At 62.3% G+C, this 57,671-nt stretch carries 54 protein-coding genes and 1 tRNA gene (1 of these 55 running past the window's edge); 29 read left to right on the top strand and 26 right to left on the bottom strand.

Annotation, left to right across the window (positions count from 1 at the left end):
* Nucleotides 1–725, top strand: partial view of a DEAD/DEAH box helicase gene (locus HY556_07780; GenBank protein MBI4393676.1) — the final stretch only. 901 nt of this gene lie to the left of the window's left edge; 725 of the gene's 1,626 nt are visible here — the last part of the coding sequence; its start codon lies off the left edge, out of view; its stop codon occupies nt 723–725.
* A gap of 51 nt (nt 726–776) precedes the next feature.
* Here HY556_07780 and HY556_07775 read toward each other — a convergent pair whose 3' ends face one another.
* The 4 genes from HY556_07775 to pyrH all read right to left on the bottom strand — a co-directional run bounded on the left by HY556_07775 (nt 777) and on the right by pyrH (nt 2,462).
* A complete protein-coding gene (locus tag HY556_07775) occupies nt 777–1,169 on the bottom strand; it encodes a PIN domain-containing protein (GenBank protein MBI4393675.1) in 393 nt (130 codons plus the stop codon).
* A complete protein-coding gene (locus HY556_07770) occupies nt 1,157–1,390 on the bottom strand; it encodes a hypothetical protein (GenBank protein ID MBI4393674.1) in 234 nt (77 codons plus the stop codon). The genes HY556_07775 and HY556_07770 overlap by 13 nt, the downstream gene beginning before the upstream one ends.
* Before the next feature lie 106 nt (nt 1,391–1,496).
* Complete coding sequence (locus HY556_07765; protein MBI4393673.1) at nt 1,497–1,700, bottom strand: DUF2116 family Zn-ribbon domain-containing protein; 204 nt, start codon at nt 1,698–1,700, stop codon at nt 1,497–1,499.
* Between the two features lie 63 nt (nt 1,701–1,763).
* Nucleotides 1,764–2,462, bottom strand: coding sequence for a UMP kinase (gene pyrH, locus HY556_07760; GenBank protein MBI4393672.1), 699 nt, complete (start codon nt 2,460–2,462; stop codon nt 1,764–1,766).
* 70 nt (nt 2,463–2,532) lie between these two features.
* On the opposite strand from pyrH, the gene prf1 reads away from it, so the two are divergent.
* The 5 genes from prf1 (at nt 2,533) to HY556_07735 (ending at nt 9,605) form a co-directional block, all read left to right on the top strand.
* Entirely contained in the window at nt 2,533–3,792 is a 1,260-nt protein-coding gene (prf1, locus tag HY556_07755) for a peptide chain release factor 1 (protein ID MBI4393671.1), read from the top strand.
* A 130-nt stretch (nt 3,793–3,922) separates the two neighbouring features.
* Complete coding sequence (locus HY556_07750; protein MBI4393670.1) at nt 3,923–5,665, top strand: arginine--tRNA ligase; 1,743 nt, start codon at nt 3,923–3,925, stop codon at nt 5,663–5,665.
* 203 nt (nt 5,666–5,868) lie between these two features.
* Nucleotides 5,869–8,277 carry a S8 family serine peptidase gene (locus HY556_07745; protein ID MBI4393669.1) on the top strand — a complete coding sequence of 803 codons (2,409 nt, stop codon included), beginning with the start codon at nt 5,869–5,871 and terminating at the stop codon, nt 8,275–8,277.
* 81 nt (nt 8,278–8,358) lie between these two features.
* Nucleotides 8,359–8,847: a cupredoxin domain-containing protein gene (locus tag HY556_07740; protein ID MBI4393668.1), complete on the top strand. Its 489-nt coding sequence runs from the start codon at nt 8,359–8,361 to the stop codon at nt 8,845–8,847.
* A 62-nt stretch (nt 8,848–8,909) separates the two neighbouring features.
* Complete coding sequence (locus tag HY556_07735; GenBank protein ID MBI4393667.1) at nt 8,910–9,605, top strand: peptidylprolyl isomerase; 696 nt, start codon at nt 8,910–8,912, stop codon at nt 9,603–9,605.
* A gap of 32 nt (nt 9,606–9,637) precedes the next feature.
* Here the strand turns inward: HY556_07735 and HY556_07730 are convergent, their stop codons facing one another.
* Entirely contained in the window at nt 9,638–9,802 is a 165-nt protein-coding gene (locus HY556_07730; GenBank protein ID MBI4393666.1) for a hypothetical protein, read from the bottom strand.
* Nucleotides 9,803–9,972: 170 nt separating this feature from the next.
* On the opposite strand from HY556_07730, the gene HY556_07725 reads away from it, so the two are divergent.
* The gene (locus HY556_07725) at nt 9,973–11,022 is read left to right on the top strand and encodes a 4-demethylwyosine synthase TYW1 (protein ID MBI4393665.1); all 1,050 of its coding nucleotides are present in this window, start codon (nt 9,973–9,975) and stop codon (nt 11,020–11,022) included.
* A 230-nt stretch (nt 11,023–11,252) separates the two neighbouring features.
* Here HY556_07725 and HY556_07720 read toward each other — a convergent pair whose 3' ends face one another.
* Nucleotides 11,253–11,648, bottom strand: coding sequence for a PIN domain-containing protein (locus HY556_07720; protein MBI4393664.1), 396 nt, complete (start codon nt 11,646–11,648; stop codon nt 11,253–11,255).
* The gene (locus HY556_07715) at nt 11,648–11,893 is read right to left on the bottom strand and encodes a hypothetical protein (protein ID MBI4393663.1); all 246 of its coding nucleotides are present in this window, start codon (nt 11,891–11,893) and stop codon (nt 11,648–11,650) included. The genes HY556_07720 and HY556_07715 overlap by 1 nt, the downstream gene beginning before the upstream one ends.
* Nucleotides 11,894–12,194: 301 nt before the next feature.
* Here HY556_07715 and HY556_07710 point away from each other — a divergent pair, with 301 nt between their 5' ends.
* Nucleotides 12,195–12,434, top strand: a complete 240-nt coding sequence (locus HY556_07710) for a hypothetical protein (protein ID MBI4393662.1) — start codon at nt 12,195–12,197, stop codon at nt 12,432–12,434.
* A 128-nt stretch (nt 12,435–12,562) separates the two neighbouring features.
* On the opposite strand, the gene HY556_07705 is transcribed toward HY556_07710, so the two are convergent.
* Together HY556_07705 and HY556_07700 are read right to left on the bottom strand one after the other, a co-directional pair.
* Nucleotides 12,563–13,081 (bottom strand): hypothetical protein, encoded by a 519-nt coding sequence (locus tag HY556_07705; protein ID MBI4393661.1) that lies wholly within the window; start codon nt 13,079–13,081, stop codon nt 12,563–12,565.
* Nucleotides 13,082–13,133: 52 nt separating this feature from the next.
* On the bottom strand, nt 13,134–13,619 hold the full coding sequence (locus tag HY556_07700) for a hypothetical protein (GenBank protein ID MBI4393660.1): 486 nt from the start codon (nt 13,617–13,619) through the stop codon (nt 13,134–13,136).
* Between the two features lie 131 nt (nt 13,620–13,750).
* On the opposite strand from HY556_07700, the gene HY556_07695 reads away from it, so the two are divergent.
* The 5 genes from HY556_07695 (at nt 13,751) to HY556_07675 (ending at nt 22,944) form a co-directional block, all read left to right on the top strand.
* A complete protein-coding gene (locus HY556_07695; protein MBI4393659.1) occupies nt 13,751–15,481 on the top strand; it encodes a helix-turn-helix domain-containing protein in 1,731 nt (576 codons plus the stop codon).
* A 103-nt stretch (nt 15,482–15,584) separates the two neighbouring features.
* Nucleotides 15,585–19,418 carry a hypothetical protein gene (locus HY556_07690; protein ID MBI4393658.1) on the top strand — a complete coding sequence of 1,278 codons (3,834 nt, stop codon included), beginning with the start codon at nt 15,585–15,587 and terminating at the stop codon, nt 19,416–19,418.
* 22 nt (nt 19,419–19,440) lie between these two features.
* Nucleotides 19,441–20,598, top strand: a complete 1,158-nt coding sequence (locus HY556_07685) for a hypothetical protein (protein ID MBI4393657.1) — start codon at nt 19,441–19,443, stop codon at nt 20,596–20,598.
* 53 nt (nt 20,599–20,651) lie between these two features.
* The gene (locus HY556_07680; GenBank protein ID MBI4393656.1) at nt 20,652–21,095 is read left to right on the top strand and encodes a universal stress protein; all 444 of its coding nucleotides are present in this window, start codon (nt 20,652–20,654) and stop codon (nt 21,093–21,095) included.
* A gap of 37 nt (nt 21,096–21,132) precedes the next feature.
* A complete protein-coding gene (locus HY556_07675) occupies nt 21,133–22,944 on the top strand; it encodes an MFS transporter (protein MBI4393655.1) in 1,812 nt (603 codons plus the stop codon).
* 63 nt (nt 22,945–23,007) lie between these two features.
* Here HY556_07675 and HY556_07670 read toward each other — a convergent pair whose 3' ends face one another.
* Nucleotides 23,008–23,943 (bottom strand): hydroxyacid dehydrogenase, encoded by a 936-nt coding sequence (locus tag HY556_07670; protein ID MBI4393654.1) that lies wholly within the window; start codon nt 23,941–23,943, stop codon nt 23,008–23,010.
* A gap of 137 nt (nt 23,944–24,080) precedes the next feature.
* On the opposite strand from HY556_07670, the gene HY556_07665 reads away from it, so the two are divergent.
* Nucleotides 24,081–24,716 (top strand): translin family protein, encoded by a 636-nt coding sequence (locus tag HY556_07665; GenBank protein ID MBI4393653.1) that lies wholly within the window; start codon nt 24,081–24,083, stop codon nt 24,714–24,716.
* Between the two features lie 151 nt (nt 24,717–24,867).
* Nucleotides 24,868–26,541: a hypothetical protein gene (locus tag HY556_07660; protein MBI4393652.1), complete on the top strand. Its 1,674-nt coding sequence runs from the start codon at nt 24,868–24,870 to the stop codon at nt 26,539–26,541.
* Here HY556_07660 and HY556_07655 read toward each other — a convergent pair.
* Entirely contained in the window at nt 26,484–27,647 is a 1,164-nt protein-coding gene (locus HY556_07655; protein MBI4393651.1) for a glycosyltransferase family 4 protein, read from the bottom strand. The genes HY556_07660 and HY556_07655 overlap by 58 nt on opposite strands.
* A 59-nt stretch (nt 27,648–27,706) precedes the next feature.
* The gene (locus tag HY556_07650) at nt 27,707–28,672 is read right to left on the bottom strand and encodes a hypothetical protein (GenBank protein ID MBI4393650.1); all 966 of its coding nucleotides are present in this window, start codon (nt 28,670–28,672) and stop codon (nt 27,707–27,709) included.
* A gap of 152 nt (nt 28,673–28,824) precedes the next feature.
* Between HY556_07650 and HY556_07645 the strand changes: the two genes are divergently transcribed.
* The 3 genes from HY556_07645 to HY556_07635 all read left to right on the top strand — a co-directional run bounded on the left by HY556_07645 (nt 28,825) and on the right by HY556_07635 (nt 30,436).
* A complete protein-coding gene (locus HY556_07645) occupies nt 28,825–29,454 on the top strand; it encodes a hypothetical protein (protein MBI4393649.1) in 630 nt (209 codons plus the stop codon).
* A 516-nt stretch (nt 29,455–29,970) separates the two neighbouring features.
* A complete protein-coding gene (locus tag HY556_07640) occupies nt 29,971–30,192 on the top strand; it encodes a hypothetical protein (GenBank protein MBI4393648.1) in 222 nt (73 codons plus the stop codon).
* A gap of 159 nt (nt 30,193–30,351) precedes the next feature.
* Nucleotides 30,352–30,436: transfer RNA gene (locus tag HY556_07635), tRNA-Leu, on the top strand.
* A 97-nt stretch (nt 30,437–30,533) separates the two neighbouring features.
* Here HY556_07635 and HY556_07630 read toward each other — a convergent pair.
* The 3 genes from HY556_07630 to msrA all read right to left on the bottom strand — a co-directional run bounded on the left by HY556_07630 (nt 30,534) and on the right by msrA (nt 32,533).
* Nucleotides 30,534–31,349, bottom strand: a complete 816-nt coding sequence (locus HY556_07630; GenBank protein ID MBI4393647.1) for an MOSC domain-containing protein — start codon at nt 31,347–31,349, stop codon at nt 30,534–30,536.
* A 144-nt stretch (nt 31,350–31,493) separates the two neighbouring features.
* On the bottom strand, nt 31,494–31,943 hold the full coding sequence (locus HY556_07625; protein MBI4393646.1) for a DUF488 family protein: 450 nt from the start codon (nt 31,941–31,943) through the stop codon (nt 31,494–31,496).
* A 47-nt stretch (nt 31,944–31,990) separates the two neighbouring features.
* Complete coding sequence (msrA, locus tag HY556_07620; GenBank protein ID MBI4393645.1) at nt 31,991–32,533, bottom strand: peptide-methionine (S)-S-oxide reductase MsrA; 543 nt, start codon at nt 32,531–32,533, stop codon at nt 31,991–31,993.
* A 120-nt stretch (nt 32,534–32,653) separates the two neighbouring features.
* Between msrA and HY556_07615 the strand changes: the two genes are divergently transcribed.
* The 3 genes from HY556_07615 (at nt 32,654) to HY556_07605 (ending at nt 35,678) form a co-directional block, all read left to right on the top strand.
* Nucleotides 32,654–34,186: a TrkH family potassium uptake protein gene (locus HY556_07615; protein MBI4393644.1), complete on the top strand. Its 1,533-nt coding sequence runs from the start codon at nt 32,654–32,656 to the stop codon at nt 34,184–34,186.
* A gap of 65 nt (nt 34,187–34,251) precedes the next feature.
* Nucleotides 34,252–35,184: an aspartate carbamoyltransferase gene (gene pyrB / locus HY556_07610; GenBank protein MBI4393643.1), complete on the top strand. Its 933-nt coding sequence runs from the start codon at nt 34,252–34,254 to the stop codon at nt 35,182–35,184.
* Nucleotides 35,181–35,678 (top strand): aspartate carbamoyltransferase regulatory subunit, encoded by a 498-nt coding sequence (locus HY556_07605; GenBank protein MBI4393642.1) that lies wholly within the window; start codon nt 35,181–35,183, stop codon nt 35,676–35,678. Before pyrB ends, HY556_07605 begins: the two co-directional genes overlap by 4 nt.
* A gap of 50 nt (nt 35,679–35,728) precedes the next feature.
* Here the strand turns inward: HY556_07605 and HY556_07600 are convergent, their stop codons facing one another.
* Nucleotides 35,729–37,138: a hydroxymethylglutaryl-CoA reductase, degradative gene (locus HY556_07600; GenBank protein MBI4393641.1), complete on the bottom strand. Its 1,410-nt coding sequence runs from the start codon at nt 37,136–37,138 to the stop codon at nt 35,729–35,731.
* Between HY556_07600 and HY556_07595 the strand changes: the two genes are divergently transcribed.
* The 3 genes from HY556_07595 to HY556_07585 all read left to right on the top strand — a co-directional run bounded on the left by HY556_07595 (nt 37,083) and on the right by HY556_07585 (nt 41,102).
* Nucleotides 37,083–38,762, top strand: a complete 1,680-nt coding sequence (locus HY556_07595; GenBank protein ID MBI4393640.1) for a phenylalanine--tRNA ligase subunit beta — start codon at nt 37,083–37,085, stop codon at nt 38,760–38,762. The genes HY556_07600 and HY556_07595 overlap by 56 nt on opposite strands.
* 101 nt (nt 38,763–38,863) lie before the next feature.
* Complete coding sequence (locus HY556_07590) at nt 38,864–39,280, top strand: hypothetical protein (protein ID MBI4393639.1); 417 nt, start codon at nt 38,864–38,866, stop codon at nt 39,278–39,280.
* Between the two features lie 136 nt (nt 39,281–39,416).
* On the top strand, nt 39,417–41,102 hold the full coding sequence (locus HY556_07585; GenBank protein ID MBI4393638.1) for an AarF/ABC1/UbiB kinase family protein: 1,686 nt from the start codon (nt 39,417–39,419) through the stop codon (nt 41,100–41,102).
* A gap of 3 nt (nt 41,103–41,105) precedes the next feature.
* On the opposite strand, the gene HY556_07580 is transcribed toward HY556_07585, so the two are convergent.
* From HY556_07580 to HY556_07550, 7 genes are all read right to left on the bottom strand, one after another.
* Entirely contained in the window at nt 41,106–41,687 is a 582-nt protein-coding gene (locus HY556_07580) for a hypothetical protein (protein MBI4393637.1), read from the bottom strand.
* A 96-nt stretch (nt 41,688–41,783) separates the two neighbouring features.
* Nucleotides 41,784–42,389, bottom strand: a complete 606-nt coding sequence (locus HY556_07575) for a hypothetical protein (protein MBI4393636.1) — start codon at nt 42,387–42,389, stop codon at nt 41,784–41,786.
* Between the two features lie 98 nt (nt 42,390–42,487).
* The gene (locus HY556_07570) at nt 42,488–43,444 is read right to left on the bottom strand and encodes a 2-oxoacid:ferredoxin oxidoreductase subunit beta (protein MBI4393635.1); all 957 of its coding nucleotides are present in this window, start codon (nt 43,442–43,444) and stop codon (nt 42,488–42,490) included.
* Nucleotides 43,434–45,356 carry a 2-oxoacid:acceptor oxidoreductase subunit alpha gene (locus HY556_07565; GenBank protein ID MBI4393634.1) on the bottom strand — a complete coding sequence of 641 codons (1,923 nt, stop codon included), beginning with the start codon at nt 45,354–45,356 and terminating at the stop codon, nt 43,434–43,436. The genes HY556_07570 and HY556_07565 overlap by 11 nt, the downstream gene beginning before the upstream one ends.
* A gap of 203 nt (nt 45,357–45,559) precedes the next feature.
* Nucleotides 45,560–46,783, bottom strand: coding sequence for a cysteine--tRNA ligase (locus HY556_07560; GenBank protein ID MBI4393633.1), 1,224 nt, complete (start codon nt 46,781–46,783; stop codon nt 45,560–45,562).
* On the bottom strand, nt 46,780–47,613 hold the full coding sequence (locus HY556_07555) for a GNAT family N-acetyltransferase (GenBank protein ID MBI4393632.1): 834 nt from the start codon (nt 47,611–47,613) through the stop codon (nt 46,780–46,782). The genes HY556_07560 and HY556_07555 overlap by 4 nt, the downstream gene beginning before the upstream one ends.
* Nucleotides 47,610–47,831, bottom strand: coding sequence for a hypothetical protein (locus HY556_07550; GenBank protein ID MBI4393631.1), 222 nt, complete (start codon nt 47,829–47,831; stop codon nt 47,610–47,612). Before HY556_07550 ends, HY556_07555 begins: the two co-directional genes overlap by 4 nt.
* Nucleotides 47,832–48,007: 176 nt before the next feature.
* Here HY556_07550 and HY556_07545 point away from each other — a divergent pair, with 176 nt between their 5' ends.
* Nucleotides 48,008–48,958 carry a transcriptional regulator gene (locus tag HY556_07545; protein MBI4393630.1) on the top strand — a complete coding sequence of 317 codons (951 nt, stop codon included), beginning with the start codon at nt 48,008–48,010 and terminating at the stop codon, nt 48,956–48,958.
* Nucleotides 48,959–49,043: 85 nt separating this feature from the next.
* On the opposite strand, the gene HY556_07540 is transcribed toward HY556_07545, so the two are convergent.
* Nucleotides 49,044–51,845, bottom strand: a complete 2,802-nt coding sequence (locus tag HY556_07540) for an FAD-binding oxidoreductase (protein ID MBI4393629.1) — start codon at nt 51,843–51,845, stop codon at nt 49,044–49,046.
* A gap of 642 nt (nt 51,846–52,487) precedes the next feature.
* Here HY556_07540 and HY556_07535 point away from each other — a divergent pair.
* The 4 genes from HY556_07535 to HY556_07520 all read left to right on the top strand — a co-directional run bounded on the left by HY556_07535 (nt 52,488) and on the right by HY556_07520 (nt 55,563).
* Complete coding sequence (locus tag HY556_07535; protein MBI4393628.1) at nt 52,488–52,760, top strand: hypothetical protein; 273 nt, start codon at nt 52,488–52,490, stop codon at nt 52,758–52,760.
* 330 nt (nt 52,761–53,090) lie between these two features.
* Complete coding sequence (locus tag HY556_07530; GenBank protein MBI4393627.1) at nt 53,091–53,819, top strand: hypothetical protein; 729 nt, start codon at nt 53,091–53,093, stop codon at nt 53,817–53,819.
* Between the two features lie 425 nt (nt 53,820–54,244).
* Nucleotides 54,245–54,997 carry a hypothetical protein gene (locus HY556_07525; GenBank protein MBI4393626.1) on the top strand — a complete coding sequence of 251 codons (753 nt, stop codon included), beginning with the start codon at nt 54,245–54,247 and terminating at the stop codon, nt 54,995–54,997.
* The gene (locus tag HY556_07520; protein MBI4393625.1) at nt 54,997–55,563 is read left to right on the top strand and encodes an adenine phosphoribosyltransferase; all 567 of its coding nucleotides are present in this window, start codon (nt 54,997–54,999) and stop codon (nt 55,561–55,563) included. The genes HY556_07525 and HY556_07520 overlap by 1 nt, the downstream gene beginning before the upstream one ends.
* A 47-nt stretch (nt 55,564–55,610) precedes the next feature.
* Here HY556_07520 and HY556_07515 read toward each other — a convergent pair whose 3' ends face one another.
* Both HY556_07515 and HY556_07510 read right to left on the bottom strand, forming a co-directional pair.
* Entirely contained in the window at nt 55,611–56,369 is a 759-nt protein-coding gene (locus HY556_07515) for a ribonuclease H-like domain-containing protein (protein ID MBI4393624.1), read from the bottom strand.
* A 66-nt stretch (nt 56,370–56,435) separates the two neighbouring features.
* Nucleotides 56,436–56,915 (bottom strand): winged helix-turn-helix transcriptional regulator, encoded by a 480-nt coding sequence (locus tag HY556_07510; protein ID MBI4393623.1) that lies wholly within the window; start codon nt 56,913–56,915, stop codon nt 56,436–56,438.
* Nucleotides 56,916–57,671 lie beyond the last annotated feature (756 nt).

The following is a 57,671-nucleotide window of genomic DNA, read 5'->3' as shown; positions in this document are numbered from 1 at the left end:
GCCGCGGGAACAAGACGCTCTTCCCCCTCCTTCAAGACCAGACCATCGGCGTCCACGCGGCCCATTGCCTCGAACTCCTTGAGACCCAAGGCACCCTTCCGTTGACGGATTATCTCGATCGCATGGCGAAGAAGGAGAAACCCGCACGCTCCGAGGCGACCTTCCTCAACGATCCTCGCATCGTCGAAGCGAGACGGAGCCTCCAAGACTTTCCCTCGACGTCGCACCCGAAGATGAGCGCGCTCCTCGAGATAGTCAAGGCGCAGCTTGCCGAGAGTACGTCTAGCAAGGTGATCGTCTTCGTCCAGTACCGAGACACGATCCGCGTGATCATGGAGATGCTCGACGCGATGCACATCTCGGCAACGCGCTTCGTGGGGCAAGCGAGCCGAAACGAAGGCGACGAGGGCTTGAGCCAGGAGCGCCAGCGCGAGATACTGGACGAGTTCCGGACTGGCGGCTTCAACGTGCTCGTAGCATCGAGCGTCGCCGAGGAGGGACTAGACATCCCCGCCGTCGACCTCGTCGTCTTCTACGAGCCCGTCGCCAGCGAGATACGGACCATCCAGAGGCGTGGACGCACCGGGCGCGGTCGGATCGGGCGCATCGTCGTCCTAGTCGCCACGGGAACACGCGACGAGGCGTTCCTTAGGATAGAGGCGAAGCGGGAGGAGAGAATGGGGAAGATCGTGCGCAAGATGTCGCGGGGCCCTCCGCGTGGATAGCGCTTTTCCAAATATTTCCGAGACTTCACGCCATGGAGGCGATAGTTCGAATCAGTCGCCGTCGACGAACTCCACGCCGTCGAGGCCCTTGAAGTCCTCGTCCCCGGTGAGGAGAACCAGCTCGTTGGCCTGCGCGGTCTCGTAGATGAGCGCGTCCATGAGACCCATGTCGCGTTTCCTTTTCCGCTGCGCGGCACGCGTCCGACCCGCGGCGTCCGCGATCATCGGGTCGGGATCGAGGATCGTCGAGTGCATCGCTATGAAATCGATGCAACGGTCGGAATCGTCGTGCCCGCTCCGCCTCACGACGTCCGAGACCTCGGCCAGGGTCAGAAGACTGCTGTAGTGCTTGCGCCCCTCGAGAATCGGTTTCAGAACCCTAACCTCCCCACCGAGGTACTCGACCCAGCACCAAGTGTCGATGAGGTACGTCAGAGCTTCCAACCGTCCGTCCGTTCCTTTCCGCGGGTTTCCTTCTTGGCCTGGGCCGTCCAGCGCGGAAGATCCGAAAAGGCTCCGAACATCGACTCGGGAAGGTCCTTCTCCTTCCTGAAAAGGATCCTCACCAGGTCGCTGAAGTTCTTCGCCTTGTAACGGTCGCGAAGCTCTCCGAACAACTGGCGGGCGTTCTCATCGAGAGCGACGGTCGTGACCGAGGAAGCCATCGATATGTTATATATTATAACATATATTTATGCATTTCCGAGGGGGCGCTCTGGCTAACGGTCCAGTAATAGGTGCGATGAAAAGGTACAGGAAAGCCGGTTTTCCCTACCTCACGATCCCCATCGCCTGCAGGACGAACAGTAGCAGCGCGAACCCCATGGCCCCGTAGAGCATCAGCATGTACTGCTTGCGTTTCTTCTGCATGTCCTCTTGGTCGCCCTTGCACTTGTCGGAGCAGGTCTTATCGCCGAACGTGACGACCCGTCCGCACATCAGGCAATGTCCGTGGTTGACTATGGTGTCTGTCATTAGATGGGCCTCGATTCGAGAATGGGATTGTGGCTCTGCCGAATGGGCGTCTCCATGCGCTTGTCACCGTTTCGCGGGTTCGACCAGTGAGCCCGGGAAGTCCTTGCCGAGGATCGCCTTCGAGAGCGCTTCGAGATCCTTTCCGTTCACGATTCCGGTCGGGATGCGGCTTCTTGCGATGAGGCGCGCGGCCAGGGGGTCTACCACGCCAGCGCTTCCCGCCGAGGCGCTCATGGTGAATGTGATGCGGACCAGTTCGTCGGCGGTGAGCTTCGTGAGTTTCTTCGCCGCCGGGTTCGTCTTCGGGTCCGAATCGTAGACCGCGTCCACGTTAGTTGCGATCACGAGTCGATCCGCCCGGATCTTCTCGGCCGCCATCGCCGCGACCGCATCGGTCGTGTGGCCCGCGTGCGTCCCGCCCATGATGACCACGTCCTGGTGCTTCAACGCCGTCAGCGCCTCGTCGAACGTGTGCGCTGGCCGCTGATATGCTTGTGGAATGGCCGCGATGAGGATACGTGCGTTGATGCGGGTCACGTCGATGCCCAGGTCGTCAAGCGTCGCCTCTTCGGAGCCGAGGTCCCGGGCTGCGGCTATGTACCTGCGCGCCGTGCTTCCGCCCCCGACGACGATCACCAATTTCGCCGTCTTTGAAGCGTCGGAGATGACTTTTCCGACCTGCCTCGCGTAAGTGGGCGAAGGGCCGTTCTCATCGATGAAGACGGAACCGCCGATGGAGACCGCGACCCTGACGCCGCTCATCGGACTCGCAATGGGCGCCCCTTTAATAAAGATACTTTAAAGACGGCTTCCCTCATAGACGCGGCCAAACATGGCTCAGGAGTTGGACCCGGAAAAGCAGCGGGCGCGCTACGAGTTCAAGAAGGCGCTCGAAGAGCTCCAGAAGATCAAGGGGCGCGGCACTGAGATGGTGAGCGTCTACATACCGCCGGGTAAGCTCATCAGCGACGTTTCGGGCTACCTTAGGAATGAATACAGCCAATCGAGCAACATCAAGTCGACGCGTACGAGAAAGAACGTGACAGGCGCCATCGAATCCATACTTTCTCGCCTCAAACAGTTCAAAGCCCCGCCGGAGAACGGGATGGTGATATTCACCGGCGCCAAGGCCGTTGGAAACGACCAGACGCGCATGGTCCAGCTTGTCGTCATCCCCCCGCAGCCGCTCCCTTCGTTCATGTACCGTTGCGACAGCGAATTCTTCCTCGAACCGCTCCTCTCCATGCTCTCCCATACCGAGACATATGGGCTCCTCCTCGTAGATCGAGGCGAGTGCACGATCGGATTCTTGCGCGGCGAGCGCATCGAGCTCGTGAAGAACTTCGAATCGAACGTCCCAAGGAAGCACACGATGGGGGGCCAGTCGCAGCGCCGTCTCGAACGCCTCATCGAGGAGGCGGCCGACAATTTCTTCAAGAAGTGCGGAGAGCAGGCGTCCACGATATTCCTCGCCGAAAAGGAGTTGAAAGGCGTCCTCGTTGGCGGTCCCGGAGCGACCAAGAACTACGTTGTCGACGGCGGGTTCTTCCATCACGAGATCCAGAAGAAGATAATGGAGACGTTCGACACCGGCTACACGGACGAGCATGGACTACGGGAACTCGTCGAAGCGGCGCATGAGACCCTGAAACAAGTGGGACTCACCCGCGAGAAGGACCTCTTGGGCAGGTTCATGCGCGAGATCGTGAGGGAGCACGGGCTCGCGGCCTACGGCGAGGCCGAGATCCGGCGCATGATCGAGATTGGCGCGGTGGATGTGCTCATCCTCTCCGAGCGCCTCCGTAAGCACCGGGTCCGCGTCGAATGCGGCAACTGCGGCGACAAGACCGAGCACACGGTCGGTGATGTGGACACCTTCGAGAACAGTCTTGGCCCTTGCGAAAAATGCGGCACGTCGCAACGCACGATCGGCGGTCAGGTGGACATCGTCGAGGAGATGTCCGACCTCGCCTCGACGCGGGGCACTCGCGTGGAGATAATCGCGGGGGACACGTCCGAAGGCGAGACGTTCACGAACGCCTTCGGTGGGATGGGCGCGATCCTACGGTTCCACGTGGGACGCGGTCAGTAAGGCCTCCGCCTCGACGATGAGGCGCACCATCCGCCTTGCCGCGCGCGCCCGTCGCCTCCCGTTGACGCTCCGACCCGATCGTCACACGGGCCCTTATCATTCTTATATCCGTTCCCCACTTCGTGAGCCCGTGAGCCACGATCCGCTGGGCGATTTCCACGACCGGGTCCGAAACGCTCTCCAAGCGGCCTTGAACGATGCCGGGTTCGACCACGACGTGCCGCCCCGACTCGACACAGCACCCGAGGGAAAAGGCGACTTTGCGCTTCCGTGCTTCCCGATCGCCAAGAAAGCGCGCCGCGCCCCGCCGCACATCGCTGGAGAGGTCGCCGCCCGCTTCAAGATGGATGACGCCACGGCCGCCGCCGACGGGCCTTACGTGAACGTCACCCTCCGCACCGAATACCTCGCCAAGGCAGCCCTCGGGGCGCTTCAGGCCATGGGCGAGCGTTTTGGCGAGCATCCGGCGAAGAACGTCAAGGTCATCGTCGAGCACACGAGCGCCAATCCGAACGGGCCGTTCCACGTCGGGCGGGCCCGTAACCCGATCGTCGGGGATTCCATCGCGCGCGTGTTGAAAGCGGCGGGGCTCGAGGTCGTCACCGAGTACTATGTCAACGACATGGGAAAACAAGTGGTCTTGCTCACCTGGGGCCGGATGAATCTCAAAGCCGGCGACGTCGCGCCTTCAACGAGGGCAAAGGGCGACCACGCGCTCGTCTCATACTATCAGAAGGCCCACGAGCTCGCAGAAAAAGACCCGGAAGTCGAGCGTGCCGTGAACGAGATGCTACGACGGTTCGAAAACGGCGACAAGGATGTCGCCAAGGACATCCGTTCCAGCATCGACGCGGTCTTGGGTGGAATGCGCGAGAGCCTTTCTCGCCTCAACGTGATGGAGCAGCAATTCGCCTGGGAGAGCCAACACGTGCTTGGAGGCGCCGTGAACGAAGTGGTCGCAAGCCTGAAGGCGACCGGCAAGACCGTCGAAGAGGGCGGCGCATTCCACATCGAGATGGCGCCCTACGGGATCCAAGGCAAGAACACGAAATGGGTGTTCGTCCGAAAGGATGGGACGACGCTTTACACGACGCGCGACCTTGCCTACCACGCGGACAAGTTCAAGCGCGCTGGACCGGGCGGCCGCGTGGTCGACGTCTTAGGCGAGGACCACAAGCTCACGGTCCAACAATTGAATGTGGGCCTTCACCTCCTTGGCGAAGCGCGCGAACCGGAGGTCGTCTTCTACAGTTTCGTGAGCCTTCCAGAGGGGAAGATGAGCACGAGGCGTGGACGCGTCGTGTATCTTGACGACCTCATGGACGAGGCCCATGAACTCGCGCTCGAAGAGGTGAAGAAGCGCAGGACGGGCGACTTGCCGCCGGAGAAGATGGACGAGATCGCGGAAGTGGTCGGGATCGGCGCCTTGAGATTCAACATCGCGGCCGTCCAAGCGGAGAAGGCCATAACCTTCCGTTGGGAGGAGGCGTTGGACTTCGAAGGTGCCTCCGCGCCGTTCGTCCAGTACAGCCACGCCCGCTGCGCGAGCATCCTCAGGAAGGCCGCGGAGGAGAAGACGGCACCGCGCGCCCACGATTCAGTGCCGTTGGAGGCCGCTGAAGTGAGGCTCCTCACGACTTTGGCGCGGTTCCCGCAGGTGGTCGCGGATTGCGCCGCGACGCTACGCGTCCACCAGATCGCGATGTACGTGCTCCAGTTGTCGCGCGATTTCAACGTGTTCTACAGGGATTGCCCCGTCCTCCTCGCCGAGCCAGATGTCCGCGAGAATCGCCTGTTCCTCGCAGAGTCGACGAAGACGGTGCTGCGTAACGGGCTCGATCTTTTGGGTGTGCGCGCGCCTGACACGATGTAACCGCAAGGGGTAACAAGAGACCGTTTCCGGACGGTGAACGGCCGCCTTCGCTAGTGAAAGCGTAGTCATAGTTCCCAGAAAACTTATGAACCCACAAGCGGTCTCAGAACCAACGGCGTCCGAGGCTCGCCGTAAGGGAGACACACATAATGTCCAACAGAACGACCGCTCAATCACGCTTGCTTAAGTCCCTATTACTTGCCATGCTGGTCTTTGCCGCGCCTTTCGCGGCTCTTGCTGGCCCGATTGCTGCGGCGACAGGTCCCACAGGTTGGAACTTTGACGATGGTGTCCAAGGATGGGCTGCGACACGGTTCGTCGGGGCTTCGCCTTGTGGCACGGGGCTATTCACGGGTCAAGCTGGGCTTAACCTCAATGGCGCCACGTGGGACCCGGCGGCCCCCGCAGCGCCTGGATGGCACCTGTCAGAATTCGGGGCACGCGACGGGTCTCCCCTCGGGTGGATTTTCGATCGAGAACTGTTCGCCTTCTACGGTGATTGCGAAGATACAAAGCTCGACAGCCCGTCGCTTGATCTCGGCGCGACGCCGGACGTTCAGCTCACGTTCTGGCTCCGCGGGGCGGTCGAACTCGATTTCGACTTCATGTACGTCCTTGCCAGTGGCAATGACGGCGCCTCTTGGACGCAGGTCGCGGAATTCACTGGCGACAAGGGCGACTGGGCGCAGTATACCGTGCCCCTCGGGCCGGCCTCCGGCTCTGCCTCGGCAAAGGTCAGGTTCCATTTCGTTTCTGATTTCGTAACAATCCTCCCGGCGGAGGGTTACGCCCTTGACGACATCGCGATTGTCGCGGGCGGGGGATCGGCCGGCCCTACTGTCTCGCTCACGGCGGATGACAGGAACATCGACGAGGGTTCGAGCATCACCTACACTGCGACGGTGACCGCGGGGGACAACGCCATCTCGACGGCGACCCTCGAATTCGGCGACGGGGCATCGACGAGCCTCAGTGCGGGCACGACCGTTGTCTCACACACTTACACGCTGCCAGGCGTCTACAACGCTGAGATAGGCGCGACGGACACGGCGTCGCTCAGCGACTCGGCGCTTCTCACGGTCACGGCCGAAGAGACCGATCCCTACGGCCCGCGCGTGGTCGTCGCGGTCGTCGACACGGGCGTAAACCCGTACCACGAGACGTACAGGCGCGCTGGCGTCAACCTGCCGCTTGGCGACTTCTTGAACGCCTCCGATTCCGCTGCGCCGCGCGTCGTTAACCTCAACTTCACAAACGACTTCGGCAGCGCTGTCGCCTCGGACGCCGGCAACTGGGCGGGCATCCCGTCCCACGAACTCGTCTACTTCGCGGGCACCAACGTCCTCGCGATCTCAATGGATGCGCGGCCCGAGACGGTGAAGATACGGGACCCGCAGGGTCACGGCACGGCGACGACGTCGACCGTCCTCGACGCGTTCCCGGGTGCGATAATAGTCCAAGTGCAACCTGAGACGGACGGGACCGCCGTTGACCTCCTCACACTCGCCGAAGGGGTCGAGTGGGCGGCCGAGCAGCCGTGGATCGACGTGATCAGTATCTCCGTGGGCGCGGCCGGAAACGTCCCGCTTGGAGGACCCGAGGTCCCGGAGGCCACGAAGAAGGCCTACGACGCGGGGAAGATAATCTTCGTGAGCGCGGGAAACGACCCTTCGCCGCTTCCCACCGATTCCCTCGACGGCGTCCCATGGGTGATCTCCGTCACGGGGACGCAGGAAGGTGGGCAGGGTCGCGAGATAATGGCGTCCACCGTCTATCCGGACATCGCAAGCAACTACACTGTGACGGCGGCGGACCGCACGTCGCACAATGCGACCGTCGAGACCGGAGGCACGAGTTTCTCTTGCCCGACGGCGGCCGGCACCACGGCAGGCGCGATTTATGCGTTACGCGCGGCGAGCGGTTACACGGGTGGCATCAGCGGCGGGGACTTCGTCCCGTCCATGGGAGTCGGTAACGTCGAGATGCGCGCTGCATTGAACAAGAGCGCCTACTACAACGATTGGCTTGAGACGGGCACGGTCTACTTGGCCGGTCTCCATTGGAACGGCGACGTCGGCGTGGTGCCTGTGGCACCCTGGGCTGAAATCGGCTGGGGCCACATCGACGCACGGTCCACCGACGACATCGTGGCCGTCGTTCAAAGCGGCGACTACTCGATACCAGCGCCGCCGGCCGTGAAAGGGCTCGCCAAGCCATACATGGAGGCGAACCACGCGGTGCGCGAGGCCTATTGGCAGGGGACGTCCGTTCCGGTGGAAGGTCCCGGCCCCGAACTCAACGTGGTGGCCATAACGCCCATCGAGACGCCACACCCGTACCCGGCCGATGCGAACGTCGTCTGGACGAGGACCGTCCCCGGGGCCTCCGCCGTGAGCGCCCACTTTGAGGACTTCGACGTCGAAACGAGCTTCGACTTCGCGAGTGTGGAGGACGCTGCGGGAACCGTGTTCGGCACCTACAGCCTTGAGGGTGGCCTCGACTTCTGGTCGACCTACGTGCCTGGTGACACGCTGGTCGTGCGTCTCACGTCCGACGCCTCCGTCCAATTGAACGGCTTCGTCGTCAACGAAGTGGACGCGCCGAGCGCGTAGGAAAGGATCAATTGCGGGGCGGTACCGTACTGCCCCGCCAAAATCTTCTTATAATATATTCCTAATCGTCGAGCGGTAGGCATGTCAAAACAAAAAAACGCCATCCTCGTGATTACCCTCGCGGGCTTCCTTGTGATCTCCGCCGCCGGACTCGTCAGCGCCGATAGTACGTTCGCCATGAGCTTCAAGGACATTAGCACGATCATCGTGACGCCGAACAGCGGAAAACCGAACGAATTCACCGTCGACCAGGGCGCCGATGTGGTAATCAACGTGACCAACGACGATAAGGACTTGCCGCACAACCTGTGGTTCGTCGAGGCGCCATACAACGCCTATCACACGAAGAACCTCAACGGCGGCCAATCCGAAAGCGTGGCGTTCAGCGCGTCGAAGGCCGGGACCTTCGGGTTCCTTTGCAATCTCCACCCCTCCACGATGACGGGCAAGATGACCGTGAAGGCCACTGGCGGGAACACAGCCACGGACAAGAAATCGCCAGGGTTCGAGGCGTTCGCGATTCTTGGCGCCGCGGGCATCGCGCTCGTCGCGCTGCGCCGCCGCGTTTGAGTTCACGACTACGCGGCACAAGAGGCGGTTTTTTCTACCCACAATGCCCTCCAGCGGCCGCCATGAAACGCCCCGTGCTCGGCGTCGCAGCGCTTCTTTTCGCAATGGGAGTGGCGGGTTGCCTTGGGACCGGCCCGACCGGCTACACCGGCCCTTTCGACCACACGGGCGCGTGTCCTGTGGACAAGGCCGGGGTCCTCGGAAACCGCACGGCCTTCGAGTTCTCGGCGGCGAGGATGGATCACGCCGCATCGAACCGTCTTGCGATCATCTGCACCACGACGGGGTGGTTCGTCGCGGAGCTCTTCGAGAACAAGGCGCCGATCTCGACTGCGAACTTCATCAAGTACGCGTCCGACGGGTTCTACGAGGGCACGGTATTCCACCGCGTCATCGACAATTTCGTGATACAGGGCGGTGGGGTCTTGGCAAACGGTACCGAAAAACCGACCACATACCCTTCGATCGAACTGGAGAACCAGACCGGGTTACGCCATTGGGACGGAGCGTGGGGCATGGCACGCGAGACCGAACCGGATACCGCGACGGCGCAGTTCTACGTCTGCGACGGGCCGCAGCACAGGCTCGACGACGACAACTTCAAGATCCAGTACAGTGGGGCTCCCGGGTACGCGGTCTTTGCGCAGACGATAGACGGGATGGAGATCGTCGCGGCGATCGCATCGGTCCAGACGGACAGTGCCGATAGGCCGATCCAAGACGTGACGACCACGCGTGTCACTATCGTTGGGCAATGAGCCCCCGAGCACAAGCCACACTCTTTATCTTGCTATGGAGGCGTCCAACCCTGGATAGCGTTCCAGATCGAGCTGCTCCCCGACCTCGCCTCCGTCGTCGGCATGATGTTCCTCGCCGTCTTCCTACTGGGACTGAACCTCAACCACCGCGTGAATAGGGCGCTCTCCGGTGTTTTGGGGGTCACCGGCTTCTTCACGGCGATCGGGGGGTCGATCTCTCGGTTACGCCTTCATCCGCCTTGATGAAGGACCTCGCGATCAAACGCGCGTTCACGTAGGACTCGGATTTCGCCAAGGCTTGCTTCGAGATGATCAGGTGGCGGCGCCGAAGAAACCCTTATACGCCGCTGCGCTTTAGCCGCCCTTCGTGGACCAGGCTCTTCGCCAGATACTCGAAAAACAGGGCTACGGCCTTGTGGGCGAGCACAGCGGGGTCAAGGTCTGCCACTGGACGAAGTCGATGCTTTCCGGTGGAGCGGGTTGCTACAAGCACCAGTTCTACGGCATCGAGAGTCACCGCTGTCTTCAGATGACGCCGGTCGTCAATTACTGCAACAAGACCTGTCTTTATTGCTGGCGTTTCCAAGGATGGGACGACAAGTTGGCCGGGCACTGGGACGAACCGGGGTTCATAATAGAGGAATCCATCAAGCAGCAGCGGCGACTCCTTTCAGGCTTCAAAGGCGACCCCCGCGTGTCGAAGGAGCGCTTCGCCGAAGCGCTCCAACCGCGCCACGTCGCCATCAGCCTCACGGGCGAGCCCACTTTCTACCCGAAGCTCGCGAAGTTCATTTCGGAGATGCACGACCGCGGCGTGTCGACGTTCCTCGTGACGAACGGAACGACGCCAGAGATACTCGCCACGTTGGACCCGCTCCCGACACAGTTGTACGTGAGCCTCGACTCGGTGAACGAGACGATGTTCAACTCACTCGGGGTCCCGACCACGAAAGACGCGTGGGCGCGTGTCATGAAGACACTGGAGATCCTACCGTCGCTTGAATGCCGAAAGGTGATCCGGCACACGATAATCAAGGGATGGAACATGGACGCGACGGCCGAGTTCATTGAACTCGACAAGATCGCCAAACCTGATTTCATCGAGTGCAAGGCATACGAGTTCGTGGGACCCTCAAGGACGCGCATGTCATGGGACAATGTGCCAAGCCCCGAAGAGGTCGCCACGTTCTCGGAGGAGATCGCGGCCGCAACGGGCTATGGTCTCGAGGATTTCAATCGGCATTCACGCGTCGCACTCGTAATGCGGCCGGGGGCAAAAAGGATGATCGACTTTTCGGCGATCCGCGCGGGGCACGGGAAGAAGACCCTTGCGCCGATCGAGGTCGGCTTCGAAACGCAGGTGGCCGCGGAAGGAGCGACGGAGCTCCCGCCTGGCGTGACCGTGACGTTCGGCTGACGGAACCCGTGGATTGGTCGCGGCCAACTATCCGACTTTTCCAGACTTTCAGGCGAGGTCGCTTCGGCGCTGCCGCCGTGCGTTTCCGGCGACCGGTCGAGGATCAAATGACCGGGTGGGCCGGCGGAAGGGTGATTGCGGTTGAATGGCGCGGCCTATTCTGGAGCCGGTTCTTGTGTGAGGCGCAGCGACGTCGATCCGAGAATCTGCCATCCTGGACTGGACACGGCCTATGATCGGGCGAATATCGGCACGAGGTCCAACCGTCTGAATTCGGCGTCCTCCGTGGCGATCTCGACGACGTCGTCTCGCACGGCCGCGTATGCGAGTGCGTGATCGGTGAAACTCAACGATCCGGTTCTTGACTGTTGCCCCATGAACGCGTAGACGTCCCGAAACGACGGTTCGTACACTTTCACGCGGCTTGCGGAGAGCGATTCCAGCCACGTCCACGCCTCTTCTGTGCGTCCCGTCTTATGGACGATGTGGTTGAAACTCTCCGCCACCACATCGCGGACCGTGAATACCATGCTGGCATCCGCAAGGAGCGCCCGGACAGCTTCGTGCCTTGGCCATTCGAAGTAGCTTTCGAGGAACGCCCACGTGTCCCACGCGATGAGGCGCATTACGGTTTCCCGCCGTAAAGCGATTCATCCAGCTCCTTGCTGGTCATGCCTTCCCCGCCTCGGAACCGTTTTGGCGCTCGGAGCCGGAAAACCGGCTCGTCGGCGAGGCTTCCGGGCTCATACGCGCCACGGCGTATGAGGAACCGGACGGCGTCCGCGGTGTTGTCGAGCCCTCGCGTCTTCTTGGCGATCTCGATGATCTCAAGCTCTTCCGATGTGGGCCGGAAGCTTACTACTTCGGTCACCAGTCATTATTTGGCGTGGCAACTATATATGTTTTCGCAATGTATTCAAATTAGTGTTTGTATACAAACCCCATGACCATCCAGATCCGACGCATTTCCGCGGCAAGATTCACAGAGAACAAGGGCTTGCATGGACCGCCTTGCGCGTTCCTGCGGGGCCGCGACGTTTGTTCCTCGGGCACCGTCTCCGGCATAGCAAGAATCATTGTCGGGCACGACCCCAGGCGCAGCTTATCGGACACTTGTCGGCTAGTTTGCTGACACATTCCACGACACGACAATTGAGACCGCGTTCGGTCCTGTGCAGGAAATCGTAAGTCGCCAATCCCCCGATGGGCCCGCGCTGCTCGTGAGCGTCGGCATGTTGTTTCCCGTCGAGCCGCCTCTTGTGGCCCCCGTTGCATCCACGAGCGTCGCGCTCGAGATGGCACTGGTGGACGTCATGATCACGCGCGCGGAGGATAGGTCGCTTGCAATGCGCGCTTCCCGGTTGCCGATCGATGCCCATGCGGCATTCGAGCTCCGGGAGGCGGTCGAGTAGACGTTTGGAATCCACGCGGGAGGCGGGGGTCCAAGGTTGACCATCGCAACGAGGTCTGCTAAATCGATAGCGCGGGGCGTAAATGCGATTTTCATCTTACCCGTCCTGACCGTCGTCACGTCAGTTGACTAGTCGGCGCTCATTTCCACGATTCCCCGCACGGCGGCCGTTCCGGAGAATTCGGCGGTCCACCTTCCGGCGACGGGCGATTTCACTCCCCCCGAAGTCCAGTTGCACCAGCCGTCCGGCAGCGCCGGACCCGTGTCCGCCTCCAATCGGCGGCTTTCGTTTCCGCTCGGAGTCTTCAACACCACTAGCGCCCCATTACCTTCGCACGCGGCCGCGGGGCCAGCGGTTGTGAGCGGACGAAAGCCAAGTTTGATCACGGTCACACCGGCGCCGGGTGGGACATCAAGCACCTTGTTTTCCGGGGCTTGCGTGTGATCATGATCTACGGCGATCTTGAATCGCGTGCCTTGTTGTGCCGTCGTTTCGTTCATCTGCGTGTCGTTCGCGATGCCATCCTCGGGCGGCGTCAGGCCTTTTCCCTGGTCGTCAGTTGGAGGGCCGCTTCCCTCATCAGCGGTCTGCGTGCAACCACCAATCATGGAGAATAGAAGTAGCGACGCGACGAAGCCCAACTTCACAGTTTCCGACGAGCGTCCCGAAGGATGAAGTTTTCCCAAGGGGGTGAGGGCCTTATCTCTGGGAAATCACCCAAGCGATGGCGACAGTTGCCGTCGGCGGGCCATTGCAACTCGCTGTGAGGCTCCATGCTCCCGAAGTGCCTGTTCCCGTGATTCCGGTCCCGACAGCCGTCGAAGAACTTGCCCCGCCGGTGCTGTTAGTGAGCGTGGCGGAGAAGCCAGTGACGGCCGCCGCGTTCGGATTCGCTGTAAATGAAACTGTCACTTTCGTGTACCCGGTCTTCACGTTGATCGGGAAATTGCCCGCGGTCCCGGTGGGCGTGCCGCATGTGATCGTCCCGCTGCCGTTCTCATTGGGCAGCGTCTGTTGACCGCCGCCACCGCCCGTCCCGTTCGTCGTGGTGTTGTTCCCCGTCCCCCCCGTCCCGCCGCCGTTTACGACCGGCGGCGCGTTGACACTCTCGTAATAGAAGACGCCGGCCATCGCGCCGACGAGGATGACTGCTCCGACGATGCCAGTGAGGGTGTCCCTGTCCATCTTCTCAGACCCGTCCGGAAGATTGCGAGGGGCCTATTAAGGGTTCTGACCCGCCGTGCACGTTTTTCGGGCGCCCCTATCTGTGGCCGGCCTGGCGGCGCTTTTTTAGGGGACGAGGTCACTCCTCGCGCGTGCCGCCGGATGCTTTGCGCCTCATTGCGTCGCCTCGCAACCGGGCGATCCTCTCGCTTCTTGCTGCCGAGCCCGCGCATCCCCGACGTGTCGCAGGCCTCCTTTCCATGCCCGAATCGGACGCGGCCCGTCGACTAAGGGCCATGGAGAAGGCGGGACTCGTCGAGGGCGCGTGGCGCCGGTTAGACACCAATGTGCGGACGTATCGACTCTGTGCGAACACCGCAAGTCTGGTTTTCGGACCCGACGGCGTCACGATTCTCATGGGCGGCACCAAGAGGTCCGCCGAGGCCAGCCAGATCGAGGCGCCCCCGCCCGATTTGCCCCGGGTCTTCGTCGGCCGTCACGACGAATTGTCCGCGCTTGGCGCCTCGTCTGGTCCCGTTGTCGTCGAGGGCATCGCGGGGATCGGGAAGAGTTCGCTCGTCGCAAGCTACGCCCGACAGCAACGCGACAAGCGGCCTGTCTTCTGGCACCGGGTCCGCACAGTCGATTCCGAGGCGTGGCTCATGTCGCGGCTCGCGCTCCATCTTGCCGCTGCGGGCGTGAAGCCCGCCCTGTTCGAAGCGGACGATTCAAACGACGAGCGGCCACGACTCGAACGAGCCATGGACTTGATTGAACGGGCCGGGTCGCTTCTCGTCTTCGATGATGCGCAGAACGCGCGCGACTCCGGCCTTCGTGGGCTCTTGCGCACACTCTGCGAGCGTGTGGACGATGCGCAGGTGGTCGCCATCTCCAGGACGCGTCTCTCGTGGCTACCGGCCCGTGTTCGTAGACTTCGGCTTCGTGGATTGGACGCTGAAGCCGTCAGCACCTTCGCGGGCAAAAAAGGGCTGCCGATACCCGAGAGATTGGAGAGGCGCGTGCGAAAAGAAGTAGGCGGACATCCGCTCGCCCTGAACATACTCCTTGAGACGGCGGGGAACCCCGAGAAGCTTGACACCCTTCTCGACGGCCTCCCCGAGGAGCCCCTCACCGATTATCTCCTGTCGGAGCTCTATGACGTTGTCTCGGAAAGCGAGCGTCGCGTCCTCGCGGCCCTTTCGGTCTTTCCCGGCCCTTTCAGTCCCGAGGAAGCGGACGTGGTCGTCTCACGGCGCGATGAATCCGCGTTCCTTTCCCTTCGGCGCCGCCTCCTTGTCGACGAGACGCTGTCCGGCTTCGAGCTTCATGAGGTCGTGCGGAATTTCTTCCGCTCGGTCGACCGTTCGTCGAAGAGCAGGCACCTTGCCTTGGCCGATCACTATCTCGCCACCGCGACGATTGAAGGTCGTCTCGAGGCGATGCGGCATCTCATGGAGGCGGGCGGCGAAGCGCGCGTCTTGTCGATGCTTGAACGCGACCTCGACCTCGAGGAAGCGGAAGCTCTTCCTGCGGCGTACCAGACCGCCTACGACGAGGTGCTTGAGGCACTTGCACGCACGAAGCGCCTCACGGCGAGGCAGGCCGCGCTCGTCGATGACGAACGGGGCGATCTTCGATTCACGCGCAAGGACTACGACGGCGCGCTCCGGTCCTACCAGCGTGCGGCACGTGTTTTCAATCGCGCGCGCGACCTGGAACGTGTCGCAGATCTCACGTGGAAGATCGCACTGTCCCTGGAAAGGATGGGAAACGCCGAGCGCGCCGGTTCCATTCTCGCGGCTTTCGGCGACGGGAACGGATTGGGTCGACGTGCAACCGCGAGGTTGCGCGCACTTCGCGATCGGCTCACGGCGGCGAGATAGTCATACGATTTCACTAATGGCGGGTCCTCCGGGAGCTGGTTTGCAGTTTTTCCGCACACCGCTCCTTTAAGAGTATCGCCTCCAGAGTGGACTCGGCGAGAAGTTGAGGATAAACGCTTTAAGGGCACAGAAGGACTCCGGACGCGAGGCGAGGCTCCCCCTGGCAACCTATTCCCCTATCGGCAACACCCCCTACGCCAGGGAGTCGCTCGACGGCGTCCGCGGCCTTCTGTGGATCTGCCTCCTGGTAGCGTTGCTTCTCGGCGTCAGTCTCACGATGGCGGATGAGGCGAGGGCTGACTCTGCCACGAACATGAGCGGGGCGCTTCCCACGGCACGCGACGCGACGAGTGCGGTGTGGGACGGGACCAACGCCTACATCTTCGGGGGTTATGACGGTAACTACCTGGACAAGATCGTGCGCTACAACCCGTCCACGGACACCATCACCAACATGACCGCCACCCTCCCCACGCAAGTCGCTTACGCGAGTGCGGTGTGGGACGGCACCAACGCTTACATATTCGGCGGCTCGGACCCATTCTCACGCTCGAACACGATTGTGCGGTACCACCCCGGCACGGACACGGTCACCACCATGACGGCCACCCTCCCCACGGCACGCGTGTGGACCAGCGCCGCATGGGACGGCACTAACGCTTACATCTTCGGCGGCTACGACGGCGCCGTCCTGGACCAGATCGTGCGGTACAGCCCCGCGACGGACACGGTCACTGTCATGAACGGCACCCTCCCCTCCGGAGGAGGCTACCTCACGAGCGCGGTTTGGGGTGGAACCAAGGCGTACCTCTTCGGCGGCTGCTACACCCAAGATTGTCTGTCGAACAAGGTTCTGCGCTATGATCCCGGCACGGACACGGTCAACACCCTGACCGCCACCCTCACGACCGGGCGCTACGCCACCAGTGCGGCGTGGGATGGCACCAACGCGTACATCTTCGGTGGCTTCTACAATAACGTGCTAATCAATGAAATCGTTGGCTACAATCCCGGCACGGACACCGTCACCACCATGACCGCCAGGCTCCCCACGGGGCGTGACTATACGAGTGCGGTGTGGGATGGTACGAACTCCTACGTCTTCGGGGGCTACGATGGCGGCCGCTTGAACAAGATCGTGCGGTACGGGCTCGGGCCGGGGGCCCCCCAAACCCTCGCCGCTTATGCGGGACCGGCCTCGGGCGAAATCACTCTTACCTGGCAGCCGCCACTTAACAACACGTACTCCTCGAGCATCACGAATTACACCGTCTATCGCGGTAGCGCCTCGGGAAGCCTTTCGCTCTTCGCAACCATCGGTAACGTCACGACGTACGTCGACACGGGACTTCCCCTTGGCGCGACGCGCTACTATCGGATCACGGCGTCGACGGCTAGCGGTGAGAGTCCACGGAGCAACGAGGCCAGCGCGACGACCTACAACCTCCCAAGCGAACCCATCGATGTCACCGCGTTCGCGGGCCCCGAAGCCGGAACGGTCCAGGTGGCCTGGCAACACCCGTTGGATGACGGAGGGTGCGCTCGTGAGTCGATGCAAATCAAGTGGGGAGGCGCCAGTGGAGATCTACCCAATCTAGAAACGTTCCCGCCGTACATCCTTGGCTGGAAGGCCATGGGGGTCGGCGCCAACGTCACCAGATATTATCAGGTGCGCGCCGCAAACTGCGTAGGCCCGAGTCCGTTCTCGCCTGAAGTGAGCGCCACCTCTTTCAGCACGCCTAGCGCCCCAGAGAACTTCGTTTCGGAGGGCAGCCGGAACGCGATCAACCTATCGTGGCAGCCGCCGGCAGGCGACGGCGGGATGAACATCACGCACTACCGCCTCTACGGTCGGGTGTCGGCGGGGCCATGGACCTTCATCAAGAACGTATCGGCGGCGGCCACGAACGCGGCTGACATAGGGCTCCCGGAAAATCACACGCGCTCCCACCGGTTGACCGCTGTTAACCTCGTCGGCGAAGGGGAGGCGAGTAACGAAGCAACCGCAACCACGTTCGCGGCGCCTTCGGTGCCCCAAGGTCTTGCGGCTTCGGGCGGTCCGGCCCCCGGTGAGATCACGATCTCCTGGTCACCGCCGTCAAGCGACGGCGGCGCTCCGGTCCTGCACTACAACCTCATGTTTGGTGACGATCAATCGGCAAGCCAAGGCGGTTTCTTCCTTGGAAACGTCACCTCCTTCACCCACACGGGCCTCGGAAACCACGAGACGGTCTATTACCGGATGACGGCGGAGAATGCCGCCGGCGAAGGCCAACCTACGGGTGTGGTTTCGGCGACGAGCCTCGGCTACCCGGGCGCGCCCGTAAACCTGACCGCCGTTTCCGGGCCTGAGGCCGGGCAGATTTCGCTCGGTTGGGAAGCGCCGGGAGATAACGGCGGCACCAACTTCACGGGTTACCGCCTCTATCGCATGGCGACGTCATCCGAATTCCCCGGCGCCCTTGCGGCGGAGCTCGGCTCGTCGGCTTTCTCGTACGTGGATGACACGGGCGGGGTCAGCGGGACCGAATGGTTCTACGCGGTCGCCACGATGAACGTCGTGGGGGAAGGCAATAGGAGCGAGCAGGCGGCGAACTTCACTCCGCGTGGCGACACGGTGACGCCTCGCGAGGCAGCCCTTCCCGACGGTCTCGGCGACACGGCCTCCGTCTGGACGGGCGAGGACGCTTACATCTTCGGTGGAAGGAACGGCACGGCCTGCACGGCGGAGATCCTTCGCTATGACGACGCGCTCGACGAATTCGAGCACGTCGCGGACCTGGTGGAGCCACTCTGCTCGGTGAGCGCACTATGGAGCGGAGACTACGTTTACCTTTTCGGGGGTTTCAACGGAAGTGGGTACCCGGGCGATATCCTTCGCTTCGATCCAGCAATGAACAGTGTCACGGACATCGGAGACCTCACGAAGAACATCTGCTGCAAGGCGGCGGGATGGGCGGACGGGAAAGGGTACCTCTTTGGCGATTACAATGCCTCCACGCAATCGTACGATATCCTGCGGTTCGACCCCGCGACGAACGGTGTGACCGACATCGGTGATCTGAGTAGGAACATCTGCTGCGCGGCCGCAGCGTCGGTCGGCCCGTCGATCTATCTGTTCGGCGCGCGGAACGACTCGGATAACAAGGGTGAGATCTTGCGGTTCGATCCATCCACGGGAACCGTCGAAAAGATCGGTGAATTGACGGACAACATCTGTTGCGCTGCCGCCGCGTATAGCGGGCAGTACGTCTACCTCTTCGGAGGCGAAGACAACGGTTCGAATTCACAAAACGTCTGGCGGTTCGACCCGTCGAACGGTACGCTCGAGCTTTCGGAAGCGACCCTACCGGAACCGGCCTGCTGCGCAAGCGCCGTCTGGACGGGTGAGCACGTGTTGATCTTCGGCGGTTCCGACGACGACGGTGAAAAGGACGCGGTCCTCCAGTACAACGTCGCCCCCCACGACCCGCAAGACATCAGTGCCGCCCCCGGACCCGGCGCGAACGACATCAGCGTCACGTGGCGCGAACCGGCATACAACGGAAGCGCTGTGCCAGGAGAATATCGTGTTTACAGGGCCGAAGGCGATGGCGAGCCGCGGCTCCTCGCCCGACTCGGCGACACCCGGTCACACGTGGATTCCACGTGCCCCGCGGGGACCACGTGCCACTACACGGTAACGGCCGTGAGTTCGGGTGGCGAGAGCGCGAATTCGGGAAGGGCCAGCCAGACCGGACTGGTCCTCAACCCGAAGATCGCGGAGAACGGCGACGGCTCCATGACGGCCTACAATGATGCGAATGACAACGGAAGCGTGGACGATGGCGAGGGGCTGATCTCGACTCCGTCCGTTGGAGCGCTGCTCCCGGCGTTGCCGGTCGTCCTTGGCAGACGTTTCAAGGGCCGAGGGCGAGGCGGACAATCGGGATTATAACCATCCTCCAGGATTGGTCGCTGTGGGCTTTGTCTTCAACCTTTGGGGACTGCCGGGTCTTCTCGCCCTGGTCATCGCGTGGATGATGGCGGCCGTGGTCTACTTCAGCGCGCCCACGCGAAGAGCCAATCGGTGGCTTGCGGTCGTCCTTTTCTTCGAAGGAACCGTCGCGGGGACCGCCACCGGGCTTCTCTTCATGGTCGATGATGCGAACTCGGCCTTTGGCCTGCAGGCGGTCGGTGTGACGGCCATCATCGTGGTGCCGATCCTCTACTTCTTCTTCCTCGCGACATTGGATACGCCGTTGTCAAGGCCGTTCAGGAGCCCCGTCGTCCAAGGTGCTCTACTTCTCGTAGCGGCCTTACTTGAGGCATATTGGTTCACGAACACTGGGTTGTTCATCGGCGGTTTCAACCGCGAGACCCCCATCGCCCACTTCGAATCGCGTTCGGGACCCTTGTCCTTCACGTACAATCTGCTTTCGTTGGGCGTGACGATATTCGCGCTCGTGGTGGCCGTTTGGGCGTTTCGAAGCGCTCGTACCGAGACTGTCAGGAGACGAGCGAAAGCCTTCGCGATCGCATTTGGTATTCGTGACGCGTTGCGGATATTGGCGATAATCTCGGTTTTGGCCTTGCCTTCGACCACGGGTGGCGTCGGAGACCTCCGTTTCATTCTCTTCGTTCCGATGCTTACGCTGGTCTATGTGCCGCTCTTGGCCTACGGGATCCTCCGGACCCAATTGTTCGATGTGGACCTCAAGATCCGTTGGACGGTGAAACAAAGCACCGTCGCCGCGTTTTTCATCGCCGCGTTTTTCCTTGTCAGCGAGGCCGCCCAGACGTTCTTTCAACAGAGCGGGTTCGGGCCGTACCTGGGAATCCTCGCCGCCGCGTTGCTCGTTTTCGCGATAGCGCCCATCCAACGCGTCGCCGAGGGCGTGGCCAAGGCGGCGATGCCCAACGTTTCGAACACGCCGACGTATGTGGCCTACAAGAAACTCGAGGTGTACAGGGCTGCTCTTGAAGGCGCGGCCGAAGACGGTGAAGTCACTTCGAAGGAGCACGCAGTGCTAGCAAGGTTACGAGAAAAACTGGGGATCTCAACCGAAGACGCAGCCGCCCTAGAATCAGAGGTCCTGGCCTCCATCCCTTTCCAGGGCGCGCCGCGGCCAGCGTGACCGCCGGTGGCATAGCGGCAAAACCTATAACGATGTACAATATCGGCCCCCTAATGGTCCTCCGCCTCCTATTCCCCCTCGACGGCTCCGAGCGTTCCTTCGCCGCGATGGAGCGCGCCTTGATCCTGTTCAAAGCCACGCCGGGCCTCCAGGTCACGCTCTTCAACGTAATGCAAAAAGGGTTCGAGACGGCCCCGGAGACGACGGTCGAGGAGTTCGATGAGGACGAAGGGGACGAGATATTCCCGACGGAGGACTCGTCGCTACGGATGCTCGCGAAGGCTCAAGCCGTATGCAAGAAACACGGGGTGGCGGCCAATGAGAAGGCCGTCAAGGGAAAGGTCGCGGACGAGATCATCCGCGAGACCGCGAGCCACGACGTGATCGTGATGCATTCGCTCGACCGAAAAGGATTCGGCGAGGTGTTACGGGGTTCGAAGACAGAGCACATCGCAAGGTCGGCAAAGTGCCTCGTGCTTCTTTCGAGGGAAGACTGAAACGATGCTGAGCGCCGATGTCGGCGGTGTGTAAGCCGTGGGCGAGTCGGCCGTCTCAAAGATGGGTAGGGTCTTCTCGACGTATCCTCGGACATTCTGGCTCATCAATTTCATAGAACTCCTCGAGCGCGGCGCCTATTACGGGATGCTCGCGATCTTCACCGTATACATGGTGAGGACGCGGGGTTTTTCCTCCGTGGAGGTCGGAGGCTTCCTCGCGGTCCTTCAGCCCCTTCTCTATTTCGTCCCCCTTGTCGCGGCGGCCCTGGCCGAAAAATACGGTTACCGGATCTCGTTGATCCTCGCCTTCGCCCTCCTCGGGATCGGTTATTTCGCGCTTGGATCGGTCTCCGAGCCCGTCGCGATCATCGCGAGCATCGTGGCGCTCGGTGTCGGTGCCGGGGCCTTCAAACCGATAGCCACGGCCGTGGTCGCCCAATCCACCTCCCCGGAACAGCGTAACTTCGGGTTCGTCATCTATTACATGGCCGTGAACATGGGCGCGTTCCTCGTGCCGCTCGCGATCGCGTTCACGATCCCGCCGGAATTCTATGGCCTCGTCTTCTTTGTCTCAGCCGGTCTCATCGCGTTGAACGTCGCGATCATCTTTCTCCTGTACAGGAATGTCCGCCCGCCGCAGACGGGAAAGAGCGTGTTCGGGGCGCTCGGGGCGCTGGTCGGCGTCTTCAAGGACCCGGCGTTCCTCCTCCTCCTGCTTCTTTACAGCGGCTTTTGGTTCATGTACGCGCAGTTCCAGTTCTACGCGCCGCTCTACATGACGGATTTCCATGCGATGCCCGACTGGTTCACGCCTGCGTTTCTTGCGACCGTGAACCCGGGTGTCATCATCCTCATGGGTTCGCCCATCGGGAAATTCGTCGAGAAGCTGCCGTCGCTCCCGACGATGATCGCCGGAATAGGCCTCTACGTGGTCGGCACCGTGTTCCTCGGCGTCGTCCCGGGACTCTTCATCCTCGGCGCCGTCCTGGTGAGTATCGGAGAGGTGGTCGCACACCCGTGTTTCTACGCGTACGTCTCGAAGATCGCCCCCCAGGACCGGGTGGCGGTCTACCTCGGGTATGCCTTCATCCCGGTGGGGATCGGTCTCACGGTCGGGGCGGGCGTCGGGGGGACGATGTACAACGCCTTCTCGGAAGTAGGGACTCGCCCCAAACTCTATTGGGCGGCCTCCGCGGCCGTTGGTCTTTTCACGATGGCCGCGTTCATCCTCTACAATCGTTGGATCACAAAGAAACGGGCGGCGCCAGAGGTCGTTGCGGCCCCGGCGCGCCGGTCCACCTTCGACCTTGTCACGAAGCCTGCTATCGCCGTGGTCGCGATCCTCCTCATCCCGGCCGTGATAGGCGCCGGCTACGTGGGCGGTACGGATCGGTTCGATCGTGTGGCCGAGCTTCCGCCGACGGACAACGTGACGCGGCCTATCGGTGTTCTCAACGTCGCCCCCGTGACGGGAACGACGACGGAAGGCCAATCGACGGAAAGGACGGTGATGGTGAACATGACGAACGGGACAGTCGAGTCCGTGAATTTCACCCTCGAATGGGTCGATGAGGCGGCGTCATCGGCGGCCACGGCCAACTCTCCGGACACGTTCAGGTTCACGGTGCGGCTTCCAAACGGCGAGACGGTCGCGAGCCCGCAAGCCTCCAACCCCCCGGGCGGAAGGGGCCTGGTCGCGCTCGCCGCCAGTACGCCGTGGGGAGGAAATGGTGCCTATCTGATAACGGTCTTTGCGGTCGCGTGCGGCGATGAGACCGTCCAAAGCCAATCGCTTCCCGTTAGCCCCGCGCCGGACACTGGAAACGCCTGGCGCATGACCATGAACTGATGCCAGTTTTCCTTGGCACGCGCCCGTAGTGCTAGGGTCTAAGACCGTCTTCCATCACGCATTCTAGATTTTCACAGGGTAGAGCGGCCGCTCCCCAAGAAGGACGCGTTTCACGTCCTCGGCAACTATGAGGCCCGCGGCATCCTGCGCTTCCCGCGTCGAGGCGCCTATGTGCGGTGTGAGGATCACGTTTTCGAGGGTCAAGAGCGGGCTAGCCTTCGGAGGCTCGCTCTCGTAGACGTCCAACGCCGCGCCTGCAAGGCGCTTGGCCTTGAGGGCGTCATAGAGCGCCTTCTCGTCGATCACCCCGCCGCGGCTCACGTTCACGAGGAAAGCACCCGGCTTCATCTTCGAAAGGAGTGACGCGTCCATGAGGTTGCGCGTCTCATCGTTAAGGAGGAGGTGCATGCTCACGAAATCGGCGCGCTCGACGACCTCTTGAGGCGACGTCATCTTCGTCGCATTGTAGCGGACCATCGTGCCGGCATCGACGAACGGGTCGTAGGCGACGATGGTCATCCCAAGTGCTTTCGCGATCTCGGCGACGCGCGCGCCGATGCGGCCGATGCCGATGAGTCCGAGGGTCTTGTCGTGGAGTTGTGTCCCCATCAAATCCTTCTTTAGCCACTCGCCCCGTTTCATTGAGCCGTCCGCGCGCGGCAGGCCGCGTGCCAACGCGAGCATCATTCCGATCGTGAGTTCAGCCACGGATTCGGTGGCGGCCGTCGGAGCGTTCACGACCACGATCCCTCGCTTCGCCGCCGCCGGGACATCGATGTTGTCCACCCCAACGCCCGCGCGGCCGATGACCTTTAACCTGCCGCCAAGTTCGATGAGCTTCCCATCGACCTTCGTAGCACTACGCACGAGGAGCGCATCGGCGCCCCGGATCGCCTCCTCGATCTCTGCCCGGTCCATCGCCTTGGTATCGACGTCGAAGCGTTCGCGAAGGACCTTGAGGCCCGCCTCCGAGATGGTCTCTGGGACGATGATTTTCACGGGCACAGGATGAGCGTCCCGCAATAAACCCCTTGCCGCACGCCTCCCGTGCGCGGTGCAGGGCCGCGAGTCGTGGACAAGGGCGACACCCTTCCCGTGTGCGAGGGTTAAGTATTGCGTGCCTCGTATCACCACGCGTGAAAGGGATTAGGCGAATCGCGGACCGACTGGAACGCGTCCTCACGGCCCGCGACCAGGCGCGCGAGCGTGGCATCGTCTCCGCCAGGGCGATCACCCGCCTCTCCGGGGATTCGGTGCGGGCCCTCCACGCAGGCCGGGACGAGCGCATCGCGCTTGCGGCGGCCACAAGCGAGGCGGCGCGGTTGAAACGCGTGCTCGCGAAGTACCCCGACCTTTACTTCGCGGGGTTCGCGATCGACGCCCTCGCGGAACTTGCCGAGGCCGCGGTCGTGAGGTCCATCGCCCGGGGCCTTCCCGTGCCGTTGCCGCGTGACATCAACGTCCCCGAGGACGCTTACCTTCTGGGCCTTGGCGATGCCATCGGCGAATTGCGTCGACTTTCCCTCGATTGCATGAGGAGATCCGACCACGCGCTCGCGTCGAAGCGGGTCGAGGAGATGGAGATGCTGTTCGAGATCCTCATGCGGTTCAACCACACGTCTGCATTGGGGGCTCTGCGGCGCAAGCAGGACGTCGCGCGCGGCCTCATCGAAAAGACCAGAGGTGAGTTGCAGGTCTCCGCGGAGAATGCGCAGCTGCGCCGGAAGCTAGCGCAGTTGGAGCGGGCGTTGGCGTCCAAAAGGAAGAGTTGAGAAGCCAGCCAAAGCGTCGATTCGCGGCAAGGAGGCGTCGTTCGATCGGGCGAAGGCCCAGCGTCCTTCGACCGGCACGTTTCTTGTTGCGTTGCAAAGAACGGTCCAAAAGCAATATAAGGCGTCCTTTATCTCAAGGAGGAGACGCGCAATGAAACCGGTCATCCTTGTCTTCATTCTGCTCGTTGCCTCGGCGGTCCTGTCGCCCCCCGCCGTTTCGCAAGGCGTGGTCGTTCCGGCGCTACGGGAGCTCAAGGCCGGCTATGGATCCGAGGCTTGGAAGGACGAGGCCGCGCAACCAACGATCGGCGGCATCCCAACGACACCCGTCACAGGCTCCGTGCCTCCCATGGTGTATTCGAACCCATATTACGACGGCGCCCGACCGCACCATGCGGCCTCGGGCGTGAACTACGTGGGGTATAACCTCACTGCCGTGATCGATTTGCAAGACGACCGCGGGGCACCACCGTCGGGGCCCGACAACTACGTGATCAACGCCTCCATCGCCACGACCACGGGCGTCATCCCGGCCAAACTCACAAAACTCAGCGCGTACCAGTTCCGGGCCCAGTTCGACCTCGACGGGGAGAGCGGCAAACCGTTCCCCGTCCTCCTTCCGGGGAGCTATTCCATGAAAGTGGAGGTCCTGCTCCTATCCACCACACCAGACCCGACCATTCCGCCGACCAGCGTGTCGGTGAGGCCTTTCTCCGTCACCGCATCGGGCGTCGCGATCGACATCCCGGGGACGTTCTTCCCGGAAGAGAGGATCAAGGGCTACACCGACATAGGAGCCGGCAACCTCACCCTCCTCCAGACCACGGCGGTGGCGCCCTCGGAGCCCGTCGAGGTGACGGCCGTGTTCCGGGAGGCCGCAGGAAGGCTCGCGGAGATCGTCGTCCAGAACAAGGACGTGGGGCGCGTGATCAAACGTGAGGCCGCCGACAGCAACGGCCGCGTGATAGCGCGCTTCCAGCCATCCGAGGTCACGGGGAACGCCAACTCCGCGCTATTGGTCATCGAAGCCCACCTCGTCGGCGACGAGAACTCGCTAGGGAGCTCCGCGGTCGCAGTGCCGGTCGCGGCGCGCCCGGTGACCACCCTCGCCTACCGCCACGAGGCGCGCCAGATCGCGGGGCAAGGCCTTTCCCAGGCCGAGGCCATCATCGTGCAAGTGAACGACACCGCGCCGGACGTGCAATCGGGCTCGACGGGCGGGGACGCATTCGCCCTCGACGCCTCGGGTCGGATCGTGACCAGTGCCGCGTTCCAGGCGGATTCGTTCGTCTCCGGCAACGCCCGCCTCGCGAGGCTTCCAGCCGAGCCCATCCGTGCGGCCGGACTCACGACATACCGCGTCATCTCGATCCTTTACAAGGGCGACGATTTCTATGCTTTGACGACCGCGCAACGAGGCTTCACGTTGAGTGTCCCGGTCATCGAGCCGCGGCCGAGACAGGAAGCCCAGCTCAACGTCACATTGAGCAATTACAACAACAACTTCGACGTCTCCGACGACGTGGGGCTCGCCATGACCGTGTCCCTCAAGCTCGTCGGACCCGGCTCCAAGGTGTTCGAGGACGTCATATCGCTGCGGGAAAGCCAGCAGAGGACCATCGTCGTCCCGTTCCGTTCGGACGTGGCCGGGAACGTCCGCGTCTCCATCAACGCTACAAGCGGGGAGTTGGAGATCGGGCGCGACATGCTGGTACGGGTGGCGGATCCGCCCCAGTCCAACGGGCTCTTCGATCTACCGACGCCGGCCTACGTTCTTGGTGCGGCGGCCGTGATCGCCGCAGGCCTTTCGAGAAGGCGCTCGTAAAAGCCCAGGACCTTCTTTGCGACGCGGCCGGTCTCGTACGTCTCGATGGCGTGCTTTCGCGCCGCAACGCCCATCGCCTTGGCCTTCTGCGCATCGGCCAACACTCGTGAGATCTTCTCAGCGAGGTCCTCCGGGTCGAAAGGTTGCGCGACGAGTCCCGTCTCGCCATCTGTGATCACTTCCCTGACACCCGGGATGTCGCTCACGACCACCGGTTTTCCGCATGCATGGGCCTCGATCGTCGCGATCCCGAACGCCTCAAGCCTCGATACACTTGGGAGCACGACGACGTCCGACAGATTGTAGTAGAGCGGCAGATCGTGATTATCGGCCCTGCCGACGAAGGCAAACTTGTGTGCCACACCGGTCGAACGGGCGAGTCCTTCGAGAGCCCGTTTTTGAGGCCCGTCGCCGACGACCACGTGGACGACGTCTCTTGCCGTGAATGCCGCGGAACGGACGAAATCCTCGACGCCCTTGTGATGCGTGAGGCGGCCGACGAAGAGGGCGACCCTGGCGTTTCCAAGCTTCAGCCGATCGCGAAGGGCCGACCCGTCCAAGTCGGGGCGGAAACGCGCACAATCCACGGGGTTCGGGATCACCTCGATGTCAGGTCTTTTCCAAAGCTCCCGGGACGTCTCGGCGTAGGTCTTCGTCGTCGCTACGACGCCGTCCGCGCCACGTAGCGTACTTTCGCCGAGGCTCGCGACGTACGTTGCAACGGCGAGTCTTCCCAAAGGACCCGGGATCTCAAGGTCGCAGTGATAGGTGAGGACATGCTTGAACCGTCCTCTGCTGCGCGCCCGGCTCGCGAAATACGCGGAAAGGGGCGGAGGGCTGTGCGAGTGCACTATGTCGAAGCTGTCCTCGCGGAGGAACCTCGCGATCCCCGGTGAGACCGGCGTCATGAAAAGGTTCGCGAAGGTAGGCAGCCGCACGACGCGGACGGGTCCGATCTTCTCTTCGCGCGCCTCGCCTTTTCCGCGCGACGTGAGGACCGTGACCTGGACGGCGAGCCTTGCGAGCGATCCGGCGAGTGCCTCTACGTGGGATTCGACGCCGCCGACGTGGGGCCGGAAATAGGGAGTTACCTGGCAGACCTTCAATAGTCACCCGCTTGCGTCATGGGGCGGGGCCATTTTACACTTACGCGCCGGACGCTTGCTCATCGTCGCGTGATTTTCCGCCTGGCGAACGCAAGCGAAAGGGCCGCGGTGGCGAGCGCGGGCAAGGACCCCGGCACGGAAAGGTCTGGGACAGGATTGATGTCTGAGAAGTCTTCGGAGGCATCTGTTTCGAGTCCCTCGACCATCTCATCCGCTTGATCTGAGAGACGGACCTGGACCCGGACGTCCTCGCCCTTGAGCGATGCGTCAAAGCGGTACGCGGTGTGTACAAGGAGGGTGGCCACGCCCGATCCGAACGGCCTGTCGGCTTCGAACCACCAGTCGACTTCACCACTGGTCCGCCTTTCACCGGTCTGCCGCGATCCAAGCTCGAGGGGCGGGGGCGCTTGGACACTCACGCCGTCCGGTCCCGATTCGGCGTCGAACGACACGAGCATCATCGCGTTCCCGTGGTTTGCGACCGTCGTTTTGAGCGGGATCCGCGTCCCTGGAACCAGGGCGAGTGTGCCACGTTCGGGCTCCGCGGTGGTGAGCGCGAAGAAACCGGCCTCCGCCATCATCCGGGCCTCCGATCCCGACGCGCTGAAGAAGCCATTCGGAGCCGCGCTTGCCGAGACCGTGATCCCGGCGGGTGTAAAGGCGGGAGCGTCAAAAGACGCTACGACCGCGAGTACGGCCTCGCCATGCATGGTTTCAACGGAGCAGGCGCAAGGAGCCCGCGAGGGCGCCAAGTAGATCGTCGACGGGTTGATGGCCGCGAGGAGCCAAGGCACATCGGACACGGCTGCCAAGTCAACACGGGTGGGGGAAAGGATCGGGCCGGGAACTGGCGTCGAATATTCGATGGAGACACGCGTGTCCCGGACGCCCATGCCTGGCGTCGCCGGTTCGAACATGGGCTCGACCCGCACATCGATAGCCGTTGGGAAGAGCCCCTGCGCTTCCGACATCGGCATCGCGGCAAGAACGAGGATCGATAGAGCGCAGAACGGCGCCATGTCCATGGTAACGAGACCGCGGCGCGTTGGCCATAAGGGTTCTGGCGAGTTCGTTTGATGTCGCGTCGCGGGCGAGCGCACCGCGACGAAGGAGACGTGGTCCTGCGCTCCAAGATTTATTCCGACACGTTTATCTTAATGACGCCACGTTCTCGCTCTTGGGACTTCAGCCCAAAGGATGGATGCACATGTCGATGAGCCCTATTGACCTAGCCCGAGCGAGGCGGATCGCCTGGGACCGCGGCCTCAAACCGGTCCGGATCCGAGGAACGAACGTGGTCGAGTTCGCAAGCCGCGCCAACACGCGCTTCGAAGTGATTGACTGGAACGATTTTGAAGCCAACCTGAAGGAAAAGGGCCTTTCGGTCTACGAGTGGCGGGGTTGGATGAAGATCATGAAGAACAAGGCGCAATCATCGTTCATGATGAGCGTCTCGTCACCGGCGCGCGAGGAATCGCCAGCAGCCCCCGTCGTCCAAGAGACGTTCGCCCACGAGATGTCGGTCGAGGTCACGATGCCCGAACCGGCGCGGGAACCGGAAATGCCGCCCCGCGCATATGAGCCGCCCACCATCCTTGCGCCGACCCCGGTCGCTCTCGACCCCCCGACGCCACCGGCCCCGGGACCGTTCGTCGAACCCCCGATGCCGATCGGCCCGATGGCCCCTGCAGCCGGTCCAGTGGACTTGCTCGCCGGTCTTGGCGCCCCGCGCGCTCCCGAGCCGCGGCCCGTCAAAGGTGTCTTAGGTTTCATCGGGAAGCTCTTCGGGTTCGGACGCAAACGGTAGACAAGAAATCGCTATTCTCGTGCCCCCCCTTCAAGGCAAAGTGGGAACGCACATGGAGGATACCCCGTGGGGGGAAGGAGAGCCTTCTCCCTGCGGATTCCACTTCCAACGACCCCTTTTTGCCGCGGCGCACGGCAGTGCGCGCGGCCGAGCGCCGGCGAAGCCTACGCTGCGGCTCGCGTTGCTCGCGAAAAGCGTCGATGGAAAATGCGATTGGGCGGTGAAAGGGAGGGGAGCGGGGAATTAGGGAGGTGCTGCCAAACGACCCTTTTCGCTCGCGTTGCTCGCGAAAAGCGTCGATGGAAAATGCGATTGGGCGGTGAAAGGGAGGGGAGCGGGGAATTAGGGAGGTGTTGCGGAAGGCAGGAGGCGACCCGCTCCAAGATCTACTGTGTCGCGCCGGGCTTATCCACACTTGTTCCGGTGGGTTTGTGAACAACGGACGTTGGGCCGTCGGACCGCTGCTGGAAGAGCAGGGTTAAACCCCCCATCCCCCTTTCCCGGACCAGTGACACCATGGCCTTCCCGTTCGGAATCACAGACCCACTGATCGGCACCGCGTTGGTGATCGTCGCCGCGATCGTCCTCGGCGTCATCGGAAACGCCATCGCAAAGTTCGGGATATTCCTGGGGCTCGGGATATTCGGGGCCTACTACGTCTACGACAACACCGGGAGCGTGCTCTATGCCGGGGCGACGTTGCTCCTTACGCTACTTGGCGGCTTGATGAAAAAATAGCATCGGCGGCCCGCAAAGACTCATACGGTTCCCGGAATCCGCCGATTAGACCGGGGCATGGTTCATATGCCTCGGCGGCTTAGCGCCGCCTCGGGCGCTCGTGGACTCGGCCTTCGGCCTCGTCCCCGGCGCCTCGCCGACCTTCGGTCGGCTTCGGTCGCACGGGTAACCCAGCTTGGCCAAAGGTGCTAGATTCAGAGTCTAGTCGCGAAGGCGTTCCCAGGTTCAAATCCTGGCCCGTGCACTCAGGGCGTGTTCCCAGGTTCAGCGAGGATTTGGGGGAAACCAAATCCGAGCGAGGAGGACGAAGTCCTCCGAAAATCCTAGCCCGTGTATGACCGCTACGCCCGGACACGCACCTCGTCCCCACGATGCACGGTCCCGCCGCGCACCACCGAAGCGTAGACCCCAACGTTGGCCGCATTGTGCTGCGCCGCCGCGCGCAGGATGCTCGGGTCGCGAGGCAGGTCACCCTGGGGCAGCGTGGTCATGACGCAGCGCCCACACGGCCTCTCGACTCGGAGCACGACCTCTTCCCCTAGTGCAAGCTCGTGGCCCACCCACCCATTCTCGACGAAGCCCTGCCGAGGCGTTCTCACCACCAGGTTGGGCCGGAAGCGGCGCGTCTCGAAGCGTCCGCCGGGGGACAGGTGGCGAAGCTTGTCGATGGTGCTGGTGGTGAGCAGGTGCAACGTCGCGCTGTCGAAGAACGTGCGGGCGTGCATCGCCTCCTCGGTGACCTCCTCGCGGTGGGCGAGCCCCTCGATGTCGGGCCAGTACTCTTCGAGGGAGGGCGTCTCGGGCGCTTGAGCGGTAAGGCGCACCTCGCGCCCCAGCGCCTTCGACAGTTGGTGGGAGGCTTGGGCGTCCAGGGAGGTCACCACGGCGCCGTCGGGCAGCGTGATGCGAACGGGCGGTGGCCGCGCCGGGTTGCGCGGTGCCTCCACGTAGGCGGCCCGGAACTCGAAGAGTCTACCCCAAAGACGCGGATTCTTCGCGCTGGCGATTTTCCCGGAGGCCACGTCGACCAGCGCGTAGGCCCGGTCGCCCAAGAGCCCGCGCTCCGTCACCTCGGCGGCGTGCAGCTCCTCCCCCATCATGGATTTCACCGCGTAGCGGTGCACGGCGACGACGGCGCCCTCGGCCTCCCCATGCATCACCGGTGCGGTAAAGGATGGCAATGGATAATCGTGTCGCCCGTGCTCTCGCGGTTCCCCCATGCTCGGTGGGTCCATCCGCCATCGGTCCTGAGAGAAAAGAAGACGCAAGGACTCCTGGCCCGTGCATTTTTTCCTCCCGGCTTACGATCCGCCACGAGGCCCCGCCCGCGCCGCCTCCTCGATGAGCCCCGCCACGATGAACCGGTGGCACCCTTCAGCCGGTGCCGACCGTAGATGGTCGCAGAGCAACGTCACGGATTCTCCTTCGGCCACGCGGCGAGCGATTCCTGTGATGGCCTCTTGCGCTTCGGGTGCTTCCATCTCGTTTTCGAACCGTCGACGGTAGGTCTCCATCCCGACCTTGTTCGCCTTCACCTCTCCGTGGAGCTCTCGACTTGGCCCAAGTTCCTTTCGCCACTCGTCCCAGGTCTCACGGCCCTTGGCGTAGCCGCGTGGGTAGAACCGGCTCACGAGGATCCGGGTCCCATCGGACGGCTCGAGGGGATCGAGGCGGAGGTGTTTTGTCTTGACGACGCCGACGTCTGGACGGTCGCCACGGCTTTTCGGGCGCTTCCCGATAGGCAGGGCCAATGGACGCGCCTTGGCGCCGTGTGCCCTCTTTCCAGCTTTTTCCCGTCCTATCGTTTCAGCCTCGCCGCCCACTTCTTCCTGAACTTGGAGACTTTCGGCGAGACCACGGCGGCGCAGTAGGGCTGGTCGGGGTTTCGCTTGAAGTATCCTTGATGGTAGTCCTCTGCCGCGTAGAATACGGTGAACGGCGAGAGCTGCGTCACGATAGGACCGTTGAAAATCTTCGCCTTCATGAGTTCCGCGATGACGGTCTCGGCAGTCGTCTTTTGGACGGGCGAGTGGTGGAAGATGGCGGATCTGTACTGCGTTCCTATGTCGCCGCCCTGCCGGTTGAGCGTCGTCGGGTCGTGTATAGAGAAGAAGACCTCCAGGAGATCGCGGTAGGGGATCACGGCGGGGTCGAATGTCACTTGCACCACTTCGGCGTGGCCCGTGTCGCCGTCGCAGACCGCCTCATACGTCGGGTCCTTGACCGTGCCGCCCGCGTAGCCGCTCACGACCTTTTGGACGCCCTGGAGTTGTTCGAAGACCGCCTCCAAGCACCAGAAGCAGCCGCCGGCAAGTGTCGCTGTCTCCCATGTTCCGCTCATGCGCTCGCAATCACCGTCACAGGAGATGAAGGTTCACCCGGAAAGAGGGGGGTGGAAATAACTCGGAAGTCTTATTCCAGCGAACGGGTACGAGAACGCCGTTCTCGAAAGGCCACAACGATGCAGATCCGCGCTGTCACGGGGAATCTAGGGGCGGTACTCGTCTTCTTCTCTTTCGCGTTCCTGCTCCCGATCGTCCCCGCGTACGCCTTCGAAGAACCCGGCTCGCGACCGTTCGGCACTTACGTACCCGACAATGCGTTGGTTTTCTTCTCCGTGTTCCTTTTGACGCTCATACTCGGCCTCATATTGAAGGTCCGAGGGGGAAACGGCGACTTGCGCCGCTACGAGGGGTTCGCGGTCGTGAGTTTGTCGTACCTCTTGGTTTCGATCGTCGGCGCCATTCCGTATCTACTCACTGGCACAATCGCGTCTCCGCTTGACGCGTTCTTCGAGTCGATGAGTGGTTTTGCGACCGTCGGGGCGACAGTGATCCCTTACCCCGTGGAGGCGCATCCCGCGTCCGTCCTGTTCTGGCGTAGCCTCACTCAATGGCTTGGCGGGATGGGGATAATCGTCCTCGCGATGGCGCTTCTTGCGGGCCTCGTTTCGACGGGGTCTGCGATGATGCAAGCGGAGTATTCGGGAGGCGCACCCCGTCTCAAGGAGCGGCTGGCCTCCACCGCGAGGACCTTGTGGGGTGCTTACCTCGCGCTTACCATCATCCTCGCCGGCCTTCTTTTCGTGCTATTTCGAGCCGGCGGTCTCCCCGAGCGGCGGGCGGCGTACGAAGCTTTGGTCGTGTCGTTCTCGACGCTTTCCACGGGCGGCTTCTCCGTCTGGACTGATAGCGTCGCGAAGTACGGTTCGTGGCCCGTGGAGCTTGCCGTGATGGCGTTCATGATCCTCGGCGCCGTCAGTTTCCGCGTCCACCGCGACGCCCTTTCGGGGCGAGCGAAGGCCTATTCGCGCGACCAAGAGACGCGTCTCTTCGTTTCCATCCTCGTCATCGTGACAATCGCCCTGACGCTCAACCTCCTCCTGTCGGGCTCCGAGGAGGCGTGGGCTTCTACGGGGGGTCGGCCCGACGTCCTGGTGGCGCTACGCCAAGCGGCGTTCACCGTCGTCTCCATCTCGACCACCACGGGATTCACGACGGCCAATTTCGATTTGTGGCCAGATTTCTCGAAGCAGGCATTGCTCATGCTGATGATAATCGGAGGCTGCGCCGGGAGTACTGCCGGTGGTGTCAAGGTCATGCGTTTCATAGTGCTCGCGAAGCTTTTCAGACGCGAGATCCTCCGGATAATACACCCGCGCTCGCCCCCGAAGATAAGGATCGGGCGCGACGTGCTCTCGGAGGACGCCGTGCGCAACATCTCGGCGTTCTTTTTCGCGTATCTCATCATCTTCGTGGTCTCCGCCGTGATCCTTGCCGGGACGGGCCTTCCGATGCTCTCATCCGCCTCGTCCGTGGCGCAGGCCATGGGCGGCGTAGGGATCGCGATGGGGCCCGTGGTCGGAGGGCCGGGCTTCACGTTCGCCGCCATCGACCCCGTCGCCAAGGTGGTCCTCATCGCGGACATGTGGCTTGGCAGGCTCGAGATCTTCGCGGTCCTCCTCCTCTTCGCCCGCAGCGCCTACCGTGAATGAGCGCCACGGGCCACTTCTTTTCGACAGGAAGCCATAACTACCGCTTCCTCTCTTTCTCGCGTGGCATGGCCGGCTTCAAAGGGCGCCACATAGTCCACATCGAGGACCTTTCCGTCGAGGAGATGCAGCACATCATGGGTGTTGCGGCCAAGATGGTGCCCGTCGCGCGCGGGGAACGGAAGTCGACCGCCGCGCAAGGCAAGGTGCTCGCGTCGTTGTTTTTCGAGCCCTCGACGCGCACGCGTCTGTCGTTCGAAGCCTCGATGGAGCGCCTCGGAGGGGCTGCGATCGGTTTCTCGGACCCCGACGTGAGTTCCGTGGCGAAGGGCGAGACGCTGGCCGACACGATCCGCGTCATCTCGAGCTACGCCGACATCATAGTACTACGTCATCCGCGAGAAGGTGCTTCGAGGCTTGCCACGAAGTTCTCGAGCGTCCCCGTGATAAACGGCGGAGACGGGGCGGGACAGCATCCGACGCAGACCCTTCTAGACCTTTTCACCATACAACAAGAGACGGGGAAGATCGCGGGAAGCCACGTCGGGATAGTGGGCGACCTCAAGTACGGTCGCACCGTCCACAGCCTCGCGAACGCCTTGGCGCGCTTCGGCGCCGAGATAACCTTCGTGTCGCCGCCGCAACTCCAGATGCCGAGCGAGCAAGTGGCAAGGCTCAAAGAGACCGGGGCGAGCATCAAGGCGACCCAGGACCTGAACGCCGTGATACCAAGCCTCGACGTCATCTACGTGACGCGCATCCAGAAGGAAAGGTACCCCGACGCGACCGAGTACGCGAAAGTGGCCGGCAGTTATCAGATCACGGCCGACCTCCTGTCACAAGCGAAGAAACATGCGGTGGTCCTCCACCCACTTCCTCGCGTGGGTGAGATCAAGGAAGACGTGGATTCCACTCCGCATGCAAGGTACTTCCAGCAATCTTTCAACGGGGTACCGGTCCGAATGGCGATCCTTGCATTGCTACTGGGGGTCGTAGAATGAACACGGAGGTAGTTTCGCAGAAGGAGATGAAGGTCTCCCCGATCCGCAACGGCACCGTCATCGACCACATCACGCCTGGAATGGCGCTCAAAGTGCTTCGGATACTCGGTCTTCCGCGGGAGGGAAGCCGTTCGGTGGTTTCCGCGATCATGAATGTGCCGTCGGAAAGCGGAAGGCGCAAGGACATCGTGAAGATCGAGGACCGCGAACTCGAACCCGAGGAGGTGGACAGGATATCCTTGATCGCACCTAACGCGACGATCAACATCATCCGCGATTACGAGGTGGCCGAGAAGCATAAGGTGGCCCTTCCGGAGCGGGCCGAGGGCACGGTCGCTTGCAGCAACCCCAACTGCATCACCAACGCGAGAGACGAGTTCGGCCGCCGCGAGCCGGTCTTGGCATCGTTCAGGGTCATCGCGAAGGAGAAACCGGTCCTTCGTTGCGACTACTGCGACCGCGACGTCGTCAATATCGCTGACCAGATAATGTGATCTTGACGGGACTGGGGCGGCACCCTTCTCGAAGGAGTATCGCTTGCCCGCTATTTGCCGTCTTTCTGAAGCTCGTCCCAGATCTCTTTCGCCCGGCTCATCCGCACCTGTCCTTCCGAGATCATTTTTTCGACAACGGGTCCCACTTGTGCATCCGGAACGCCCGCCATCCTCGCGATGTTCTTCGCGTGAAGCCGCATGTGGCCTTCCTGGATGCCTTCGTCGGCCAGGGCGCGTAGTGCCGCAAGGTTCTGGGCGAGTCCCACACTTGCCACGATCGAAGCGAGCTCGGAGGCCGTCTTCGCGCCCAGTATCCTCAAAGCGACGCCCGCCGTCGGATGGACTTTGGTCGCACCCCCGATGGTGCCCAACGCGAGCGGGAGCTCTATTATCCCCTCCAGGTTCCCGTCGGGTCTTTCACGGAAAAGCGTGAGGCTCCGGTAGCGTCCCGTCCGGGCCGCGAACGCGTGCGCCCCCGCCTCGACGGCGCGGCAGTCGTTCCCCGTCGCCATGACGACGGCGTCGATCCCGTTCATGATGCCCTTGTTGTGGGTGGCGGCGCGGTAGGGGTCCGCATCGGCGAACGCCCATGCCGCGACGATATCTTTGACCACCTTCGCCCCGCCGAGCTCATCCTTGTCAAAGAGCGCCCGCGCGTGCGCTACCCGCCGGTCGGCGAGGTTTGAGAGGATCTTGAGAAGCGGGCGACCGCCCGCGATCTCGGCGACGACAGGGGCGAGTGTTTCGCACATCGTGTTCACGGCATTCGCCCCCATCGCGTCGCGCACGTCCACATGAAGGTGCACGATGAGCATCGTGCCGGCCGCGGTCCGGAGTTCGCGCGCCTCCAACCCTCGAGGCCCCCCGCCGGCTTTCACCATCGAGCTTTGAGGTTCTGTCACAAGGTCGAGAAGCTCCTTCTCGCGACGCTTGATCTCGCCGATCGCGCACGCCGTATCCGTCACGTCGAGGATCTGGATCTGCCCGATCATCACGGCGTCCTGGGCCTTCGCTGTGAACCCGCCGTATCTTCTCGCGATCTTGGCGGCGTTACTCGCGGCCGCGACAACCGAGGCTTCTTCCGTGGCCATGGGCACGAGACAATCGCGCCCGTTCACGATGAAATTCGTAGCGACGCCGAGGGGAACCTCGAAGGTGCCGATGACGTTCTCGATCATAGTGTCCGCCGTCGCTTCCGGAAGGGCTTTGGAAAGACGCTTGCACTCATCTGGCGTCAGCGACGCGAACTCGGCCACGGCGCGGAGCTTGTCGTGGCGGCTCATCTTGTGAAAACCGGGGATCCTCGACGACCGAGCCACGTGCGGCCAATCGCGCCGGGCCAGATTAACCCTTCTTGATTGGGCTGCGATTGGTTTAAATCGGTTCCACCCGTTCCGCGGACAAGTGCCCGTCGTCAGCGTGTCGTACTCGCGCCTCACGAAGCTCCTCGGAAAGCGCATTCCGAAGGAGACGCTCGTCGAGAAGATCCCCATGATGGGTGCCGACGTGGAGCGCGTCGAAGGCGACACGATCAGCGTCGAATTCTTCCCCAACAGGCCCGATCTCTACAGTACGGAGGGCGTCGCCCGTGCTCTTCGGGCGTTTCTCGGGATCAAGACAGGGCCAAGGACGTATCGCGTCGGAAGACCATCGGTCACCCTTACTGTGGGAAAAGGCGTCGGAAAGACGCGGCCCTTCATCGTCGCAGGGGTCGTTCGCGGCGTCGACCTCGACGAGACCTCTCTCGAAGGGCTCATCGAGCTCCAGGAGGACCTTCACTGGGGCGTCGGGGCCCGCCGGCGGAAGGCCGCCATCGGTGTGCACGACCTCGATTGCGTGACGCCTCCGTTCGTGTACCGGGGCGCAGGACCGGACGAGATCTCGTTCGTCCCGCTCCAATCGGACGAGAAGATGACCCTTGGCGAAGTGCTTCAAAAGCACCCCAAGGGCGTCGATTACGCCCCGCTCCTTGCCAGCGCCAAGCAATTCCCGGTCATCCTCGACCGCGATGGTGAGCTTCTCTCCCTGCCCCCGATAATCAACGGCCGGCTCACGACCGTGACGACGCGGACGAAGAACATCTTCATCGACGTGACGGGACCGGAAGAGAGGGCGATCACCAACGCCCTCAACATCGTGGCCGCCCACTTCGCCGAGGGTGGGGCCAGGTTGGAGGCGGTGAGGGTGATGCGCGGAAAAAGGGCGACGATCACGCCAGACCTCACTCCCCGGCGTCACACCTTGGACCTTTCATTCGCCCAGTCGCTCATCGGAGAGGCAGTCGGAGGCGCGAAGGCAAAGCGCGCCTTGATGCGGATGGGGCACGGGGTCACTATCAAGGGCACGAGGGCCACGATCGACGTTCCGGCTTACAGGACTGACATCATGCACGAGGTCGACCTCGTCGAGGAGTTAGCTGTTGGGATAGGGTACTGGAACCTCTCGGCGGCCCCGGCGCGCTCGGTCACGTACGGGCGCGAGCGCCCCGAGGAACGCCTTGCCGGACGCCTGCGCGAAGTGTTGACCGGACTCGGGTTCAACGAGGTGATGACATTGTCTTTGTCGTCCGAGGACGACCAGTTCGTGAAGATGGGCCTGAAGGCGGATGCTGCGACTCGAAACCCGGCGGGCGTTCCAGAGACGGTACAAATCCACAATCCGATGATCGAAGAGCATACGCTGATGCGCCCGAGTCTTTTGCCGTCGCTTCTCAATGTCCTTGCCAAGAACAGTCATCGAGACTTGCCGCAGCAACTGTTCGAGTTGGGCGACGTCGTCCATGTGGAAGGCGGTGTGGCCTCGAACCGGCGTGTCCTTGCGGCAGTGCGAATCGCCGGCAAGACCGGCTTCACGGAGGCCAAATCCCTCGTCGAGGCCGTCGGGCGTGAGATCGGCGTCGCCGTGAGCGTGGCCCCGGTGGAACACGGTGCTTTTGTGCCAGGGCGAGCCGGACGCGGACGTCTTGGCCCCTACGACGTGCTTTTCGGCGAGTTGAGCCCCGCGACGATCACGGCCTTCGGCCTCGGCGCTCCAGTGATCGCCATGGAGGCGATGCTCGACGAGGCCGGATTCGCCGAAAAGTGATTCCACGGGCGGTTTGGATGGCAGCGCACCTCGCCAAACGGAAGTCTTATTACATTGTGTTACCTAATATGAGACACAATAATACACAACGGGGTATTTGAATGCGTATCGATATCGGAAACGGAAAGATCCTGGGCACGAAGAAAGTCAGTCCGAACGGCCAGATCAGCGGCTTCACGGAGTTCGCCGGCCGCGACGTCTTGGTGGTCCTCCCAGAAGATGAGATAGGGGTCACATCGACGGTGGGCGGCATCACGACCGCGGCTCCCGAATACATCAAAGAAGTGCAGGCGGCCACGCTTGAGACAATGAAGATCGCCTTCCGGCAGTACCAGGACCTCAAAGCCAAGTATGCGACACCGGAACGCGCCGCCGCCGAATACATCAAGACGCACGCCCCCCGCAACTTCCAAGGCCTCATCGACCAGGTCGACACATGGGCCCGCCAGGAGGTCAAGGCCATGGAGGACAAGGTGGAGCGGGCGCTCAACGAAGACCGACGCGGGATCAAAGGATAGGATCCGCCGGACGTCATCCGGAGCGGCTCCAAAAGGCCGTGCTTTCCACTTTTCGCGTGAAAAGTGCGCTGTTCACGTTTCGGGCCAGTTCCCGTTGTCCAAAGTTTATTATTGAATACGCGTCCATAAAAAGCCGTTGGCCGACGGTCTTACTTCTCCTCCCAGCCCATCCGCCCGCCAAGGCCGGGCGATAAGCAAACTCCAGCGCACCGTCCAGATAATCGACACGCTCATCGAGCACGATTTTCTAAGCGAGATGCGACGCCTCGCAAGGGCCGAGCGACGACCCGTTGGTTTTTCGAAGATCGAGGTCGACATCCCCAAGGAACTTCCCCTCAAAGTCCGCCTCATCATGGAGGACCTTGGGCCGACGTTCATCAAGATCGGCCAACTGCTCGGGACCCGCCCGGACCTCGTCCCCCAGCCGTTCCTCGACGAGTTCAAGAACTTCTACGACCGCACCAAACCCACTCCCTTCCCGGAGATCAAGGCCCTCATCGAAAGCGAACTCGGGCGGCCCCTCAAGGAGATATTCGCGACATTCGAGGAGACCGCCATCGCGTCCGCCTCGATCGGTCAAGTGCATGTCGCGACATTGAAAGACGGGACCAAGGTCGCGGTGAAGGTCCAGCACCCGGGCATCATCGAGAAGATGCGCGTCGACTTCGAGATCATGCGGCCCTTGCTGCGCTTCATTGAGAACCTCTTCGCGGCCGCCCGCATTTGGCAGCCTTCGGCGCATCTAAGCGAACTGGAGGAGATGGTCGAAAAGGAACTCGACTACCGTAACGAGGCCGCCAACTACCAGAAGTTCGCCCGCAACTTCGCAAACGACAAGCACGTCCGGATCCCGCGCGTCCACTGGGAACTGTCGTCCCGAAGGATCCTGACGCTCGAATTCATCGAAGGCATCAGGCTCTCCGAGACCGCGGACCTTTCGAAGCGCGGGATCAACGGCAAACGCGTGGCCCAGATCATAACGCAATCCATGGCCACGCAGATCTTCGAGCATCGCCTCTTCCACGCGGACCCAAGCCCCGGAAACGTCATCATCATAGACAGCGAGACGATCGCCTACGTCGACTTCGGCGCCGTCGGCTACATCACGCGTCGCCGGGCCGACCTCATGGTCCACCTCATCACCGGCCTTGCCCGCGGCGACGTCGAGCTTTGCGCGCAGTCGCTTCTCGACCTCTCGAACGTCTACGGCGAGATAGATTTCCCGGCGTTGAGAAAAGACATCGAACGCGTGATGGATTTGGCCGAGATGGGTGGCCCATCCATCGCCGACCCGAAGATGCTCGACGCCATGATGCGCATCGCCGAGAACCACAACATGCTCCTTCCCCCCGATTTCATCCTCATCGACCGGGCGATAGTCCAGTTCGAGGGGCTTTGCAAGAGGATGGACCCCGATTACGAGATCGTCGACAAACTCACGCCCATAATCATCGGGATAGCCAGGAAACGCCTCTTCGATTTCAGCAAGAACAAGGAAGTGGCAAAGGACGCGGCCCTCGGCTACGCGGAGTTCCTCTCGGAACTTCCCGGACGTGTCAACGCGGTCTTAAGAAAGATCGAGAAGAACGAGATACGGATCAAGATCGACCACTCGGGCGGCGAGGCGGAGGAGAAGGAACGGGAAAGGAAACTCCTTCGATACAGCTTCACCGGCCTGGTAGGCGCGCTCGTGGTGGGACTCGCGATCATAAGTGTTGCGCCAGACGGCGCTGGCCGCATTTCGACGTTCTTCTACTTCAGCGCAGTCATCGGACTCGTGTGGGGACTGGCGATGCTGTACTTCTCGGCGGATAGGGACTGAGCGTCAGCCTGAGGGTTCTGGCGTTTTCAGGGTACCGGCCTTGATTCCCAATATTTCGCAAAGGAGCGCCACGAGGATCATCAGCGCCCCGAGAAACGAGAGGAGAATCGCGATGTTGGGGAAACTCGCGGGGGAAACGTCTGGTATCTGAGGAGGGCCCAGCGCAATCACGACATTTGCTGCTGGCATCCCGAGTAACACTAATGGAACACCTATTCGCGTCAACCATTTCGGAGCCGTCAGCGGCGAAAGGAGTGCGAATACAGCGGTCGCATACCACGTCGCGAAGACGCCCATCGCACCAGCCACGCGTTGGACCTCGGGCGATGGGTTGATGCGCGGGACGCCGCGTATTCCGCCGTCGAGCAGCAACGCTGCGAGAACGCACACTGACAGAAGTATCAGTGCGCCGGCGGCCGCTCGCCGAGTGGCGGCGTCGCGCAGGAGCATCGCGAACCCAACTGCCGCGATGATCCACGCGATGAGGACGAAACCCGTCCCGAAGATGAACGTGGGGAATGCGAGGACTAGGAGAAGAAGCGTGATGCGACGGAGCGGCCAAAGTCCTTGGACCGGCTTTTTCATGGTGCCGCTCTCCTCCGACCCCATAGAGAAAGGATGGGGCGCGGTAGCCCAAGTAGTTTTGGTGCGACGCAACCCATGGCTCACCGTGGGCGTCGGCTATTGTGCAGCGGGAGGCGCGGGAGATCGAGGCGCAGGGAAACCGACTAGTTCCGAGATGAGGGATAAAAAGACCAACGCGCTTCCAATGAGACTCGACAGAAAAGCGAGGCTGAGCACGAACCCCGGTGAGAAATCGGGAATCGCCGGTTGCCCGAGCAGTAACCAAAACGATCCGACGACAAATCCTCCAAGGCTCAACACGCAGCCAGCTTTCTGGAGGAAGCGCGGCGCGTTCAACGGCGCGATGGCCACGAACACGGAAACCGCGTACCACATGCCGAACAGACCCAAGGCCCCCGCCCATCTCTGGACTTCGGGAGAGGGCGTGATCCGTGGGACGCCGCGTATGCCGCCCGCAAGCATGAGCGCCGCGACGACGCAAATGACGAGGACGACGAAGGCGCTCACGGCGGCACGTCTGGTCGTCCGATTCCTTGCAAGGAGAGCAAAGGGCACGGCCGCGAAGAGCCATGCGAACAGCACGAATGCGTTTCCGACTATGAAGGAGGGAAACGACAACAGCATGAGACCAAGCGCGAGGCGGCGATGCGGTTGGGCCCCTCCCAGGTCGGACGCGCCATCTGGACTCTCCTCCGGCCCCATGACCAGGGATTGGGTCCCTGAGGCCAAGTAATTTTTGGGAAAGCAGAGGAAGGGCCCTGCGATCGCCGGCTATTTGCCGATCCGGGATCTTGCCGCCCCTACAGCACCCTCAACTGTTCCAACAACGGCTGCACATCCGCCGTCGGCTTCGTGCCCTGGTTAAGGACCGCCTTCGACAGCGGCGCCGCTGCGTAGCTCGGGAGCCTTTTTCTGAGCTTCTCTTCGAACGTTATCCTGTTCTCCTGGTAGAAGACGCCGATGGGGATCTTGTCGCCCCATTCTTGCATCTTGATGAACGCCGCTCCTTTCTTCGCCGCGATCTCCGAATCGTCCTGGTGGTTGTCGACGACGCCGTTGTAGCCCGTCGCTTCGAGCTTGTAGATGCGCGGGTTGTTCGTTCCCAGGTCTTCGCCTGCGAACCAGTCCTTGCTGTGGATGTTGTTGTACGTGGGACAGGGTTGCAGCACGTCGAGAAGGGCCGCGCCCTTGTGCTGCACGGCCATCTTGATCATTTCCTTGAGGTGCTTGGCGTCGAACGCGTAGGCGCGGCCGATCCAAGTGTAGCCGGCGGAAAGCGCGACGGCCAGGGGATTGATCCCCTCGTTGATGTTCTCCTGCGGAAGGGATTTCGTCTTTAGCCCCCCTTTCAACGTGGGCGACGCTTGGCCCTTCGTAAGGCCGTAGACGCCGTTGTTGTAGACGATGTAGGCCATGTCCGTGTTCCGGCGTCCGGCGCCGAGGAAGTGCCCCGCGCCGATCCCGTAGCCGTCGCCGTCGCCTCCGACCGCGATTATCTCCAACTCGGGGTTCGAAAGCTTCGCACCGGTCGCGAACGGAACGACGCGTCCATGGAGCGTGTGGACACCGTACGTGCGGATGTAATGCGGCGTCTTCCCGGAGCAGCCTATCCCGGAGAACATAGTCACGCGGTGGGGCGGGATCGCGAGGTCCGCGAGTGCCATCTGGATGGCGCTAAGGATACCGAAATCGCCGCAGCCCGGGCACCAGTCGTTGTGGACTTCTTCTTCGCGAAACAGTTTGAGGTTAGACGCCATGGGTAAGCACCACCTTGGGGGTCTTCTTGTTGAGGATCTGTTTGACGGCACCGACCACTTCGTCTTCCGTCATGGGCCTGCCGTTGTACTTGATGACCTGATGGTCCATCGCGACACCGGTCTCCTGACGCACGAGGCGGCACATCTGGCCCGAGAAGTTCATCTCCAATCCGACCTTGATCTTCGCCGAAGCGAGGAGCCTGGTCACGACATCCACCGGAAACGGCGACATGAGCCGGATCTGGAGGAGGTTCACCTTCAGCCCCTCGGCCTTCAACCTGTCGATCGCGTCGAGGACGGTGCCCTTGGTCGACCCCCACGAGACGATGGTCACGTCGGCGTGCTTGTCGCCGTAGAGGACCGCCTTCTTGTCGTCGGGGATGTCCTTCAACATCGTCTCCATCTTCTTGGCGCGCTTCTCCATCATGTTGTTGCGGATGACCGGGTCTTCCGTGATGTGGCCGCGTTCCGTGTGCTCGTCGCCGGTGGCCCAGTGTATGCCGCCCTTCATGCCGAGGACCGGGCGGTTCGATATCCCGTCGGCCGAGTAGTTGTAGCGGTTGAAGAGGCCGTCTTCGCTCTTCGCTTCGGTTTCGGCCTCGGTGAGGAGCTTACCGCGGTTGATCACGGCCTTCGACGCGTCGAACATCGGTACGACCTGGCTGTTGTTCGCGAGATTCTTGTCGCAAAGGAGGATCACCGGGGTCTGGTAGGTCTCTGCGTAATTGAACGCGTCCACCGTGTCGAAGAAGCACTGTTCAAGATCACCGGGGGCAAGGACGATCCTCGGATAGTCACCGTGGCCCACGTAGAGGGCGAACTTCAGGTCGCCTTGCTCGTGGCGCGTCGGGAGTCCCGTCGAGGGGCCCGCACGTTGATAGTTGATGACCACGACCGGCACCTCGTTGATGCCGGCCCAGCCCAACCCTTCGGCCATAAGCCCGAAGCCGGGTCCGGAGGTCGAGGTCGATGAACGCACGCCGGTCAGCGCAGAGCCGACGGCCATCGTCACGGCGGCGATCTCGTCTTCCGTTTGGACCACGACGGTCCCGTACTGCGGGTTCTGTTCGAGGAACTCGCTCTCGTCTGTCGCCGGCGTGATCGGGTAGTAGGTCTGGAACTTGCACCCGGCGAGGATCTTCCCCATGCCCACGGCCTGCGACCCTTGGAGGTACATGCGCTTGTCGGATGGCGCTGTCGAGACCTTCTCCAACTTGTGCGGGAAACCTCCAAGGAGCGAGTGGGCGCGGTCGTAGCCCTTCTTCGCCGCGAGGATGTTGTTGTCGGCTATCCCGGCCTTGCCCTTGAACTGGTCCCGGATGACTTCTTCAAGGATCGTGAAGTCGTAGCCCACGGCGCCGAGCGACGCCCCGACGCAGATGGTGTTTTTCATGATGGTGAGTTTCGAGAGCTCGACGATGTTCAGTTCCTTGCCAAGCTCCGCGATGATGTCCCCGTAGGGAAGCGGCACGAGCCGGATGCCCTTCTCCTTGGCGTCCTCAAGCATGTCCGCGACGGTGTCGCCTTTTCCTTTCTTCTTGAGGTAGGCCGTCATCTCCTCTTGGAGCCGATGGTCGAGCGTTCCGATGTCCTCGATCTTCTGTTTGACCAGGGCGGAATCGTAGATCACGGCGGAGCCTGGGACGACCTCGCCCGAGTAGAGGTGGCGGGCGATGGTCTCGTTGTCGTACGATGCGAGGAGGTGGACATCGTTTATGGGGGACCGGACGAGTCTGTCCTCGATCCTCAGCTGGAAGTAGGAGTGTTCGCCCTTGATGTTACTGCAGTACTCACGGCGTCCGTACACGTACAGGCCGCCGCGCGCGCATGAGAGTGCGAACATCCTTGCGGATGAATCGATCCCTGATCCTTGCGGACCTCCGACCATCCAGGAAAACTTGTTTTTTTGCATCGTTCCACGTTCCTTCCTATTCTTGTTAGGGTGATCGTTAGATGGTTCCTCTCTTTGAAGAGTTAGTACTTTCAAGGAAGGGGCGCGGTTCGCATTGGACAATCCATATAAAGGGTTTGTGCCTCGGCCGCAAGGCGCTGCATCATTACTGGCTCTTAAATAGGAAGGGACGCGCTGGCCTCGAGCAGGGACCCGCACCCCGCTTACCCCTGCCCCGCTTCAAGCACCACTAGGATCGAGTCGGCCTCGCGATAGAATTCCACCGCCGCGCGCGCATCGTCCTCGCCCAAAGTCCCCGCTCCGACGGCGGCCGCGACTTCGCCGGCCAAGGCGTGCATGAGCGAGAGCGCTTTCGGCGTGTCGAAGTCGTCGTCAAGGGCCGCGATAAAGGAGGAGCGCGCGGCGGCGACGTCGGGCCTTTGACCCGTGGACTCCGTTGGAAACCCGTCCGAACCACGGACCGTCCGAAGCACCGCGAACGCGGACCTCAACTCCCATAACCGGGCCTGGGCCGCCTTCAACGCCTCCGCCGAGTATTCGAGCGCGTCCCTGTACTTCTTGGAGAGGAGGAAATACCGCAACGTCCCGGGATCCGTGATGCCGAGGAGATCGCGGACCGTCACGTAGTTGCCGACGGACTTCGACATCTTCGTATCGCCCATCGTCACGAAGCCATTATGGACGTAGAAATCGCAGAAGGGCTTGCTCGTCGCCGCGCACACCGCGGCTCGTCCCGCCTCGTGATGCGGGTAGATGAGGTCGAGTCCTCCACCGTGGAGGTCGACCCGTCCACTTAGGTGGCGGATCGCCATCGCCGGGCATTCGATGTGCCAACCGGGGCGCCCTCGGCCCCACGGGGAATCCCACGTGGCGCCGGCATCCTCCGTGAACCGCCAGATCGCAAAGTCCCGTTGGTCCTTCCTGCCGTCCACCGGAGGCTTCATCGGCGGGAGACGGCCGGCAAGGTCGCCAAAGCACGGTGAGTGGGCCGCGTCGAAGAAGCAGCCAGCATCGTTGCAGTATGCTTGGCCGCTTGCGATGAGCGACTTGGCGAGTTCGATGATGTCGCCGATGTGCTCGGTCGCCCGCGGCTCGACGTCGGGAGGGAGTGTCCGAAGCCGCGCCATGTCCTCCTTGAAGGAGCGAAGGTAATGCTCCGCCGTCTCCACCACCGAACTCCCGCGTTTTCTTGCGACGAGTGGAAGGCGGTCGGAAATGTCCGTGAAGTTCTGGACGTGGCGGATCCGGTAACCGGAGTGGACAAGGTATCGCTTGAGCGCGTCGTAGAAGACGTACGAGCGCGCGTGCCCGATGTGCGCGTGGTCGTAGACGGTGGGCCCGCACACGTACATCGAGACGAACTCCGGGTGACGCGGCTTGAATGCTTCAACGCTTCTCGAGAGCGTGTTGTAGAGCCGCAGCGTCAACCTTTCTCAAGCCCCCCGAGACTGTAGATGGATGACAACGTCATCGCCGGGGCGCGGCCACGGGACATGAGTGTCGTTCGAACGGCCTCCTTGAACCCCATGCGGCCGAAAAGCGCCACCGCCTTCGCGTTGGCCCCCGGGACGGCGACCTCCACAGTTCCCGCGTACCCGGCTGTTGCCGAGCGCACGAGGGCTTCAGCGTCGCGCGTCTCGCCGCTTCCGACCACAAGCGGGCCCAACACGCCGTCGTGCAGGAGCGCATAACCGGTGACCGGGTTCCCGGTGGCGGCCGCGTTGTCCTTGAACTCGGAGAGGAGTCGGCGTAGCGTTCGCGACCGGTCCGCGCCGAAGACCGTCCGATCCATCATGATCACGGATTCGAGGTGGGCCGGCGTAAGGCGCATCGAGGCGGGCGCCGCCCGGCCGTCGATTTCTCCCGCGAGGGCAAGCACGTGGCCCTCTTGTACGAAACCAAGCCTCTCGTACATCTTCACGGCGACGGCGGTCGAGGCGAGGCGCACGGCCTTGGCCCCGGCGCCTTCCAATTCGGCGATCGTCGCCTCCACCAGTCGCCGCCCGATGCCGCCGCCTCGTTCCGAAGCCTTGACGGCGACGTTCCCGAGCCAACCGAGCTCGCCATGAAGCGTCCCCATGGCGACCCCTAGGAGGCCGGCATCGCGCTCGGCGACCACGGATAGGCTTGGGCTCAATTCGAAAAGCCTGCTTATCTCATGTGGAAGGAAGGCCCAGCCGGCCTCGTTGAGAAGAGCCGAGACGGAGCGCACGTCGTCGCGTTCCATCATCCTGAAAGTCAGCGTCGCGGGCGTCAAAGCTTGTCCTTCCCCTTGGTCATGCCTTCGTCACATGAATGGCCCCCGTGCGTGAGGAAATCGTTCGCCGCCCGGCCGTGCTTTATCTGGCAGGGGCCGTACTCGTCGTCCTCGGCGCCGTACCAGTAACGGCATTCGCGGCAGAACAGGGGACGATCGTCAAGGCGCGGGGGGGCGCCTCGATGGCCGGGCGCGCCCTTGTCTGGGGTCGGACTCAATGTGCGACAGTACGGGGAGCCCCGTTATGCCGTTTCGGTTACTGGTGCGTCATAGGAAGGGCTCGCGCTTCGGACTTTGCCCAAGCGACGGGCGCCGCGGGCGACGGCCGACGCGCAGTCCACCATAGAATTCAAGGAAAGTTGATATAGAAGGACGCATCCTTTTTGGCAGTTCGATGAGAGCGCAGATACTGGAGGAGACGCGCCGTGTCCTTGCCACCGCAGGCTTCTCACTATCCGAGAAATGCGATGTCCGACCGTTAAGTTTCGACGTCATCGCAAGGCGCGGCGAGGAGATGCTCGTCGTGAAGGTCCTCACGAACGTGGACTCCATTTCCGAAAACGTCGCCTCGGAACTACGCGTCATCGCGAAGTTCATCGGAGGGACACCGCTCCTTGTGGGCGAGCGCTCGTCCGCGGGGGATCTCGAACAGGGAGCGCTCTACGTGCGCCATGGTGTCACCATCACGAGCCTGGAGACGCTGGAGGATTTCCTCGTGGGCGAAACGCCGCCGCTTGTCTTTGCCGGGCCGGGCGGTTTCTACGTCCACGTGGACGGGGCGACGCTGCGGCGGCTACGCGAGGAACGCGCGATCTCCCTCGGCCAACTGGCTGAAGTAGCAGGCGTGTCCCGTCGGGCCATCGCCATGTACGAGGAGGGGATGAACGCGATGGTCGACGTCGTATTGAGGATGGAGGAGTTCCTCGAAGCCCCGATCAGCCGGCCCCTCGACCCGTTCGCCTTCGATCCCGCCAAGGTCTCGCACCCATCACGGTTGGAGAACCTCCAGGAAGGACTGCTACGAGACGCCCTCTTGGAATTCCGTAGACTCGGTTACGACGTCGCCGAGACGCAGCGGAGCCCGTTCTCGGCCGTGAGCGCCGCAAGGAAGACCCTCATCTTCACCGGCGTATCCGAGGGGGAAGCGGACTTCAAGGCCCGCGCCCGGGCGCTTGCCGACATCGCCGGCCTCACGGGCAAACACGCGGTATTCGTCGTGCGCGAGATGCGCACGAAGACGTCCGTCGAGGGGACCGCGCTCGTCGGCGAGACAGAAATGGAGAAGATGGATTCCGCCGACGAGATGGTCTCCGTGATCGAGGAAAGGCGAAAGAAGACGGAGTAGGGCGATCACGCCTGGCGAACGCCCGTAAGTGCGCATGAAGCGGCGGCCACGACCCCTTTGTTTTCGAAGTATCGTCTGCAGGTGCTTAGTTCGCGGGGACGGGAGGCGCGGGCCTTTCCGGAGGCGCCGCCGGCGTCGCAGCACCCGCACCGGGCGCCGTCGCCTGGGGCTTTGCCGGCGCAGGTTGAGACGGCGGGGCGGGCGGGGTCATGAGGCCCGCGGACACGGCGACGACGTCCACGATGTCGAGGATCTCCAACCCGATCTTTCCAACGGTGTTCGCCTCCTCGAGGTTGAGGATGCAGGTCCCGCAGGTCGTGACGACCGTCTGGACTCCCATGGCCTTGAGTTCATTGAGCCGGTTCGTGGCCATCCTTTGGGCCTTGTCCTTGTAACCCTGCCGCATACCGGCGCCAGCACCGCAGGAGACGAAATCCGGGGCTTCCATGAGTTCGAGGGAGGGGACTTTCTTGAGTAACGCACTACCCGACGGCCCGATCGCCAGTCGGTGGCCGCACCCAGGATACCAGACGACCTTCTTCGGGAACGGGGCCGTCAACTTGATCTTTCCCGAATCGACCCATTCTCTCATCGCGGTGACGATCGACTTCGCCTCGACCTCCCACTCCAACCCTTCCGCGGCCGCAGCCTCCTTCCATTCCTTACTTATCGTCCGGTGGCAGTCAGGGCTCACCGAAAGGATCTGGCCGTGGTTCTTCGCCGCCACCGCCTTCACGTTATGTAGGATCGTCTCGCGGGCCTCGGTCTCGTGGCCCGTCCGAAGCAGTGTGTCTCCGCAGCACCATTCATCGGCACCTAGGTGGGCGAGTTGGATGCCGGCGGCCTTGGCGATGGCGGCGGCGTTCTTCGCCGTGTTCGGTTTCGAATATGACGCGGTGCATCCGGCGTAGAGGAGCGTGGTCGCCGTCGGGACGAAGGCGAGGCCCGTCGCCCACGTATTCCGGTCCTTGTGGGGCCTTCCGATGGGATTGTGTTCTTTTTTCACGGATCCGGCCATCGCCGCGAAGGCGGTGTTCGAGCCGGCCCCCCGTTCCACGAAGGTCGACCTCAGTCCCTCGAAAACGGATACGAGCGGGATCTTCGACGGGCAGACCTCCTCGCATCGACGGCACGCTGTGCACTCGTGAAGCGTCGGCAGGCTCCGTTTGATGACCTTGCCGGTTCCCGTGAGCACGTACGACGCCAGGTTCACGCGGCCCCGTGGGAGGGCGGATTCCCATTGGTCGACTTCGCCGACGGGGCAGACGTTCGAACACCAGCCGCACGACGAGCAGGTGGTGACGTCATGGGCGAGCTTCGAGAGTCCGCGTGATGCGTTGACGGCGCCCGAGGCCCTCCAGATGGCAAGCGAGGCGGAATCCTCCTTCGCGGCGCCCTTGTAGGGGAATTGGCCGCGAAGGGGCATCATCAAAGGCTTGTTCATCTTCATGAAGGATGCAAGGTCCATGGGCGGGGCAAGGGAGAGGTGTGCCGGGAAGATCTTCCCCGGGTTCATGAGGTCCTTCGGGTCATACTTTCGCCGGAAGTCGCGCCAGCGGTTCATCCGCTCCCATCCGTACGCTCTCTTCGATTCACCCGGGAAAAGCAGGCCAGCGGATGCGACCCGGCCACCGAACCTCTTCACCGAATCGACGATGGCGACGGAATTCGCGTGCGTCAGGACGTAATCCGGTCGACGCTCGTCCGCGAGGCCTTGGCAGACAAGGAGCACTTCGCGCGGACCCACCGCGAGGCACCAGATACCGAACTCCTCGAGCTTTGCCGCCTTGCGCGCGGCCTCCAGGGCCTCGAACAGCCGATCCGCCGGCACCACGACCTCCGCAGTCACGAGGCTCGGGCCCATCCGCTTCACGGAGATCTGGTTGAACCTGTTGTCCCATTCCCTCTTGGCGAGGTCCCCTTTCGCGACCTCTCCACCGAACGCCTTCACGACGTCATCGAGGCGCGACTGGAGCGCAGCCAATCTCTCCTTCGGCGCCGCGAGGAGGATCGCTTCCGCGTCGCCGGGAAGGAGTTTCGTCCCTTGGGCGTCGTTTCTCATCACGGAGAACTCGCGCGTCGACATGTGGAGATTCCAGAGCGGAAGCCGGGAGAGGGCCTCGAACGCCTTGCACGCCTTCTCGGGGTCCTTGAAGGTGATGAGGAGAGGCTCGACCGCCTCCATCCTCTTCACCCGCAGGGTGAGACGCGTGATGAACCCGGTCGTGCCTTCGGCGTCCACCACGAGGTCGAGGTCGCTTCCCTTGAGGGTCACCTGTTTTCCGTCCGGGCGCACCATGTCGGCCTCGACGACCTGGTCGCCGAACGACCCGAATTCGAGGCTCCCGTAGCCGCCACCGCCCAACGCGACGCGGCCCCCGACCGTCGAACCCGGGGCGGTGGTCGGATGGGTGCGTAGCGACAATCCCTTCGCATTGAGCGTCTTCTCGAGGGTAAGGAAGTTGATCCCAGGCTCGACCGTGCAAGTCAGCGCGGTCTCGTCGATGGCGAGGACCCGGTTGAAGCCGCGCATGTCCACGACCAAACCGTCCTCGGCGGGGTGCGAGGCCCCGTTCCATGAGGTGCCAGCCCCGCGGGGTGTCACGGGGAGAAGATGCGTCTTGGCGAAGCGCAGGGCGTGGTACAGGTCGGAGGAATCGCGCGCACGGATGACGGCCGCGGCGCGCGTCTTCAACATGATCCGTAGCGGCGCAGGTAGGGCACCCCCGTCATGGGAATAGATGAGCCGTTCGTTCCAGTCGAGGGAGACGCGGTCCCCGAACGTGTGCATGAGGTCCCGCTTCTGTCCGTCCGTGAGCTCCTTCCTTAACGGATCGAACCGCGCCATCGCCTTCTGCGGGTGCATGATCATATCTTGGAGCTGCAACGTTGAACGCCTCGCGCGGGAAGGCGGATGTCCTTATTTAAACGTGGCGACCTCATGGATCGCACTTCCAACAGATGAAAAACGGCGAGATCGCCTTCGCAAAGAGGCCGCCACAAGAACGACGTCCGTCGCCCGGTCGGGCACCGCGCGCCAACGGGCGGCCCACGCGCACGGAGGCGACGTGCGTCACGACCATGGTTCGGGTTCTGCGACGCAGAAGAGTGACGGTGCAACTGGCCCGCTGCATACAAACGTCAACCACGGCTGAAACGTCACTTTGAGCGACGGTTTTCCTCGCGTGAGTCTATTCTCTACCCATGATCCGACGTGGACGCGGTCGTGGTTCCACTCGGATTTTCGATTTGCGAGACTAAGTCACCGGCATGTTACTGCTCGGAAGAAATGCAACGCTTGTTAGATTTAAAACGTACGCATGGACAATAGGTTTCCTCCTTAGAGTGACCAACACGCGCGTCAAGGACTGGTCATGGAAAGATGACGATTCTTGTGGGCGATGGACCGATTCTTTCGTGTGAGAATACACTGTGCAGATTTTCACCCTGGTCAATCACGATTCTTTAGATACCGACCCGCGCCATATCTAGTTGCGATGCGGATCTCGCGTCGTCGGAGAGGGATGCAATGAAGAAATTCGACATACGTGATTACACGATGGTGTTCCACGTGCCGCGCGAGCCCGGGGACCCCGTGCCGCCGACAGGAGAATCGCTCCTGTTCATGAAACCGAACAGGGAACAACCGCGCCTCGGGCGAGTGCCGTTCCATGTGAGTGTCGCATTCGCCATGGATGGGACCAACGAGGCTGCGGGAAAAGCATTGATGACGGGTGCGCCCGCGCCGGCGATGAAGGCCGCGCGGCGCGGGGCCGCCCCCGAGACGCGAAACAGCAGGTGAAGATCACACGCCCGGGCCCGAAGAGGGCCCGGTGCCTCCTTCTCTAAATTCGCGAAAACCTATTCTTTCTCTAATATTTCGCGAGACTCTATCAGCAAAGTATTATCGTCTGTCACTCACTACGGTGACATACAACACGTTAAGATGGAAAGCGTGTTTGTAACTCCGGTGGGTGACAACCGTGAAGCGGCTTGAAGCCGTGGTTGGAGCCCCCGAGATGGGACGGCAGAAAGAGACGAATTCGTAACCCGGTGACCGGACCCCCAGAGGGTCTTGATCCGGCGCGCGGATGCGCTCGGATTCTGCCGCCACAGATGGGAGGATAATCCAATGGGAAAATGGTTGGTGTTACTGGTAGCTGGGGCTATCGTCGTTCCGATAGCCTCGGCTAATCCCATCGCCTCGAAATCGGCGGTGGAAGGGCATACGTCCTACGTGGACATAGTGATCGACGAGACCCCGACGATAAGCCTCGGGGCCGTAGCCGGGTCCGTGACCTGCCGTGTGACGGCGAACATACTCTGGTTCAACGACCAGGAACTGTTCCGCCTGGCGCCGACGGCCAATTGCCTCGGAAGCAAAAGGTTCGTCTACGCGACGGAGCACCTTACGCCCGATCCTCGCGGGAACCCCACGTTGAACAGGACCGGCCTGTACTTCGACTTCTCGGACCCGAACGGGATACCGTGGCATGTCGTCGAGTACACTTACTCTCAGGCCAGCGTGAGGGCCAACGGTGTCCTCGACCCGCAGGTCCTTCTCCTGGGGCTCGACCTCCAGGTGAAGAGGTACTACACCTACGTCGTCGAGATCGGGCCCATGACGCGGGACCCGACGATCAACAAGGACTACAATTTCGTCGATGTGGTGGACCTCGGAAAGTTCCTCACGACCTGCGACGGCTGCGAAACGCATAGCGGCAGTCCCGGCGCCGTCGAGAACGGGAACAGCCATAATCAGTACAGTCCCTACGAGGAGCACCTATTCCCGCACAACCACGACAAGGTCGACGTGGACATGTTCCTGGGCGTTCAGCCGCCGAACTATTACGCAAGATAAGGAGGCCCAGCGCCGGCCATCCTGCTGGATGGCCGGCTAAGGATCACGAAGGGAGGAACGCCTTCCCTTCTTCACCATCGATAGAGGGGAGATTGCCTTCTCCCTTCTTCACGTCACACGCGAAGGAAAGTCCGCCTTTCCTTCTTCACATTGAACAGGGTCGCGCAAAGGAGGCAGACCCCCTGACGATGACGTCCTAGGGGAGGGTTTTTCCCACCCTCCCCTGGGCCCATCTGTGATTTTCCCAGGGACCAGGGGAGTAGCGGGCGAGACGTTCGAGTCCGCGGGCCTCCCCTGGGCCCATCTGCGTTCTTCCCGAGGACCGGGGGAGTAGGGGGCGAGTCTTGCGAGTTCGGGGGCCTTCTATGCCTAGCTCTGTCCCGTTGGCAGCTAGTTTCTTGAAGCCATTCCCCTCTCCGGGACGCGTGGTCGCTTCGAGGCTTACGGGTTTTCGCGAGGAATGGCTCCGGGCCGCAGACGGCACCCTTATCCTCTCGAACGGCGAGGACGAATCCGAGGTCTTGACCGCCGTCAAGAACGCCGGCTTGCACCACGAACTGCTTGGTGGGTACCGCGGCTTCCTTTGGCATCGCCTGACTCCCGGTCCAGCGCTTCTTTGCGTCGCAGGCGTCGGGGCGCCGAACGTCGAACTGGCGCTCGCCGACGTGAAAGGGCACGGACTCGAGCGCGTCGTCCGTTACGCGACGTGCGGCAGCCTCGCGAAGGACCTCCTGCCCGGCGACGTGGTGATCGCCCGAGAAGGCGTCGCCTTCCATGACGGTGTGGCGAGCGTCGGGGCCGGTCAGGGGATCGTGCGGACCCACGCCGATTCCGGGCTTCTCGGTGAACTGCAGCGGGCGCTACGCGCTAGCGGGACGAAAGGCAGGACCGGTGTGGTCATGGGAGCGTCCTTTTTCCACGACCCTCCACCGGGCCCTATCGCCGTCGCATACGATTCAATGTTGAAAAGCGGGTCCGTTGACGCGCTCGACATGGAAACGGGCACCTTGTTCTGGTCGGCTCGTGCCGCGCGGGTGCCCGCCGGCTCGGTCGTAGGGGTCGCGAATCCCGTGGGCGATCATGGTTTGGACGGGCCAGCGGGACTTTCCGGCGGGGCCCGCGTCATCGCGCAGTGGCTTCGTTCGAGCGCATCCAAACATGGCGAGGGGAGCGTCTGATGGGGCGCCTCCTCGACGAATCCGTCCGCCGCTCCACGGTCGTGAAGTTCGGCACCTACGATTATTTCGTGCACCCTTTGACCGACGGGATTCCAGCGATCGAACCCGCTCTTCTAGACGAGGTGGCCTCGGAACTCATGAAGATCGGCGACTTCCGGGCCGACGCTTTGGTCACCGTCGAGGCGATGGGGATCCCCGTCGCGGTGGCGGTGTCGGAGCGCACGGGCGTGCCGCTCAACATCGTCCGCAAGAGGGCGTACAGACTTCCCGGCGAGGCAAGAATCGCACAGACGACCGGCTATTCCAAGACGGAGCTTTTCATCAACGGGCTCGCACGCGGCATGCGCGTCACGGTGATCGACGACGTGGTATCGACCGGCGGCACCCTTGGTACCCTTATCGACGCATTGCGCGGTCTTGGCGTCGGATTGGTCGACGTGGTCGTCGTCTTCGAGAAAGGCGATGGGAGGCGCATCGTGGAGTCGAGGCACTCGATCAAGGTGAAGACGCTTTGCCGCGTTGAGATCGACTCCGGTCGCGCGCTTCCAAGTAGCCCCCCGGCTTGAATCTGGAAAGCCACCTCGCCGGGTTCTAGACGGCGCCGGTTCGTCGCTCACTCCAGCCCGGTGAGCGCCAATTGTTTGAGCCCGTCGTATGCGATCTTCGCAAGCTTTGGAAGGTTCTCGATATCCGCCCGGTTGTACTCGAGGAGGAGTTCGAGGGCTCGCGAGTCGCCGTTACGCTCCCATTTCTGCCACATCTTGACCGCGTCGTAGCCCGTGAGTCCTTTGACGTCTCCCTCGCGGCCCATCCCCACTTGGTCTTCGATGCGTTTCAGTCCGCCCCGTAGACCCAGTCTTGCCAACCCGAAGCGCAGGTCCGCATGCGGGACCTTCGGGAACCGGATCCCCACCGTCCTCATCGCCGGTATGTCGAATTGGCTCCCGTTGAACGTGACGAACATCTTGTAACGGGCAAGGTCCGCGCTCACGGCGCGGCGCGTGAGGTCCCTGCCGCGGACGAACTGCGTCGTGCCCCTGCGCGAGTGGATGCCGATCACGGTGATATCCGCGTCCTTCCCCATCCCCGTGGTCTCGATGTCAAGGAACGCTGCATCTTGTCCGAATTCCTTGAGAGCCCGCCAGTGTTCGCCGTTCGGGAGCCAAAGGGCGAATAGCCTCGGGTTTCCTGCGACTAGTTGCGCCGAGGCGGTCTCCAGGAGTTCCCGATGCGTCTCCTCCTGCCACGCGGGAAGGCGCATCGCCGGCATCTTCGAGAGGTACTTCGCCCAATCGGAGATACCTGAGCCCCAGAGTCGCCGCTCGGTCTTCGCCCCGACGCCCGGGAGGAAAATGAAGGAGTTCCGTAGCAACGCGCCCCGAAGAACGGGAGGTCAAAAGAACCTGCCGTCTGGGGAAACGAAAGACGTCGACCGGCTTCAGGAGAGACCCATCGAACCCCCGTTGGCTGGGACGCGGGGCGCCTCGGCGGCCGTTACAAGCGCGTCGATGACCTTGTTACGGATCTCGGACGCGACCACGTAGCCCGTCGGCCGTTCGGGATGCGCCTGGACAATCCCGCTCGATGCGAGGCGAGAGACATGGAAGTTCACGGTACTCTTCGCGAACTCAAGGCGGCCCCTCATCTCGGCCTGCGTTATCCCGGGCTCGAGGAGGACGAGCTTGGCAATCTTGCGGCGGACGTCCGAGTCGAACGCGAGGATGTAGCCCTTCTCGTTGACACCGAAGGAGTTGTGGTTCTCGAACAAGCGAAGGAAACGACCCTTCCTCGCCAACTCAATGTGACGATAATCCGCAAGGACGCGAGAGTGATGAAGAGCGGTCTTGAAATCGATGCCCAACAGGCGAGCCGTATCGGAAACGGAGATGCCAGGACTCTTCTTTATGAGCGCAAGCATCTGCTGACGAATCGGATTGTCAAGGACCTTGCGCTCGTGAAGACGACGGTAGAGGGCCAGGATAAGCGGAACCAGGATGGACGCCGCAATGGCTTGGACAGATACAGTCGGAGTTTCCCCAATTCTAGACGCGGGAATCACGCTTTGCCCGAGTCGTGTTTGAATCACGGAATCCCCGAGCACTATTGGTCCGCCAGTAGGGCGTCTCGTGTCGGAGTCCTGCAACGGAGCGGGTTGCTCAGGCCTTAACCCCCTCGGGGGAGACACATCAAGAATCGTTGCCGTTTCCTCGAGGGCGCGACCGTGCGATTCGAATTGGGGTGCGTCATTGGCGTGGAACCCAACTCCGGGAACCGACGTCCAAAAAAGGATTTGCGGGGTCTCGTCGTAAAATGTGGCGAAGGCAGGGTCTGTAACGATCTTGGTGGAAACGCCCGGCATCGATGGATCGTTGCAGACGCCAAGGAACGACATGTTCGTGTTGTCGTCGGAATCACCGGTGGAAATCCATGGGGGGCCCTCCACGTGATCGTACTCGGAAACCCCTCGGTACCCTATCTCCTGGTACGTCACGTCACGAATCCAATCCGGGACCAGCGGACGATCGCCGGGCGATCCCACGGCGTCACGAATGGTTGGATTATCAATCGCGACAGTGGTGCGCACCCCTGTGGTTTGGACAACTCTCGTGTTTGATTATTTAGCATTTCTGTTCACCTTTCCTGATTTATCGTTGCAACGAGATGTTGCCTGTAC

Source organism: Euryarchaeota archaeon (assembly GCA_016207515.1).
In the GTDB taxonomy this organism is placed as follows: domain Archaea; phylum Thermoplasmatota; class SW-10-69-26; order JACQPN01; family JACQPN01; genus JACQPN01.
This window is presented reverse-complemented; position numbering and strand designations above follow the sequence as displayed.

Excerpts from the sequence above, each read along its gene's own strand:
- HY556_07770 (MBI4393674.1), bottom strand. The coding sequence starts at position 1,390 with ATGGCTTCCTCGGTCACGACCGTCGCTCTCGATGAGAACGCCCGCCAG.
- HY556_07765 (MBI4393673.1), bottom strand. The coding sequence starts at position 1,700 with ATGACAGACACCATAGTCAACCACGGACATTGCCTGATGTGCGGACGG.
- pyrH (MBI4393672.1), bottom strand. The coding sequence starts at position 2,462 with ATGAGCGGCGTCAGGGTCGCGGTCTCCATCGGCGGTTCCGTCTTCATC.
- prf1 (MBI4393671.1), top strand. The coding sequence starts at position 2,533 with ATGGCTCAGGAGTTGGACCCGGAAAAGCAGCGGGCGCGCTACGAGTTC.
- HY556_07745 (MBI4393669.1), top strand. The coding sequence starts at position 5,869 with ATGCTGGTCTTTGCCGCGCCTTTCGCGGCTCTTGCTGGCCCGATTGCT.
- HY556_07740 (MBI4393668.1), top strand. The coding sequence starts at position 8,359 with ATGTCAAAACAAAAAAACGCCATCCTCGTGATTACCCTCGCGGGCTTC.
- HY556_07735 (MBI4393667.1), top strand. The coding sequence starts at position 8,910 with ATGAAACGCCCCGTGCTCGGCGTCGCAGCGCTTCTTTTCGCAATGGGA.
- HY556_07720 (MBI4393664.1), bottom strand. The coding sequence starts at position 11,648 with ATGCGCCTCATCGCGTGGGACACGTGGGCGTTCCTCGAAAGCTACTTC.
- HY556_07700 (MBI4393660.1), bottom strand. The coding sequence starts at position 13,619 with ATGGACAGGGACACCCTCACTGGCATCGTCGGAGCAGTCATCCTCGTC.
- HY556_07680 (MBI4393656.1), top strand. The coding sequence starts at position 20,652 with ATGGTCCTCCGCCTCCTATTCCCCCTCGACGGCTCCGAGCGTTCCTTC.
- HY556_07660 (MBI4393652.1), top strand. The coding sequence starts at position 24,868 with ATGAAACCGGTCATCCTTGTCTTCATTCTGCTCGTTGCCTCGGCGGTC.
- HY556_07650 (MBI4393650.1), bottom strand. The coding sequence starts at position 28,672 with ATGGACATGGCGCCGTTCTGCGCTCTATCGATCCTCGTTCTTGCCGCG.
- HY556_07640 (MBI4393648.1), top strand. The coding sequence starts at position 29,971 with ATGGCCTTCCCGTTCGGAATCACAGACCCACTGATCGGCACCGCGTTG.
- HY556_07630 (MBI4393647.1), bottom strand. The coding sequence starts at position 31,349 with ATGCATGGGGAGGCCGAGGGCGCCGTCGTCGCCGTGCACCGCTACGCG.
- msrA (MBI4393645.1), bottom strand. The coding sequence starts at position 32,533 with ATGAGCGGAACATGGGAGACAGCGACACTTGCCGGCGGCTGCTTCTGG.
- HY556_07615 (MBI4393644.1), top strand. The coding sequence starts at position 32,654 with ATGCAGATCCGCGCTGTCACGGGGAATCTAGGGGCGGTACTCGTCTTC.
- pyrB (MBI4393643.1), top strand. The coding sequence starts at position 34,252 with ATGGCCGGCTTCAAAGGGCGCCACATAGTCCACATCGAGGACCTTTCC.
- HY556_07605 (MBI4393642.1), top strand. The coding sequence starts at position 35,181 with ATGAACACGGAGGTAGTTTCGCAGAAGGAGATGAAGGTCTCCCCGATC.
- HY556_07600 (MBI4393641.1), bottom strand. The coding sequence starts at position 37,138 with ATGCGCTTTCCGAGGAGCTTCGTGAGGCGCGAGTACGACACGCTGACG.
- HY556_07590 (MBI4393639.1), top strand. The coding sequence starts at position 38,864 with ATGCGTATCGATATCGGAAACGGAAAGATCCTGGGCACGAAGAAAGTC.
- HY556_07580 (MBI4393637.1), bottom strand. The coding sequence starts at position 41,687 with ATGAAAAAGCCGGTCCAAGGACTTTGGCCGCTCCGTCGCATCACGCTT.
- HY556_07575 (MBI4393636.1), bottom strand. The coding sequence starts at position 42,389 with ATGGGGCCGGAGGAGAGTCCAGATGGCGCGTCCGACCTGGGAGGGGCC.
- HY556_07570 (MBI4393635.1), bottom strand. The coding sequence starts at position 43,444 with ATGGCGTCTAACCTCAAACTGTTTCGCGAAGAAGAAGTCCACAACGAC.
- HY556_07565 (MBI4393634.1), bottom strand. The coding sequence starts at position 45,356 with ATGCAAAAAAACAAGTTTTCCTGGATGGTCGGAGGTCCGCAAGGATCA.
- HY556_07545 (MBI4393630.1), top strand. The coding sequence starts at position 48,008 with ATGAGAGCGCAGATACTGGAGGAGACGCGCCGTGTCCTTGCCACCGCA.
- HY556_07535 (MBI4393628.1), top strand. The coding sequence starts at position 52,488 with ATGAAGAAATTCGACATACGTGATTACACGATGGTGTTCCACGTGCCG.
- HY556_07530 (MBI4393627.1), top strand. The coding sequence starts at position 53,091 with ATGGGAAAATGGTTGGTGTTACTGGTAGCTGGGGCTATCGTCGTTCCG.
- HY556_07520 (MBI4393625.1), top strand. The coding sequence starts at position 54,997 with ATGGGGCGCCTCCTCGACGAATCCGTCCGCCGCTCCACGGTCGTGAAG.
- HY556_07510 (MBI4393623.1), bottom strand. The coding sequence starts at position 56,915 with ATGCTTGCGCTCATAAAGAAGAGTCCTGGCATCTCCGTTTCCGATACG.